The organism is Corynebacterium sp. HMSC27B11 (assembly GCF_001815985.1).
GTDB lineage: Bacteria > Actinomycetota > Actinomycetes > Mycobacteriales > Mycobacteriaceae > Corynebacterium.
The window spans coordinates 1-57,671 of sequence record NZ_KV823552.1 but is presented as its reverse complement, the minus strand read 5'-3'; the positions used below and the strand labels follow the sequence as shown (position 1 = coordinate 57,671).

At 62.4% G+C, this 57,671-nt stretch carries 43 protein-coding genes and 1 pseudogene (1 of these 44 running past the window's edge); 33 read left to right on the top strand and 11 right to left on the bottom strand.

The annotated features are described in order from the left end of the window. On the top strand, positions 1-541 hold the 3' portion of the coding sequence (rplA, locus tag HMPREF3097_RS03880) for a 50S ribosomal protein L1 (protein ID WP_070759795.1). The gene continues 176 nt to the left of window position 1, outside the view; only the last 541 of its 717 coding nucleotides appear in the window; the start codon falls outside the window, past its left edge; its stop codon occupies positions 539-541. A gap of 196 nt (positions 542-737) precedes the next feature. Then, positions 738-2,174 carry a hypothetical protein gene (locus tag HMPREF3097_RS03875; RefSeq protein ID WP_141759486.1) on the top strand — a complete coding sequence of 479 codons (1,437 nt, stop codon included), beginning with the start codon at positions 738-740 and terminating at the stop codon, positions 2,172-2,174. A gap of 105 nt (positions 2,175-2,279) precedes the next feature. Here HMPREF3097_RS03875 and HMPREF3097_RS03870 read toward each other — a convergent pair whose 3' ends face one another. After that, complete coding sequence (locus tag HMPREF3097_RS03870; protein WP_083317939.1) at positions 2,280-2,999, bottom strand: DedA family protein; 720 nt, start codon at positions 2,997-2,999, stop codon at positions 2,280-2,282. 162 nt (positions 3,000-3,161) lie between these two features. On the opposite strand from HMPREF3097_RS03870, the gene HMPREF3097_RS03865 reads away from it, so the two are divergent. The 6 genes from HMPREF3097_RS03865 to HMPREF3097_RS03840 all read left to right on the top strand — a co-directional run bounded on the left by HMPREF3097_RS03865 (position 3,162) and on the right by HMPREF3097_RS03840 (position 14,738). Continuing rightward, a complete protein-coding gene (locus HMPREF3097_RS03865; protein ID WP_070761060.1) occupies positions 3,162-4,316 on the top strand; it encodes a hypothetical protein in 1,155 nt (384 codons plus the stop codon). A gap of 361 nt (positions 4,317-4,677) precedes the next feature. Beyond that, on the top strand, positions 4,678-5,190 hold the full coding sequence (gene rplJ, locus HMPREF3097_RS03860) for a 50S ribosomal protein L10 (protein ID WP_070761058.1): 513 nt from the start codon (positions 4,678-4,680) through the stop codon (positions 5,188-5,190). 136 nt (positions 5,191-5,326) lie between these two features. After that, positions 5,327-5,713 carry a 50S ribosomal protein L7/L12 gene (rplL, locus tag HMPREF3097_RS03855; protein ID WP_070761056.1) on the top strand — a complete coding sequence of 129 codons (387 nt, stop codon included), beginning with the start codon at positions 5,327-5,329 and terminating at the stop codon, positions 5,711-5,713. Between the two features lie 136 nt (positions 5,714-5,849). Next, complete coding sequence (locus tag HMPREF3097_RS03850; protein ID WP_246821265.1) at positions 5,850-6,824, top strand: cell envelope lipid trafficking protein PgfA; 975 nt, start codon at positions 5,850-5,852, stop codon at positions 6,822-6,824. A gap of 343 nt (positions 6,825-7,167) precedes the next feature. Next, positions 7,168-10,680, top strand: a complete 3,513-nt coding sequence (locus HMPREF3097_RS03845; protein WP_070761052.1) for a DNA-directed RNA polymerase subunit beta — start codon at positions 7,168-7,170, stop codon at positions 10,678-10,680. 86 nt (positions 10,681-10,766) lie between these two features. Further along, the gene (locus tag HMPREF3097_RS03840) at positions 10,767-14,738 is read left to right on the top strand and encodes a DNA-directed RNA polymerase subunit beta' (protein WP_070761050.1); all 3,972 of its coding nucleotides are present in this window, start codon (positions 10,767-10,769) and stop codon (positions 14,736-14,738) included. Positions 14,739-14,908: 170 nt separating this feature from the next. Here the strand turns inward: HMPREF3097_RS03840 and HMPREF3097_RS03835 are convergent, their stop codons facing one another. Further along, entirely contained in the window at positions 14,909-15,646 is a 738-nt protein-coding gene (locus HMPREF3097_RS03835; protein ID WP_070758482.1) for a DUF1707 SHOCT-like domain-containing protein, read from the bottom strand. 947 nt (positions 15,647-16,593) lie between these two features. On the opposite strand from HMPREF3097_RS03835, the gene HMPREF3097_RS03825 reads away from it, so the two are divergent. The 6 genes from HMPREF3097_RS03825 to tuf all read left to right on the top strand — a co-directional run bounded on the left by HMPREF3097_RS03825 (position 16,594) and on the right by tuf (position 23,998). Then, complete coding sequence (locus tag HMPREF3097_RS03825) at positions 16,594-16,791, top strand: DUF4236 domain-containing protein (RefSeq protein ID WP_015381224.1); 198 nt, start codon at positions 16,594-16,596, stop codon at positions 16,789-16,791. Positions 16,792-16,941: 150 nt separating this feature from the next. Beyond that, a complete protein-coding gene (locus tag HMPREF3097_RS03820; RefSeq protein ID WP_246821264.1) occupies positions 16,942-18,807 on the top strand; it encodes an acyltransferase family protein in 1,866 nt (621 codons plus the stop codon). 417 nt (positions 18,808-19,224) lie between these two features. After that, positions 19,225-19,596 carry a 30S ribosomal protein S12 gene (gene rpsL / locus HMPREF3097_RS03815; protein ID WP_070758476.1) on the top strand — a complete coding sequence of 124 codons (372 nt, stop codon included), beginning with the start codon at positions 19,225-19,227 and terminating at the stop codon, positions 19,594-19,596. A 3-nt stretch (positions 19,597-19,599) separates the two neighbouring features. Further along, positions 19,600-20,070, top strand: coding sequence for a 30S ribosomal protein S7 (gene rpsG, locus HMPREF3097_RS03810; RefSeq protein ID WP_070758475.1), 471 nt, complete (start codon positions 19,600-19,602; stop codon positions 20,068-20,070). A gap of 198 nt (positions 20,071-20,268) precedes the next feature. Beyond that, a complete protein-coding gene (fusA, locus tag HMPREF3097_RS03805) occupies positions 20,269-22,377 on the top strand; it encodes an elongation factor G (protein WP_070761044.1) in 2,109 nt (702 codons plus the stop codon). Between the two features lie 430 nt (positions 22,378-22,807). After that, a complete protein-coding gene (gene tuf / locus HMPREF3097_RS03800; protein ID WP_015381230.1) occupies positions 22,808-23,998 on the top strand; it encodes an elongation factor Tu in 1,191 nt (396 codons plus the stop codon). Positions 23,999-24,120: 122 nt separating this feature from the next. On the opposite strand, the gene HMPREF3097_RS03795 is transcribed toward tuf, so the two are convergent. The 4 genes from HMPREF3097_RS03795 to HMPREF3097_RS09905 form a co-directional block, all read right to left on the bottom strand. Further along, entirely contained in the window at positions 24,121-24,576 is a 456-nt protein-coding gene (locus HMPREF3097_RS03795; RefSeq protein WP_070761042.1) for a hypothetical protein, read from the bottom strand. Positions 24,577-24,854: 278 nt separating this feature from the next. Continuing rightward, the gene (locus tag HMPREF3097_RS03790) at positions 24,855-25,670 is read right to left on the bottom strand and encodes a putative sodium/potassium/calcium exchanger (RefSeq protein ID WP_070761040.1); all 816 of its coding nucleotides are present in this window, start codon (positions 25,668-25,670) and stop codon (positions 24,855-24,857) included. Positions 25,671-25,824: 154 nt separating this feature from the next. Beyond that, positions 25,825-26,622: a hypothetical protein gene (locus HMPREF3097_RS09910; protein WP_246821262.1), complete on the bottom strand. Its 798-nt coding sequence runs from the start codon at positions 26,620-26,622 to the stop codon at positions 25,825-25,827. Between the two features lie 89 nt (positions 26,623-26,711). Next, a complete protein-coding gene (locus HMPREF3097_RS09905) occupies positions 26,712-27,029 on the bottom strand; it encodes a hypothetical protein (protein WP_246821260.1) in 318 nt (105 codons plus the stop codon). Between the two features lie 991 nt (positions 27,030-28,020). Between HMPREF3097_RS09905 and rpsJ the strand changes: the two genes are divergently transcribed. From rpsJ to HMPREF3097_RS03705, 16 genes and pseudogenes are all read left to right on the top strand, one after another. Next, positions 28,021-28,326 carry a 30S ribosomal protein S10 gene (rpsJ, locus tag HMPREF3097_RS03780; protein WP_010120790.1) on the top strand — a complete coding sequence of 102 codons (306 nt, stop codon included), beginning with the start codon at positions 28,021-28,023 and terminating at the stop codon, positions 28,324-28,326. Positions 28,327-28,377: 51 nt separating this feature from the next. Next, the gene (gene rplC / locus HMPREF3097_RS03775; RefSeq protein ID WP_012359575.1) at positions 28,378-29,034 is read left to right on the top strand and encodes a 50S ribosomal protein L3; all 657 of its coding nucleotides are present in this window, start codon (positions 28,378-28,380) and stop codon (positions 29,032-29,034) included. Continuing rightward, entirely contained in the window at positions 29,031-29,708 is a 678-nt protein-coding gene (gene rplD, locus HMPREF3097_RS03770; RefSeq protein WP_070758469.1) for a 50S ribosomal protein L4, read from the top strand. The genes rplC and rplD overlap by 4 nt, the downstream gene beginning before the upstream one ends. Next, entirely contained in the window at positions 29,705-30,013 is a 309-nt protein-coding gene (rplW, locus tag HMPREF3097_RS03765) for a 50S ribosomal protein L23 (RefSeq protein ID WP_070758468.1), read from the top strand. Before rplD ends, rplW begins: the two co-directional genes overlap by 4 nt. 37 nt (positions 30,014-30,050) lie before the next feature. Further along, positions 30,051-30,887: a 50S ribosomal protein L2 gene (rplB, locus tag HMPREF3097_RS03760; protein ID WP_012359578.1), complete on the top strand. Its 837-nt coding sequence runs from the start codon at positions 30,051-30,053 to the stop codon at positions 30,885-30,887. Positions 30,888-30,903: 16 nt separating this feature from the next. After that, on the top strand, positions 30,904-31,182 hold the full coding sequence (gene rpsS / locus HMPREF3097_RS03755; protein WP_012359579.1) for a 30S ribosomal protein S19: 279 nt from the start codon (positions 30,904-30,906) through the stop codon (positions 31,180-31,182). 2 nt (positions 31,183-31,184) lie between these two features. Continuing rightward, on the top strand, positions 31,185-31,547 hold the full coding sequence (gene rplV, locus HMPREF3097_RS03750) for a 50S ribosomal protein L22 (RefSeq protein WP_012359580.1): 363 nt from the start codon (positions 31,185-31,187) through the stop codon (positions 31,545-31,547). Next, positions 31,547-32,293, top strand: a complete 747-nt coding sequence (rpsC, locus tag HMPREF3097_RS03745) for a 30S ribosomal protein S3 (protein ID WP_012359581.1) — start codon at positions 31,547-31,549, stop codon at positions 32,291-32,293. The genes rplV and rpsC overlap by 1 nt, the downstream gene beginning before the upstream one ends. Positions 32,294-32,299: 6 nt before the next feature. Continuing rightward, the gene (gene rplP, locus HMPREF3097_RS03740) at positions 32,300-32,716 is read left to right on the top strand and encodes a 50S ribosomal protein L16 (RefSeq protein ID WP_070758467.1); all 417 of its coding nucleotides are present in this window, start codon (positions 32,300-32,302) and stop codon (positions 32,714-32,716) included. Continuing rightward, complete coding sequence (gene rpmC / locus HMPREF3097_RS03735; protein WP_012359583.1) at positions 32,716-32,949, top strand: 50S ribosomal protein L29; 234 nt, start codon at positions 32,716-32,718, stop codon at positions 32,947-32,949. Before rplP ends, rpmC begins: the two co-directional genes overlap by 1 nt. Then, the gene (rpsQ, locus tag HMPREF3097_RS03730; RefSeq protein WP_070758466.1) at positions 32,946-33,224 is read left to right on the top strand and encodes a 30S ribosomal protein S17; all 279 of its coding nucleotides are present in this window, start codon (positions 32,946-32,948) and stop codon (positions 33,222-33,224) included. Before rpmC ends, rpsQ begins: the two co-directional genes overlap by 4 nt. 248 nt (positions 33,225-33,472) lie before the next feature. Beyond that, positions 33,473-33,700: an MbtH family protein gene (locus HMPREF3097_RS03725; protein ID WP_011274127.1), complete on the top strand. Its 228-nt coding sequence runs from the start codon at positions 33,473-33,475 to the stop codon at positions 33,698-33,700. Positions 33,701-33,793: 93 nt separating this feature from the next. After that, positions 33,794-35,518, top strand: a complete 1,725-nt coding sequence (locus HMPREF3097_RS03720; protein WP_070758465.1) for an ABC transporter ATP-binding protein — start codon at positions 33,794-33,796, stop codon at positions 35,516-35,518. Further along, the gene (locus tag HMPREF3097_RS03715) at positions 35,511-37,238 is read left to right on the top strand and encodes an ABC transporter transmembrane domain-containing protein (protein ID WP_011274125.1); all 1,728 of its coding nucleotides are present in this window, start codon (positions 35,511-35,513) and stop codon (positions 37,236-37,238) included. Before HMPREF3097_RS03720 ends, HMPREF3097_RS03715 begins: the two co-directional genes overlap by 8 nt. A gap of 79 nt (positions 37,239-37,317) precedes the next feature. Next, on the top strand, positions 37,318-38,736 hold the full coding sequence (locus tag HMPREF3097_RS03710) for a lysine N(6)-hydroxylase/L-ornithine N(5)-oxygenase family protein (protein WP_070758464.1): 1,419 nt from the start codon (positions 37,318-37,320) through the stop codon (positions 38,734-38,736). Between the two features lie 100 nt (positions 38,737-38,836). Then, positions 38,837-49,691 (top strand): annotated as a pseudogene (locus tag HMPREF3097_RS03705) (amino acid adenylation domain-containing protein). Between the two features lie 2 nt (positions 49,692-49,693). Here HMPREF3097_RS03705 and HMPREF3097_RS03700 read toward each other — a convergent pair. Beyond that, on the bottom strand, positions 49,694-50,680 hold the full coding sequence (locus HMPREF3097_RS03700; RefSeq protein ID WP_224784305.1) for an alpha/beta hydrolase: 987 nt from the start codon (positions 50,678-50,680) through the stop codon (positions 49,694-49,696). Between the two features lie 77 nt (positions 50,681-50,757). On the opposite strand from HMPREF3097_RS03700, the gene HMPREF3097_RS03695 reads away from it, so the two are divergent. Next, positions 50,758-51,702: a methionyl-tRNA formyltransferase gene (locus HMPREF3097_RS03695; RefSeq protein WP_041628451.1), complete on the top strand. Its 945-nt coding sequence runs from the start codon at positions 50,758-50,760 to the stop codon at positions 51,700-51,702. Positions 51,703-51,767: 65 nt separating this feature from the next. Then, positions 51,768-52,784 carry an iron-siderophore ABC transporter substrate-binding protein gene (locus HMPREF3097_RS03690; RefSeq protein ID WP_005291893.1) on the top strand — a complete coding sequence of 339 codons (1,017 nt, stop codon included), beginning with the start codon at positions 51,768-51,770 and terminating at the stop codon, positions 52,782-52,784. A gap of 97 nt (positions 52,785-52,881) precedes the next feature. On the opposite strand, the gene HMPREF3097_RS03685 is transcribed toward HMPREF3097_RS03690, so the two are convergent. Continuing rightward, positions 52,882-53,418, bottom strand: coding sequence for a siderophore-interacting protein (locus HMPREF3097_RS03685; RefSeq protein WP_012359589.1), 537 nt, complete (start codon positions 53,416-53,418; stop codon positions 52,882-52,884). Between the two features lie 46 nt (positions 53,419-53,464). Between HMPREF3097_RS03685 and HMPREF3097_RS03680 the strand changes: the two genes are divergently transcribed. Next, on the top strand, positions 53,465-54,103 hold the full coding sequence (locus HMPREF3097_RS03680) for a DedA family protein (protein WP_005325329.1): 639 nt from the start codon (positions 53,465-53,467) through the stop codon (positions 54,101-54,103). Positions 54,104-54,113: 10 nt separating this feature from the next. Here HMPREF3097_RS03680 and HMPREF3097_RS03675 read toward each other — a convergent pair whose 3' ends face one another. From HMPREF3097_RS03675 to HMPREF3097_RS03665, 3 genes are read right to left on the bottom strand one after another with little or no spacing between them, the layout of a single operon-like run. After that, a complete protein-coding gene (locus HMPREF3097_RS03675; protein ID WP_019176090.1) occupies positions 54,114-54,896 on the bottom strand; it encodes an ABC transporter ATP-binding protein in 783 nt (260 codons plus the stop codon). Positions 54,897-54,946: 50 nt separating this feature from the next. Next, positions 54,947-56,041 carry a FecCD family ABC transporter permease gene (locus HMPREF3097_RS03670; protein WP_005325330.1) on the bottom strand — a complete coding sequence of 365 codons (1,095 nt, stop codon included), beginning with the start codon at positions 56,039-56,041 and terminating at the stop codon, positions 54,947-54,949. Then, positions 56,041-57,159 carry a FecCD family ABC transporter permease gene (locus HMPREF3097_RS03665; RefSeq protein ID WP_005325331.1) on the bottom strand — a complete coding sequence of 373 codons (1,119 nt, stop codon included), beginning with the start codon at positions 57,157-57,159 and terminating at the stop codon, positions 56,041-56,043. The genes HMPREF3097_RS03670 and HMPREF3097_RS03665 overlap by 1 nt, the downstream gene beginning before the upstream one ends. Positions 57,160-57,671: the final 512 nt, after the last annotated feature.

Here is a 57,671-nt window from a genome sequence, read left to right as displayed (position 1 = left end):
CCGCGGCACCGTCGCGCTGCCGAACGGCACCGGTAAGGACGTCCGCGTGGTCGTCTTCGCCGAGGGCCCGAACGCTACCGCTGCCGAGGAGGCAGGCGCAGACTTCGTTGGCTCCGCTGAGCTGATCGAGAAGATCCAGGGCGGCTGGACCGACTTCGACGCTGCGATCGCTACCCCGGACCAGATGGCTAAGGTCGGTCGCGTTGCTCGCGTGCTCGGCCCGCGTGGTCTGATGCCGAACCCGAAGACCGGCACCGTCACCACCGACGTTGCTAAGGCTGTCTCCGAGATCAAGGGCGGCAAGATCTCCTTCCGCGTGGACAAGGCGTCCAACCTGCACGCCCTGATCGGTAAGGCTTCCTTCGACGAGAAGAAGCTGGCCGAGAACTACGGTGCCCTGATCGACGAGCTGCTGCGCATCAAGCCGTCCTCTTCGAAGGGTAAGTACATCAAGAAGGTCACCCTGTCCTCCACCAATGGCCCGGGTGTCCCGGTCGACGAGACCATCCAGAAGAACTACGCAGACGAGGCTGAGGCTTAAGCCCTAGCGTCACTGACGTAGCTGCCCCGATCCCGTGAGGGTCGGGGCATCTTTGCGTTGTGGGGTTGGGATTTGCGAGCACGTGGGGGAGGGGACCCTGAGCGCTTGTTAAAATGCTCCTGATTAAAACTGGTTTCCACCGCATCGCTGGTCGAGGAAAGTTTTTAAGGAGCGAGCCATCACAACGAGAGAAGAAATGTCGCGCCGTTATGCCGACATGACGAGTGCGGTGAACCAGTCCACCGCGATGCAGCGCGAGATGGTTTCCCAGCAGCGCCTGGGCAACATGATTAACGCGACGGCCGCGATCGTCGCCCACGCGGATGCGAAGAAGACCCACGGCCTGCTCGGCAAGTCGCTGGCCAACCAGAGGGAATCCATCGCGCTGCAGCAGGAGGCCATTCGGCAGAGCGCTGCGCAGCACCGGGAAGTGGTGCAGGGCTTCTACCAGCTGGACCAGACGATCACCAGCATCGGGGACCAGCTGCACACTGACCTCGACGACATCAAGCACGGGACGTTCGCGAACTGGCGCGATGGCGTGGGGGCCGATTACTTCTACAAGTACCGCCCGCAGGCGGTGAAGCACCTGGACGATTACTCCAATATCAGCCGCATGTGGCTTCAGGTGCTGGCCGATCGTTTCGCGGGCATCATCGCGGACTACCCGCGGTGGAAGAAGTCGGATTGGGCGGACGATGCGTTGCGCACCGGGGTCTTCGTGGCTCCCCCTGTGGTGGAGCAGCCACCAGAGATCCAGGATCTGCCGCCGAAGCCGAAGACGCCCTTCGTGCCGCCGAGCTTCCTGGTGTGGATCCTCGCCGGGATCATGTTCTTCGTCGGCATCATCGGGGTCGGCGCGATCCTCCTCGGTGCGATGTCCTGGCGTGCGGAGTCCGAAGGCCAATCGCTGAAGCAGAACATGTTCGAGCAGATTGGCCCCGAGGCGATCGAGCAAGCAGAGGAAAAGGATTTCCGGTTCCTGGACGAAGAACTCGCCGCGTCGGGCGGTAAGAATTACTCCTGCAACCCTGGCGAACTGCGTGCACAGGCAGAGGGAGTGAACGTCGGGGACCTCGACTTCGATGGCTTCTGCCAGTCCCTGGAAAAGATCAACAAGACTATGAACACCGGCCCCAGAATCGTGATCGCCGGGAGCCTGCTCAGTGGTGTTCTCGGCGCAGGCGCGATCGTTTTCTGGGCCTACCGGCGGGAAGGCAAGGCCGAAGCCGTGGACGATGCGTACGTCGGGGCCGTTAATAAGCAGGTGGCGGAGAATCAGGCTCGCGTCGACGGCTGGAATCAGCATTTCGAAGCCCAGCTGTCTGACTACCAGCGGCGAAACAAGCAAGCCTTCAAGGCCGCGCGCTCGTATATCGAATCAGCGATGGGGATCTCCATGAACGGGGACCTGGGCGACCGCTGGGCATCCACCGCGGACCGCACGCGCAAGGAGCAGCTCACCTCGCTGATCGAAAACGAGGTGCGGCGCCCGCCGTCGCGCTTCGACTGGATCGAGTTGGAGCCCTTCGTCGCCAACCGGAGCCTGCCCGAAGACCTGAGGGCGATCGCGGTGCGTCTCATCGAGATCCAGACCGGTGGCAGCACCAATACCAGCAAGCTGGAGCAATAGCTTGAGGCCATGAGGAAGCCCGGACCCTGAATGGGTCCGGGCTTCCTTGCGTTGCGCAGGCGTGGCAGCGACTGGGGTATGGCACCCGCCGCAGAAGTGTTGGGCTTAGGCGGCCTTCTTGTTCTGTTTCGAGATGCTCCAGAACATGAACACCAGCAGCGCGATCGTGATCCACATGGCGTAGCGGTTGACCTGCTCCACGATGGAGATCACCTGTTCGCCGTAGGTTACGCCTAGGTAGGCGAAGAAGGCGTTGGTGACCAGCACGCCGAAGGCGTTGAGCCCAAGGACCGTCCAGAAACTCATGCGGCGGATGCCGGCCAGCAGGTTGGCGATGACGATGGTGGGCACGAAGGGGATATAGGAGAGCACGATCGCCGCGCCCAGCACGCCGGGGCGCGCGTTTTCTAGTCGCGCGGTCCAGCGCTGCAGCCTGGGGGAGTGGGCGACCGACATGCGCAGATACTCCAGACCCCACTTGTTGCCGACCAGCCACCACAGGGGGACGGTCTTCAGCGCGCCGACCAGGGTCATCAGCACGATGGCGACCGCCGAGATTCCGCCGGTGGTGGACTCTGCCCCGCCCACGATTGAGGAGGTATAGCCACCCACCATGAGCGCGTAGGGCACGGGGTTGTTGAGCAGCCACACGCGCAGCGGGATCATCGCGAAGCCGAAGATCGTCGCAGCTATCAGGTAGACCCAGATCCATTTGTCGAGCCGGTCGGGCTGGGAGATGAAGGCCGGGATCTGTTCTTCCTGGCTCCCGGACTGCTTTTCAGCGTCGCCCTCTGGGGACGTATCGGCGGTGTCGAATGGTGCCATGCTTTTCCTTCGTTGTTATCCCCGAGCGGCGACATTCTGGGTGAGTGCGGAGAGCAAGGTGATAGCCGCGACGCCAGGGGTTAAGGACTTGAGCGTATCAGCTGCCCCTGGCCGCGAGCTCCACATCGCTGGCGCGTCGATTCTGACCTAGCCTGGGGAGTAATGACTATGGAAGGCCACCAGATCTCAGAGTCCACCCCAAGCGATAAAACTTCCCAGCTTTCAGTGCGCATCGTCGCGGACCCTGGGCTGGTGTCTGCCCAAGTGTCGAAGGTTCTTGATAGCGCGGACTTGCCAGAGGATTGCAGCTTTAACCTCGACACCGAACTGCTGCTCATGGATCCCAACCGCTCCCTGATCGCGCCGGATGTTCCGAGCGGCAGGAGCCCCGCGGATTTGCAGCTGCTCGTCACCGAGCTGCCGCGCTTTAGTGGTGCCACCGTGTTGAGAAGTGAGCTTTATCCGAATCAGGATGTGGCGGTGATCAGCTACCCCACGCTCGGGATGCTCGGCGCCCGCGACGGACTGGCCCAGGAAATAGCGCGCGTGATTGGGGAATACCGCGACTACCTGGCGTCCTCCCAGGGCGAAAGGGAGCAGTCGACGAGGGAGGAAAAGAACAAGTTCAAGACGATGCTCGGCATGATCTCCACAAATCAGCCGCGCCACTCCCTCGGGGCGCTGTCCGGTGCGCTGGCTGCGGGCATCGGGGTCGGCGCCTTCGGCATCTTCTACAGCTCTATTTGGGAAATGGCGGACTACCTCACCATCACCCGCCTGGCCGTGGTCAATATCGTTGCGGTGCTAGCCATGATTCTGTGGCTACTGCTGGATAACAGCCTCTGGGATAAGCCCAGCGCAAAATCTTTCAAGCGGGTCATTGCGCTGTACAACGGTTCGACGCTTCTCACGCTCGCGTTCGCTGTTCTGGGGATGTATGCCATCCTTTTCCTCATCATTTTCGCCGGCGCCGGTGCGATAATTGCCCCAGACTTCATGACGAAGGTGCTGGGTGAGCCGGTCACCGTGGGCACTTATGCCAGGATTTCCTGGCTCGCTGCATCCATGGGCGTGACCGCCGGGGCCCTGGGTTCGAGTTTCAATTCGGACTCCGCGGTCCGGCGGTTGACCCACGGGGCGCGCGAACGGCAGCGGCTGTACTCGCGCAATGAGGATTACGACGAGAACGCCGATGGGACCGGGGAGCACGACTGGGATGGTGCGTGGAGCCAGCGGTCCCAGGAGGCAGCACGCCAGCATTGGCACCAGATGAAACGCCGTGGGGAAGAACCTGAGCAGTACCGCGATGCCGCCTAGGCCGATTTGGTCTTTCGGCTGCTGGGCGTTAAGCTGTCAGGCGAAGTTTTGATATGTTTCAAAGTTTCACCGAAGACCGTCGGTCACTTGGGAAAACGCTTTCCAGCCGTGCTGATCTGATCAGCAAGCTCGTGCGAGCGCTCCCGGGTTGAAGGATCATCGTCATGATGACGGCCCACGCAGGTAACACGAGACGTTTTGTATCGCGCCGCTAGGTTTACGCCAGCGAGCTGCGGTTCCAGAAGCGCCCCGTTGCCCCCTGCGGGTACGGGGCGCTTTGTCGTTGTGAAAGTGTTTCCTTCGTTTCGATCGCCGGTGCACGTACACACGTACACCAGAACATCAGGAAGGAGGCGAGAGTATGGCTAATCCAAAGAACACTGCAGCGCTGCAGGAGCTCAAGGCACGCTTCGAGGAAGCAGACGCCACCGTGCTGACCGAATACCGCGGTCTGTCCGTGGTTGAGACCACCGAGCTTCGTCGCGCGCTGGGTCAGGATGTCACCTACTCCGTCGCCAAGAACACCCTGCTCAAGCTGGCTGCTAAGGAAGCCGGCGTTGAGATTGACGAATCCCTGCTGACTGGTCCTACCGCTGTTGCTTTCATCAAGGGCGAGGCTGTTGACGCAGCTAAGGCCATGAAGGATTTCGGCAAGGATCACGATGCTTTCGTCGTCAAGGGCGGGAACATGGACGGCGCTGCGCTGTCCGCTGAGCAGGTCATGGCTATCGCCGACCTGGACAACCGCGAGACCACCCTGGCCAAGCTGGCCGGTGCTCTCCAGGGTTCCTTGGCAAAGGCTGCTGGACTGTTCAACGCTCCTGCGTCCCAGGTTGCACGCCTCGCGGCTGCCCTGCAGGAGAAGAAGGACTAGTTCCGCCACGCTGGGCGCGAGGGCACGGTGTGCCACCGCGCTGGACCACAAGCCGGTCCACCACAGTAAAAACTTTTAAAAACACTTCGCCGCAGGGTCGATTGCCCAGGCGGCACAACACGAAAGGATGCCTATTATGGCTAAGTTCACCAACGAAGAGCTGCTGGATGCCTTCAAGGAGATGACCCTGATCGAGCTCTCTGAGTTCGTCAAGCTGTTCGAGGAGACCTTCGACGTCACCGCTGCTGCTCCGGTTGCTGCTGTTGCAGCTGCTGGTGGCGCTGAGGGCGGCGCTGCTGCTGAGGAGAAGGACGAGTTCGACGTCGTCCTGGAGGACGCAGGCGCTAAGAAGATCGGCGTCATTAAGGTCGTCCGCGAGGTCGTCTCCGGCCTGGGTCTGAAGGAGGCTAAGGAGCTCGTTGAGGCTGCTCCGAAGGCTCTGCTCGAGGGCGCTTCCAAGGAGGACGCTGAGGCAGCTAAGACTAAGCTGGAAGAGGCCGGCGCAAAGGTCTCCCTCAAGTAATCCAGTTGCCGCGCACAGCGGCCGCGTGATTCACCGCCCCGCAAGGTTCGCCTTGCCGGGGCGGTTTTTGTTGCTGCGCAGAGCCACTTTTCAAAGAAAAAACAGCGTGTCTGCGGGCTGCTGTAGCATGTTCAGCATGAACTCGAAGTCCCGTATCGTTGCTGTGTTTGTGCTCGGCCTGGCCAGCGCCATGATCGTGGCGGGCGTGCTCCTGCCACGGCTCTTCCCCGAGGAGCGGCCGGTGCCGCTGGGGCTGCAGCACACCACTTTCACCTTGGAAGACAAGGATGCGACCGTGGGGCCGGGTTATCTGGGCGTGGGGGAGGATGAGCCCATCCAGGCTCCGGTGGCCCGCCAGTTCAACATGCAACTGGGCCAGCCGGCGACGGAGGAGGAGGCGACGGTGCGCGTCGGCGTCTCCAACGCTCGCACCAACGTGGACGATGATCTGGAGTCCCTGCTGGATGCGCAGGTTTATAGCTATCGGCTGAACCGGACGAACGGTGAGGCGGTGGGGGAGGCCAAGGTCGCAGATTCCCCGGCGACCCCGCCGAAGTCTGTGGAGCTGGAGGGGTCCTGGGCGAAGTTCCCCGTGGATACCCAGCAGCAGAGCTACGAGTACTTCGACTGGACCGCCCGTCATGCCTACCCGGCGGAGTTCCGGGGCACTGAGCGTCGGGAAACCTCTAGCGGTGAGGAGAAGGAGATCTACCTCTTCCGTCAGGAGATTCCGGCGGAAAAGGTCAGCTCCCACTACAGCGGCATCCGCAACGCCATCGTCAAGGACGGCGACCGTGCGGAGCTGTATCACGGTGGCTGGCGCGAGCTGGCGGTGGAGCCGGAGTCCGGCATGATCGTCGGCATCGAGGAGCACATCCAGGACGAATACCGCAACGCCGAAGGGAAGGCGGTGGAGCCCCTGCTGACCTTTGAAGGCCGCACGACCGAGGCCAATGAGCGCCAGATGTTGGACCAGGCAGACGAGCTCGGTGGCAAGCGTTCCACGGAGAAGTGGGGTCGTGGGGTGTTCTGGGCCGGCGTGATCCTGCTGCTCGCCGCACTGGTGGTGGCGCTGCGCCGTGAGCGCAAGCGCCGGGCTACAAGCGTGTAATTTTGCGCCCGCCGAAGCGGACAGATACTATCAGCCTGATCAGTATCCACGGGGGTGGACATTTGGGGGCTACTACTATATGGTAGTTCGTTGCGCTGGTTAAATTCTGAACCCTTGTGGGCAGGCGAGTTGAGAGATGATGATCTCACCAACAATCGGCCTTGGCAATGAGCTTCCCTCCAGCAGTTACAGACTGCGGGAAAGCGGATTTGACAAGGTCCTTTAGGCATTCCTGCTTATCCGGCGTTCAGAGTAACACCACCGATATAGACCACCACGAAAAATCGTACGCTCACGCAACCGTTTCCCAGCCTGGCTCCACCCAGGCAAGGAGAAACGCTTAGTGCTGGAAGGACCCATCTTGGCAGTCTCCCGCCAGACAAGTTCAGTGGCCGGAATCCCCGGAGCTTCGACTCGCTACTCTTTCGCGAAGATCGACGCACCGATCGAGGTTCCAGGCCTTCTTGACCTCCAACGAGAGTCCTTCGCCTGGCTCGTCGGCGCCCCGGAGTGGCGCGCCCGCAGGCAGGCCGAGGCTGGGGAGGGAGTCCGCGTCACGAGCGGACTGGAGGACATCCTCGAAGAGCTGTCCCCCATTGAGGATTATTCGGAAAACATGTCCCTCACGCTCTCGGAGCCACGCTTCGACGACGTGAAGACCTCCATCGACGAGGCCAAGGAAAAGGACATCAACTACGCGGCACCGCTGTACGTGACCGCGGAGTTCACCAACGCCCAGTCCGGCGAAATTAAGTCCCAGACCGTCTTCATCGGCGACTTCCCGATGATGACCGACAAGGGCACCTTCATCATCAACGGCACCGAGCGCGTCGTCGTCTCCCAGCTGGTCCGCTCCCCGGGCGTGTACTTCGACGAGTCGATCGACACCTCCACCGAGCGCCCGCTGCACGGCGTGAAGGTCATCCCGTCCCGCGGTGCATGGCTGGAGTTCGACGTCGACAAGCGCGACACCGTCGGCGTCCGCATCGACCGTAAGCGTCGCCAGCCGGTGACCGTCCTGCTGAAGGCCCTCGGCCTGACCACCCAGGAGATCACCGACCGCTTCGGCTTCTCCGAGATCATGATGTCCACCCTCGAGAAGGATGGCGTCGAGAACACGGACGAGGCACTGCTGGAGATCTACCGCAAGCAGCGTCCAGGCGAGTCCCCGACCCGCGACTCCGCGCAGGCCCTGCTGGAGAACTCCTTCTTCCGCCCGAAGCGCTACGACCTGGCGAAGGTCGGCCGCTACAAGGTCAACCGCAAGCTCGGCCTCGGTGGCGACACCGACGGCGCCATGACACTCACCGAGGAAGACATCCTCACCACGATCGAGTACCTCGTCCGCCTGCACGCTGGCGAGCGCACCATGACCTCCCCGGAGGGCGTGGAGATCCCGATCGAGGTCGACGACATCGACCACTTCGGTAACCGCCGCCTGCGTACGGTCGGCGAGCTGATCCAGAACCAGGTCCGGGTTGGGCTGTCCCGCATGGAGCGCGTCGTCCGCGAGCGCATGACCACGCAGGACGCCGAGTCCATCACCCCGACCTCCCTGATCAACGTGCGTCCGGTCTCGGCAGCGATCCGCGAGTTCTTCGGTACCTCGCAGCTGTCCCAGTTCATGGACCAGAACAACTCCCTGTCCGGCCTGACCCACAAGCGCCGTCTGTCCGCGCTGGGTCCGGGTGGTCTGTCCCGTGAGCGCGCTGGCCTCGAGGTTCGCGACGTTCACCCGTCTCACTACGGCCGCATGTGCCCGATTGAGACCCCAGAGGGCCCGAACATTGGTCTGATCGGTTCCCTGTCCTCCTACGCCCGCGTGAACCCGTTCGGCTTCATCGAGACGCCGTACCGCCGCGTCGTCGATGGTCAGATCACCGACGAGGTCGAGTACTTCACCGCGGATGAAGAGGACCGTCACGTCATCGCTCAGGCGAATACGCCGTTCGATGCGGACATGAAGTTCACTGAGGACCAGATTGAGGTCCGTCTGCGCGGCGGCGACGTGGAGGTCGTCCCGGCAAGCCAGGTGGATTACATGGACGTCTCCCCGCGCCAGATGGTCTCCGTCGCAACCGCGATGATTCCGTTCCTGGAGCACGACGACGCCAACCGTGCCCTCATGGGTGCGAACATGCAGCGTCAGGCTGTGCCACTGCTGCGCGCCGAGGCCCCGTACGTCGGTACCGGTATCGAGCAGCGCGCTGCGTACGACGCCGGTGACCTGATCATCGCCCCGAAGGCTGGTGTGGTGGAGTACGTCTCCGCTGACTACATCACCATCATGGACGATGAGGGCATCCGCGATACCTTCATGCTGCGCAAGTTCGAGCGCACCAACCAGGGCACCAGCTACAACCAGAAGCCGCTGGTCAATCAGGGCGACCGCGTCGAGGCCGGCCAGGTCATCGCCGACGGTCCGGGCACCGATAACGGTGAGATGGCGCTGGGTAAGAACCTGCTCGTCGCCTTCATGCCGTGGGAGGGCCACAACTACGAGGATGCGATCATCCTCTCCCAGCGCATGGTTGAGGAAGACGTGCTGACCTCGATCCACATCGAGGAGTACGAGATCGACGCCCGCGACACCAAGCTGGGCCCGGAGGAGATCACCCGCGACATCCCGAACGTCGGCGAGGACGTCCTTGCTGACCTGGATGAGCGCGGTATCGTCCGCATCGGTGCGGACGTCCGCGACGGTGACATCCTCGTCGGTAAGGTCACCCCGAAGGGTGAGACGGAGCTGACCCCGGAGGAGCGCCTGCTGCGCGCCATCTTCGGTGAGAAGGCCCGCGAGGTTCGCGATACCTCCATGAAGGTCCCGCACGGTGAGACCGGCAAGGTCATCGGCGTGCGCGTCTTCTCCCGTGAGGACGACGACGACCTCGCCGCTGGCGTCAACGAGATGGTTCGCGTCTACGTCGCCCAGAAGCGCAAGATCCAGGACGGCGATAAGCTCGCCGGCCGCCACGGCAACAAGGGTGTCGTCGGCAAGATCCTGCCGCAGGAGGACATGCCGTTCCTGCCGGACGGTACCCCGGTGGACATCATCCTGAACACCCACGGTGTGCCGCGTCGTATGAACATTGGTCAGGTCCTGGAGGTGCACCTGGGCTGGCTGGCGAAGGCCGGTTGGCAGGTCGACACCAACTCCGAGGACCCGAAGATCAAGGCCATGCTGGAGACGCTGCCGGAGGATCTCTACGACGTTCCGGCCGACTCCCTGACCTCCACCCCGGTGTTCGACGGTGCGTCCAACGCCGAGCTGTCCGGTCTGCTGCGCTCCTCGCGCCCGAACCGCGACGGTATCCGCCTGGTGGATGACTTCGGTAAGGCGCAGCTGATCGACGGCCGTACTGGTGAGCCATACGAGCACCCGATCTCCGTGGGCTACATGTACATGCTGAAGCTGCACCACCTGGTCGACGAGAAGATTCACGCCCGTTCCACCGGTCCTTACCCCATGATTACCCAGCAGCCGCTGGGTGGTAAGGCCCAGTTCGGTGGCCAGCGCTTCGGCGAGATGGAGGTGTGGGCAATGCAGGCATACGGTGCCGCCTACACCCTGCAGGAGCTTCTGACCATCAAGTCCGATGACGTGGTGGGCCGCGTGAAGGTCTACGAGGCGATCGTGAAGGGCGAGAACATCCCGGATCCGGGTATCCCAGAGTCCTTCAAGGTCCTCCTCAAGGAGCTGCAGTCCCTGTGCCTAAACGTTGAGGTTCTGGCTGCGGACGGCACCCCAATGGAGCTGTCCTCCGATGATGACGACGAGCTTGAGTCCGCAAACGCAGCGCTGGGTATTAACCTGCAGCGCGATGAGCGTCCAGACGCCGACATCGACGTCGGCTAACGCTCAAGGCTTCGCGCACTTTCAGATTCTGACCTAGGTTCACCCACAATGGCCCTCCACATTCTTGGAGGGGAAAGGAAGTCCACGTGCTGGACGTCAACTTCTTCGACGAACTACGCATTGGCCTGGCCACGGCCGATGACATCCGTCGCTGGTCGCGCGGCGAGGTAAAGAAGCCCGAGACGATCAACTACCGCACCCTCAAGCCAGAGAAGGACGGTCTGTTCTGCGAGCGCATTTTCGGGCCGACCCGCGACTGGGAGTGCTCCTGCGGTAAGTACAAGCGTGTCCGCTACAAGGGCATCATCTGTGAGCGCTGTGGCGTCGAGGTGACCAAGTCCAAGGTTCGCCGTGAGCGCATGGGCCACATCGAGCTGGCCGCTCCGGTGACCCACATTTGGTACTTCAAGGGCGTTCCGTCCCGCCTCGGCTACCTGCTGGATCTGGCCCCGAAGGATCTCGAGAAGATCATCTACTTCGCAGCCAACATCATCACCTCTGTCGATGAGGAGGCTCGTCACAGCGACCAGACGACCCTCGAGGCAGAGATGCTGCTCGAGAAGAAGGAGGTCGAGCAGGAGCGCGACGCTGACCTGGCCGACCGTGCCAAGACTCTCGAGGAGGACCTCGCGGAGCTCGAGGCTGCCGGCGCGAAGGCCGACGCCAAGAAGAAGGTGCAGAACGCCGCTGACCGCGAGATGCGCCACATCCGTGAGCGCGCTGAGCGCGAGGTGGAGCGCCTCGACGAGATCTGGAACACCTTCGTCAAGCTCGCCCCGAAGCAGATGATCGCGGACGAGACCCTCTACGAGGAGCTGCTCGACCGCTACGAGGATTACTTCACCGGCGGCATGGGCGCGGAGGCTATCCAGACCCTGATCCGCAACTTCGACCTCGAGGCCGAGGCCGAGTCCCTGCGTGAGGTCATCCGCGACGGCAAGGGCCAGCGCAAGCTGCGCGCCCTGAAGCGCCTGAAGGTTGTCGCTGCGTTCCTGCGCTCCGGCAACGACCCGGCCGGCATGGTCCTGGACTGCATCCCGGTTATCCCGCCGGAGCTGCGCCCGATGGTTCAGCTGGACGGTGGCCGCTTCGCGACCTCCGACCTGAACGACCTGTACCGTCGCGTCATCAACCGCAACAACCGCCTGAAGCGCATGCTGGATCTCGGCGCCCCTGAGATCATCGTGAACAACGAGAAGCGCATGCTGCAGGAGTCTGTGGACGCGCTGTTCGACAACGGCCGCCGCGGCCGTCCGGTCACCGGCCCGGGCAACCGTCCGCTGAAGTCCCTCTCCGACCTGCTGAAGGGTAAGCAGGGCCGCTTCCGCCAGAACCTGCTGGGTAAGCGCGTGGACTACTCCGGCCGTTCGGTGATTATCGTTGGTCCGCAGCTGAAGCTGCACCAGTGTGGTCTGCCGAAGCTGATGGCCCTGGAGCTGTTCAAGCCTTTCGTGATGAAGCGCCTGGTGGAGAAGTCCTACGCGCAGAACATCAAGTCCGCGAAGCGCATGGTTGAGCGCCAGCGCCCAGAGGTGTGGGATGTTCTGGAAGAGGCCATCGCCGAGCACCCGGTCATGCTGAACCGTGCACCAACGCTGCACCGCCTGGGTATCCAGGCCTTCGAGCCCGTGCTGATTGAGGGTAAGGCTATTCAGCTGCACCCGCTGGCCTGTGAGGCCTTCAACGCGGACTTCGATGGTGACCAGATGGCAGTCCACCTGCCGCTGTCCGACGAGGCACAGGCTGAGGCCCGCATCCTGATGCTGGCTTCCAACAACATCCTGTCCCCGGCCTCCGGTAAGCCGCTGGCTATGCCGCGTCTGGACATGGTCACCGGCCTGTACTACCTGACCCTGACCAAGGGCAAGGAGGAGTTCGGCGGCCAGGGTGCCTTCACCGAGGCCACCGACCAGGGCCCGGCAACCGGCGTGTACACCTCCCTGGCGGAGGCCATCATGGCCTACGACCGTGGTGTGCTTGGCCTGCAGGCACCGATCCACGTCCGCATCGACCACCTCCGCCCGCCGGCTGAGGTTGAGGCGGAGCAGTTCCCGGATGGTTGGCAGAAGGGCCAGACCTGGACCGCCGAGACCACCCTGGGGCGCGTGCAGTTCAACGAGCTGCTGCCGTGGAACTACCCGTACGTCGAAGGCGTGATGGACAAGAAGAACCAGGCCGTCGTCATTAACGACCTGGCAGCGAAGTACCCGATGATCACCGTCGCGCAGACGGTGGACAAGCTGAAGGACGCTGGCTTCTACTGGGCAACCCGCTCCGGTGTGACCATCACCATGCACGACGTGCTGGTTCTGCCGAATAAGCAGGAGATCCTCGACGAGTACGAGGCCAAGGCACAGCGCATCGAGAAGAAGCTGGCCCGAGGCAAGATCAACGAGTCCGAGCGCTACCAGTCCCTGGTTGACCTGTGGAAGGAAGCAACGGACTTCGTCGGTGAGTCGGTGGAGAAGCTCTACCCGGATGACAACCCGATCCCGATGATCGTGAAGTCCGGTGCTGCCGGTAACATGCGCCAGATCTGGACCCTGGCCGGCATGAAGGGCATGGTCACGAACTCCCGCGGTGACTACATCACCCGCCCGGTGAAGACCTCCTTCCGTGAGGGCCTGTCCGTGCTCGAGTACTTCAATAACTCCCACGGTTCCCGTAAGGGTCTGGCGGATACGGCACTGCGTACCGCTGACTCCGGTTACCTCACCCGTCGTCTGGTGGACGTCGCGCAGGACGTCATCGTCCGCGAGGACGACTGTGGCACCAAGCAGGGCGTTGTCCTGGACGTCTGCACCCCGGTGCTGGACGCCAACGGCGAGAAGACCGGCGAGTTCGCTCGCGCGGACTTCGTCGAGACCTCCGTGCTGGGCCGCTTCTTGGCTGCCGACGCCATCGGCGCGAACGGCGAGGTTGTGTGCGAGGCCGGTGCGATCATCGGCGAGCTGGAGCTGGCTGAGCTGGTCAAGGCTGGTGTGGAGACCGTCAAGGCTCGTTCTGTCATGACCTGTGGCACCGCCACCGGCGTGTGCTCCACCTGCTACGGCAAGTCCATGGCGACGGGTAAGAAGGTCGAGATCGGCGAGGCTGTCGGTATCGTGGCTGCCCAGTCCATTGGTGAGCCGGGTACCCAGCTGACGATGCGTACCTTCCACCTCGGTGGTGTTGGTGGCGATATTACGGGTGGTCTGCCGCGTGTTCAGGAGCTGTTCGAGGCTCGTGTTCCGAAGGCGAAGTCCCCGATCGCTTCCGTGGACGGCAAGATCAAGATCGAGGACGACGACGCGTTCTTCACCCTCACGATCATCCCGGACGATGGTTCCGAGGAGGTTGTGTACGAGAAGCTGTCGAAGCGTCAGGGTCTGGCAACGCTGGGCACCGGTGGCGTGGAGCGTCCGCTCCGCGACGGTGACCACGTGAAGATGGGCCAGCAGCTGCTGAAGGGCGCTGCGGATCCGCACGAGGTGCTTCGCGTGATGGGTCGCCGTGGCGTGCAGCAGCACCTGATCAACGAGGTGCAGAAGGTGTACCGCGATCAGGGTGTGGCTATTCACGACAAGCACATCGAGATCATCGTGCGCCAGATGCTGCGTCGCGTGACGGTCATCGACTCCGGTTCCACGGAGTACCTGCCGGGCTCCCTGGTGGATCACTCCGACGCGGTGGCCGCGTCGAAGGAGGCCGTGAAGACGGGTGGCCGCCCGGTCGAGGTTCGCGCCGAGATCATGGGTATCACCAAGGCTTCCCTGGCAACCGAGTCCTGGCTGTCCGCCGCTTCCTTCCAGGAGACCACTCGCGTGCTGACGGACGCTGCGATCAACAAGCGTTCCGATAAGCTCATCGGTCTCAAGGAGAACGTGATCATCGGTAAGCTGATCCCGGCTGGTACGGGTATCGCCCGCTACCGCAACATCCAGGTCCAGCCGACCGAGGAGGCTCGTGCCGCGGCGTTCACGCTGCCGTCCACCTTCGGTGACGGTTTCTACGGTGACGAGGGCTACGGTGAGTTCACCGGCGCGTCCGTCCCGCTGGATGACCTCGGCCTGCACTAAGGCTTAGGATCTCGGGCTTAGACCGAGAGCGTTAAGGCCCCAGGGTTTGAAAACCCTGGGGCCTTTTGCTGTGCGCGGGGAGGGGGGGACGGGGCTTCGGGGATGGGGGAGCGGGCGCAGCGGAAATGAGCGCCGATACGAGCGAAGGGGTGCGGCAGTGCCGGCCCCGCTTAGTCCAGGCGCAAGACGCGCACGGTGACGGAGCCGAGGTTGTGCGAGCCCGTGATGCGCAGCGTCGGCGCGTTCGCGGGGAGCTGCTCCGGTGGGACAGCGCCGCGGGCGACCTTGAAGGTCGTCTCCCCGAAGGAACCGTCGGTGTCGATGTGCACGCGGATGCCCTCTGGAACGAGGATCTTGACCTCCCCGAATGCGGCCCCCACGTCGATGGTGGTGTGGTGCGAGGCCAGGCGCGCGGCGAGAAGGTCGACAGTCACTGTTCCGGCGTGCGCTCGGATCTCCTGGTAGGCGGGCACGGTCCAGTGGTGGAGCCGGCGATCAGAGAATAGAGCCTGCACCCTGTTGTTGGGCAGGTTCTCGCCGGTGACCATCTGGTTGGCGAAGTAGGCGACCTCTTCCGGGGATCGCGTGGGTACCGCCGGGCGGTTGAAGTTGGTGAGCTTCTCCCAGAAGCTTTGCCCATTGTTCGTGGGTGCGGGCCGCTGCGTGGGCGTGCTCGGGCTCGGCGGGGCAGCGGGGGTTGTCGGGTGGCCGTAGAGTGCCGTGCGCGGGTCGAGGAAGAGATCGGTCAGCGGCACGAGCAGCTCGCCACGGGTCTGGGCGACGATGCACTGCTGCACCCGCTCGTCGAACTCCGCGATGCTGATCTGGCCTCGGCCAAGTGCGTCGTGGAGGAGAGCTTGGGCGCGGTTGCGGTCGTTGTCATCGCAACGGAGGGCGTCGTCGTTCATGGCTAAGAGGATAGTTGAGTCGCGCGCTTCGCGGATACCCATGGATCTTGCGCAGCGAGCTGTGGACTCCGTCTGCAATATTCGGCTTTAGCTGCAGAAAAGTGCCCTCTGTGGGGTACTGGGCGTGGCTGCAAGCCTTGTCCGATCCCTAACCGTGCTGTGGCACCTTCACCTCACCGAAGTCGCCCGCGCAGCTCATCGACGTATTAGTTTCTTGAGCTCTCGCAGCCGTCGGAGCTGAGCAATTGCCACCGGGAATCTTCACGATCTGGGCGTTGCCGTGGTTATAAGCATCATAAGGCATGCCGTTCGCGTACCCCTGCATTGCTTCCAACCCCGCAGCGCAATCCGTGCCGGCGGTGACTGCGTATACCTTCTGGTTCACCACCGGCTCGCTGGGCTGCGAGAAATCACGAGTTTTTACCTGCCCGCAATAATCCCCAGGCTGCGTATCCGCGGGTGCGGCGTTCGGGGTCGGCTTTCCTGCTACCGGGGACGCCTCACCCTCCGATTCTCCCGCGCTCTGAGGTCGTGCCGAAGCAGTGCTTCTGTCCTGAACGGGAGGTTTTTCGGCGTCGGACGGTTGTGGCTTCCTCGAGCTACTCGAGGTTTCGGGAGCGGTGTTTGCCGTGGTCGAGGATTCGGATGCAGTGGTGCTGGTCGGAGTCGAGGGCTGTGAGGCGTTGGGGGTGTCCTCGGAATTGCAGCCGGAGAGTAGGCCGGCTGCGAGCAACGGTGCGACGATCGCGACGGCACGCGGCGAACGGTGCAAAGTTGTGCGTCCTGAGGCTGGCTGGGCGTTTCCAATACGGGTTGTGGTCATCATGGGGGAGACTGTAGCGCGCAGTGCGGACACGGGTGCCGGTTTTCCCTCACAGGAAGGTGAGGGGGCCGTAGATTATTCACCGTTGAGTCGGACGAAGATGTAGCCGCTAGACTCTTGCCCCATGGGAATCTTTTTTCGTGAGTCCAAGAAGGTCGGCCGCAACGGCCGCGTCAACGTCTCCAGTGGCGGGGTGGGTGGCTCCTACAAGCTGGGCCCGGCCCGCATCACCCAGAAGGCCAATGGGCAGCAGATGATCCGCATCCAAACTGGCATCCCGGGCCTGAATTTCACCAAAACTTTCGGCAAGAAGCGCCGCTAAAAACCTGCTGCACGGTTCTCGCCTGCCTGCGACGGGAAGGTGAGCTGGGCGTTAACTGAACATGGCCATAAAGCCCTCTCTTTGGCTGCAAGATTGCCCGCCTGTGGTGCTAATCTCACTTGGTGGCAATTCGAGCCGGAGGGAGTAGAAGTGCACGTCCGAATTCGTCAGATCGCGGGTCTCGACGGGCTGCGAGGGGTCGCGGTGGCAGCCGTGGTGCTGTACCACTTCTTCGGCGACATCCTGCCCGGCGGGTTCATGGGCGTGGACGTCTTCTTCGTGCTCTCCGGCTTCCTCATCACGTCGATTCTGCTGCGCGAAGTTGCCCTCACCCAGGGCGTGAGCTTCCGGGTCTTCTGGAGGCGACGCCTGCGGCGCATCGCCCCGTTGGCCCTGTTCGTTCTCATCATGACGACGGCCGTGGTGGGGACGATCGGTGGCGATCTTGCGGTGAAGCTGCGCGCCCAGTTTTTAGGTACTGCGTTCTTCGTCAATAACTGGGTGCAGATCGCGAACTCTGAGTCCTATTTCGCGAAGTCGGATATCCAGGTCACTGCACACTATTGGTCGCTGGCGATTGAGGAGCAGTACTACCTGATCTGGCCGATTCTGGTCTGGTTGGTGCTGCTCGCCGTGCGGCGCAACGCGACTCGCTTCCGCCCGCGCATGGCGGTCCTGACGGCGGTGTTGGCCGTCGCCTCCATGGTCGCGATGGCGGTGATCTTCGATCCGCAGCAGGACCCGTCGCGGGTCTACTACGGCACGGATACTCACGCTTTTGGTCTGCTGCTCGGTTCGCTGGTCGCACTCCTGCTGACCTCCCCGGTGCGTTCCCGGGTCGCGGACTCGCATCCGCGCCGCCTCAACTGGTTCAAGCATCAGCTGCTCGCGGACTGGGTCCCCGCCCTGGCCTTCGTGGGGCTCGTGGCGATGATGATGACCGTGCACGCGGAAAGTGCGTTCACCTACCGTGGCGGGCTGGTCATCGCCAGCCTGTTGACCTCTGTGGTCGTGATGGGGCTGGCGCGCGGCGATAATGCCATCGACGAGTGGATGAATATCCGGGTGCTCCGCTGGCTGGGGCACCGGTCCTTCTCCATCTACCTGTGGCACTGGCCGATCGTGATGGTTCTGCCGGTGCTGGCCCCCAAGGCGCCCGACTGGCTCATCGGCATCGTGGCTGTAATCCTTACTGCTCTGATCTCCGAGTGGAGCTTTAATCACATCGAAACCCCGTTCCGGCGCCACGGTTACCGCAAGACGATCAAGGGCTGGTTTAGTGGTGGAGTGATGCGCAAACTGAGTGTCGGATTCGCCGTCGTCCTCGTGGGGGCGCTGACCGCCTGCGGGCTGGCCACCGCTCCTTCGGAGTCGAGCCTGGAAAAGGACCTGAAGGAAAAGTCCGAGCGCCTGCAGAAGGCCAACGAGGAAGCAGCGAAGACCACCCCGCCCGTCCCGAAGGATGGCAGCAAGATCCCGGTCGAGGATCGCAAGATGCCTTCCGGCAACAAGATCAGCATGGTCGGTGACTCCGTGATGCTGGCCTCCGTGGACGCGCTGCAGGAGAAGTTCCCTGGAACGACCGTGGACGCAGCACAGAGCAGGCACTACATCGCGGCACTGCCGATCCTGCAGCAGATGTCGGACGCCGGAACGCTGCGCGAGTTCGTGGTGCTCGGCCTGGGCACCAATGGCCCCTCCGACGGCGCGGGGGACCCGGAGATGCTGAAGAAGATCCGGGAGGCCGTGGGCAAGGATCGCGTCATTATCTACGTGATGCCCTACGGTGACCGTGACTGGATGGCGCACGCCAACGAGGAGCTCATCGCGGAGGCGAAGAAGACTCCGAACGTTTACCTCGCGAACTGGTGCGAGGCAGCGAAGGAGAACGACGACTTCGTCGACGGCATCCACCCAGGCGAAAAGGGCGCGAAGGTCTACGCCGGCGCGGTGAAGGATGCGCTCAAGCAGTGGAAGAGCGGCAAGAAGGATATTCCACAGAGCTGCAGCATGTAGCTCGCGGTGAGGGATAAGGCGACAGCGCGGCCGGGGGGGGATGTGAGGCTGGGCTGGGGCAGTTAGCGCCAGCCAGGGTCCCCCGCAGCCGCCTACCGGCACATGCGCCTGGAGTTGCGCCCGGAATCACTTCCGAGCGCATTTGGTTTCCAGCGTTCACTGCGGTATTCTGACCGGCGTAGATTGTATTGCTCCGATGGCGCGTACCGAATGGGAAACGGCAGAGGGTGCTTAATACAGGGATCTTCGTGCCGAGTGCGCGGAGTGATACAAAACGGTAGTGGCCCCGGAAAAGAGCCCCCATTTTTTGCTGTTCAAGGGTGTTTTCGCTCAGTTCGGCAAGTGGGTGCCCCGCCAGGGGGTTCACGACATACCGAGGCTTCTGCAAGTTTAAAACCCAAAGAAGAAAGTCTATCTATGCCAACTATTCAGCAGCTGATCCGCAAGGGTCGCCACGATAAGCCGGGCAAGGTTGCGACCGCCGGTCTGAAGGGCTCCCCGCAGCGTCGTGGCGTGTGCACCCGCGTGTACACCACCACCCCGAAGAAGCCGAACTCGGCTCTGCGTAAGGTCGCCCGTGTCCGCCTGACCTCCGGCATCGAGGTCTCCGCTTACATCCCAGGTGAGGGCCACAACCTCCAGGAGCACTCCATGGTGCTCGTCCGCGGTGGTCGTGTGAAGGACCTCCCGGGTGTTCGCTACAAGATCGTCCGTGGCGCTCTGGATACCCAGGGTGTCAAGGACCGTAAGCAGGCACGTTCCCGCTACGGCGTCAAGAAGGAGAAGTAAGCCATGCCACGTAAAGGTCCAGTAGCACAGCGCCCACTCGTCAAGGACCCGGTGTACGGCGACGTCCTCGTCTCCCAGCTGGTCAACAAGATCCTGATCGACGGCAAGAAGTCCACCGCTGAGCGCATCGTCTACGGTGCCCTCGAGCAGTGCCGCGAGAAGACCGGCACCGACCCGGTCCTGACCCTGAAGAAGGCACTCGACAACGTTAAGCCGGCCCTCGAGGTTCGTTCCCGCCGCGTCGGTGGCGCAACCTACCAGGTCCCGGTCGACGTCCGTCCGGGCCGTTCCACCACCCTGGCGCTGCGTTGGCTCGTCACCTTCAGCCGCCAGCGTCGCGAGAACTCCATGGTTGAGCGTCTCGCCAACGAGATCCTCGATGCCTCCAACGGCCTGGGCGCTTCCGTGAAGCGTCGCGAGGACATTCACAAGATGGCTGAGGCTAACCGCGCCTTCGCTCACTACCGCTGGTAGTCGCTTGACCGGCTGGCCGCGGTCGCTGCGGCCAGCCCAGGCGGGAGTAGTGGGGGAGGGAAAACTCCCCCTACTCCAGGCGGCCATAAAAATGGCAAAATAGAACCTGAACAGACCAATGCGGCTCGCTAGGCCTTATGCGACCAACAACCTTAAGGTCCGGGCCGCTCGACAACGATTGAGCGGAGTTTTTAACCAGTGGCACTCGAAGCACTGACCGACCTGAAGAAGGTCCGCAACATCGGCATCATGGCCCACATCGATGCCGGTAAGACCACCACCACCGAACGCATCCTCTTCTACACCGGTATCAACCGTAAGGTGGGCGAGACCCACGACGGTGCATCCACGATGGACTGGATGGACCAGGAGAAGGAGCGCGGCATCACGATTACGTCCGCCGCGACGACCTGCTTCTGGAACGACAACCAGATCAACCTGATCGATACCCCGGGTCACGTCGACTTCACCGTTGAGGTCGAGCGTTCCCTGCGTGTCCTGGACGGCGCTGTTGCTGTCTTCGACGCGAAGGAAGGCGTTGAGCCGCAGTCTGAGCAGGTCTGGCGCCAGGCTGATAAGTACGACGTCCCGCGCATCTGCTTCGTCAACAAGATGGACAAGCTGGGTGCGGACTTCTACCACACCGTGCAGACCATCATCGACCGCCTCGGCGCGAAGCCGCTGGTCATGGAGCTGCCGATCGGCGCTGAGGACAACTTCGAGGGTGTCGTCGACCTGCTGCAGATGAAGGCCCTGATGTGGCCAGGCGTCGTTGCTGCAGGCACCGAGCCGACCATCGAGGAGATCCCGGCCGACCTGCAGGAGAAGGCTGAGGAGTACCGCGAGAAGCTGATCGAGGCTGTCGCGGAGTCCGACGAAGAGCTCATGGAGCGCTACTTCGCCGGCGAGGAGATCACCGTCGACGAGATCAAGAAGCAGATCCGTCAGCTCACCATCAACGGCGAGGCATACCCGGTCTTCTGTGGTACCGCCTACAAGAACAAGGGCATCCAGCCGATCCTGGACGCCATCATCGACTACCTGCCGAACCCGATGGACGTCGGCTCGATCAAGGGCTTCGACCCGAAGGACCGCGAGGTTGAGCGCAACCGCAAGCCGTCCCGCGACGAGCCGTTCTCCGCGCTGGCGTTCAAGGTCGCTGTTCACCCGTTCTTCGGCAAGCTGACCTACGTCCGCGTCTACTCCGGCTCCGTGGAGACCGGCGACAAGATCGTCAACTCCACCAAGGAAAAGCCGGAGCGCGTCGGCAAGCTGTTCCAGATGCACTCCAACAAGGAGCAGCCGGTTGACCGCGCATCCGCTGGTCACATCTACGCCTTCATCGGCCTGAAGGACACTTCCACCGGTGACACCCTGTCCGACGCCGCTAACCCGGTCGTTCTCGAGGACATGGACTTCCCGGACCCGGTCATCGAGGTGGCTATCGAGCCGAAGACCAAGTCCGACCAGGAGAAGCTGGGTACCGCCATCCAGAAGCTGGCGGAAGAGGACCCGACCTTCACCGTGAAGCTGGACGAGGAGACCGGCCAGACCGTCATCGGCGGTATGGGCGAGCTGCACCTCGACGTGCTGGTGGACCGCATGAAGCGCGAGTTCAAGGTCGAGGCAAACGTTGGTGCTCCGCAGGTTGCTTACCGCGAGACCATCAAGAAGCCGGTCGAGAAGCTCGAGTACACGCACAAGAAGCAGACCGGTGGTTCCGGTCAGTTCGCTCGCGTCATCATCGCTCTGGAGCCGCTGGAGCCGGAGGAGGGCTCCGAGGAGACCTACGAGTTCATCGACGAGGTCACCGGTGGCCGTATTCCGAAGGAGTACATCCCGTCGGTCGACCAGGGTATCCAGGACGCCATGCAGTACGGCTACCTCGCTGGCTTCCCGCTGGTGAACATCAAGGCCACCCTGCTGGACGGTGCTTACCACGAGGTTGACTCCTCCGAGATGGCCTTCAAGCTGGCTGGTTCCATGGCTCTCAAGGAGGCCGTGGCGAAGGCTAAGCCGGTTCTGCTGGAGCCGATGATGGCCGTGGAGATCATCACCCCTGAGGAGTACATGGGTGAGGTCATCGGTGACGTCAACTCCCGCCGTGGCTCTGTGTCTTCCATGGAGGACCGCTCCGGCGCGAAGGTCGTTAAGGCCCGCGTCCCGCTGTCCCAGATGTTCGGCTACGTTGGCGACCTGCGTTCCAAGACCCAGGGCCGCGCCAACTACTCCATGATCTTCGACTCCTACGCTGAGGTTCCTCAGAACGTGGCTGAGGAGATCATCGCCGAGCGCACCGGCAAGTAGTTCCCGATGCGGGGTGGGCTAGCTGCTAGTGCTAGCTAGCCTCCCGACGTCGAGGTTCTACACCTTTAAGCCCGCCCGGGTGCGGTCCACGCGAGTGGAACCGCGCGAAACCTGGGCAAACACCGACCCCGCGCCTGCGGGGTGGGGTAGGGGCTTGCACGTCGCACCATCGAAGTTTTTAAAGTACTTCACATTTGAGTATGATGCGGTGTGCTGGCCGTTACCCACTTGGAGAGCCTTAAGAGTTCTTCAGGGTGGCTGAGATCAAGCGCCAGCGCGTCTGGTTGCTGATTTCAGGACAGTATGTAATCGGCATAATAAATTTCGGTTTGTCAGCTACCTGCCGTTAAGAGGTAAAATGGTGAACCGGAGAAGTAAATCAATGTGGCTGCGAGAGTCGTAGCCACCGAGAAGTCCAGGAGGACACTAAGTGGCGAAGGCAAAGTTCGAGCGCACAAAGCCGCACGTAAACATCGGTACCATCGGTCACGTTGACCACGGTAAGACCACCACGACTGCTGCGATCACCAAGGTTCTGCACGAGACCTACCCAGAGCAGAACAAGGCCTTCGCCTACGACGCCATCGACAAGGCGCCGGAGGAGAAGGAGCGCGGCATCACGATTAACATTTCTCACGTCGAGTACGAGACTGAGAAGCGTCACTACGCACACGTCGATGCCCCGGGTCACGCTGACTACATCAAGAACATGATCACCGGTGCTGCTCAGATGGACGGCGCCATCCTGGTTGTTGCTGCAACCGATGGCCCGATGCCGCAGACCCGTGAGCACGTCCTGCTGGCTCGCCAGGTTGGCGTTCCGTACATCCTCGTTGCACTGAACAAGTGCGACATGGTTGACGATGAGGAGCTCCTCGAGCTCGTCGAGATGGAGGTCCGCGAGCTTCTGGCTGAGCAGGACTACGACGAGGAGGCTCCGGTCGTCCCGATCTCCGCACTGGGCGCCCTGGAGGGCGAGCAGAAGTGGGTCGACTCCGTCCTCGAGCTGATGAAGGCTTGCGACGAGTCCATCCCGGACCCGGAGCGCGAGACCGACAAGCCGTTCCTGATGCCGGTTGAGGACATCTTCACCATTACCGGTCGCGGCACCGTCGTTACCGGCCGTGTTGAGCGTGGCGTCCTGAACCTGAACGACGAGGTCGAGATCCTGGGCATCCGCGAGAAGTCCACCAAGACCACCGTCACCTCCATCGAGATGTTCAACAAGCTGCTGGACACCGCAGAGGCTGGCGACAACGCTGCACTGCTGCTGCGTGGTCTGAAGCGTGAGGACGTCGAGCGCGGCCAGATCATCGCTAAGCCGGGCGCTTACACCCCGCACACCGAGTTCGAGGGCTCCGTCTACGTCCTGTCCAAGGACGAGGGTGGCCGTCACACCCCGTTCTTCGACAACTACCGTCCGCAGTTCTACTTCCGTACCACCGACGTCACCGGTGTCGTTACCCTGCCAGAGGGCACCGACATGGTCATGCCGGGCGACAACGTTGAGATGAGCGTCAAGCTGATCCAGCCGGTCGCAATGGACGAGGGCCTGCGCTTCGCTATCCGTGAGGGTGGCCGCACCGTTGGTGCTGGTCGTGTGACCAAGATCAACAAGTAATACTGCTTCTCTAAGCGGTTGGCTTGCCGCTAGCCCCTAAGGGGCCGGCGGGAAGCGTTAACCCCCGGAGCTTCGCTTCTCAGCGAGCTACCGGGGGTTCTTTGCGTCTATAGGGGGCGGGGCTACTTGCCGGTCTTGAAGCGCTTTGTGGCGCGGTTGAGGACGTCCTGGGCGGTCTTCTCGACCTTCTGCTTCACCTTGGGTGGGACCTTGGACTCGTAGAGCCCCTGGCTCTTCTCCTTGAGCCACTTGCCGCCCTTTTCTCCGCGCTCGACGAGGTAGTCCGCGGTGGAGACGACGGGGTCCGCGTAGCGCTCTGCGAACTGGATGGCCTGTTCTGCGGCCTTCGGGTCGATGAAGGAGGGGCGGTGCTCCTGGAGCTGTTCCCGCAGGGCTGCGCTGAACGCGGTTTTGCGCTCCCAGCGCTCGTCGAGCTTCTTGAGCTCCGCGATGAGGGCCTCGTTAGACCCGCCGTGGTCCGGGTGGTGTTCGCGGACGATGGCGCGGCGCGCCTTGACGTACTCCGGGTTCTTGCGGAAGCTCTGGTTGCCGCCGGTGTTGCGGGCCTGGTTGGCCATGGAAGCCTCTTCTCGATGGTTGTGTGCCCTTGTTGGGTGCTTTGGAGCCCTGGTGGCGTGCTGGCGCTGCCGGGCTCGCTCTGGCGCTGCCGTTCTATCTCGCCCGGTGTGCGCAATGCCTTTCAGGTTATCGCAGTTGTTGGCTCGCGTGGGCATAGAAAAGCCCACCCCCTCCGCCGGATGATCCGGGGGAGGGGGTGGGCCGGGGGGTTAACTGCCCGTTGTGCCTAGAGCGTTGTGCTCGGCGGGTGAGGGGCTGTTAAGCGTTGATTCCGCGATTAGGCGAACAGCTTGCGGGAAGCTGCGAATGCACCAGCTGCAACCATTGCGACGACTGCGAGTGCAGCCAGGCCGCGTGCGGCAGCGTTGGAGCCGGTCTCGGCTGCGATACCACGGTCGGTTGCTGCGGCGTCTGCGCCCTCAGCCAGCTGACCGCCCTGAGCGATGACCTCGTCCTTGTTCTCGGCCAGCATCTTGTCGGAAGCAGCCTTCTCCTCAGCGGTCGGGTCCTCGTTCTTGCGACCCTCGTCCGGGGTGTAGGTCTGGCCGTCCTTCATCAGGTGGTAAACGATGCCACCGATGATCAGGGCTGCCGGCAGAGCCAGCCAAGCCAGCTTCTTCTTGTCGAAGTCGGAGCTGCCCTGGTTGTCGCCAGGATTCTGATCTTCCGCGAGCTGCTTGTCGCGAATAGCCAGAGCCTCGTCACGGGTCAGCTCGGTGGTGTCTGCAGCGCCGTACGGATCGTTGGCACGGTAGACGATCTCGCCCTTGTCATTGGTGGTCTTAAAGTACTCAACACCATCAACGGTGACAGAAACCGGGTCTGGGATGCCCTGGTTCTCATCGCTAGCCGGATCCTCGTTCTCGTTCGGACCCTCCTCGGCTGGAGTCCCGGTGCCGTCACCTTCGGCTGGCTTCTCGTTGTCCTCTTGGGACTTGACATCTTCTGGATTTGCCGCGGCGCCTCGAGCAGGTGGAGTTGCCGCAGCGCCTGGAACAGGCTGGTTTTCCTGTGCCTGTGCGACGGTTGCGCCACCGACGGCCAGGGCGCCTGCCATGACGGCGGCGGTCAGAGTGCGTGGAAAACGCTTCATGATCTCTCCTTGAAAGAAATTGGTGTTGCGTAATGCCAAACATCGGGGGCGGCATCAACAGTGTCAACTATAAGCGCTTCCTTAACTCTCGCAACAAATTTTGCACACGCAATGAGAAAAACCCTCAAAAAGGGGTGGAATTCTCAGCTTGTCATTACTTCGCTTCTTGGGGTGCTTGCTCCTCCTCGCCCTTGTCCACCGTTGTGGAGGTGCCCTGGAACTGCCAGCCCACCACCGCATTGCGAACGGCCGGGGCGAGCAGGTTCGCCGGCTGAATGCAGCTGATCGTCAGCAGTCGGCCCGGCATGGGGCCCTCGCCCCAAATCTCGGGGCTTTGTGAGAGCCCCTCCTTCTCTGGGTCGTGGAGATCGGTGGCGGAGTACACGAGCCAGGTGTCGCCGGAGGCCTGGGTGCGCAGGTAGAGCTTGTCACCGATGCTGACCTTGTGCTTATCCTTCGCGCCGTCGTAGAGGTCGTTAAATACGGCTGGAACGCCCGCGCCCGTGTGGCCCGTAATGACCACGATGTCTTTGGCATTCGTGCCGGGTAGGGAGTAGGGCTTGTCCTCCGAGGTGTAGGTGCAGGCCTTATCCATCGTGTCAGGATTGATCGCACCGTCCTTCACGCGGCACGGCCCGTCCTCGAAGGTGGCGTGCATCTTTAGGGCGGGTACGTACATCTCGATCACAGGGGAGGGGTCGATGGGAGGCGACTGCTCTGCGACTACTTCGTTATTCTCCAAGTCCTCCGGAGGGGAGAACTTGCCCGAGGGCCAGAGCGCAAACACGAGCACCAGGGCCAATGCGGCGGCGCCGAGCTTGAACCACATCGGTTTCTTCTTGCCATCGCGCGAAGAGGTCTCCCGCCAGGTGGAGCCAAGCTGCGGTTCCGGGCGCCGGTGCTGCGCTGCCTCTGCGTCCCGGCGGGCGCGGCGCTGCTGAACAGCGGCCATCTCCGGGCCAAGTGCGCGGCCCTGCTTGGGGCGGGGGCGCCCATGGTCACGGCTACTGGACGTCGCGGTGCGCCGACGAGGAGCCGAGCCTACGGGCTGGTCGCCCCTGCGGTAACGAGGCTGCTCCCCGGCGGGGCGCGGGTGACGCGGGCGGCGAGTGCCCGGTTGCCCGTCAGCGGGAACTTGCGGCCGGCGGCGCTGGGGTTCGCCCTGCGGTCGGCGACGCGGGGGTTCGCCCTGCGGACGTGGACGGCGCTGGCTCGGCGGAGTGGGGCGGCCCCCTTCTGATGCCTGGGGGCGGGGACGGCGCTGCGGTTGGCCCTGGCGTGAACGAGGAGTGCCGACCTCTTCTTGGGAAAGCGGGCGGCGGCGCTGGGGCCTACCTTGCGAGCGGGGGCGTTGCTCACCTTCCGGAATGGGTCGACTGCCGCGTGGCTGCTGCGCACGAGGGCGGGGGCGCGGGTGGGAGCCTTGAGCGGCGCCGTGGTCTGCGTAACGAGGGCCGCGGGTTGACCGCTGCCCTGCCTCCCGCTCCGGCGCCGGTGTGTTCGCGCGCCGGTAAGTCGGCGGCTGCGGGCCGCCCTCATCGGACTGCGGGGAACGTGGAGCAGGCAGCGGGGATCTCCTAGGATCCGAGGGGCGCCGACGGGGATCCATAGAATCGCTCACTGTTTTGCCCTCCTTATATATAAGGTGTCAGCAACGATCACGCCTGAAACCTCTACGAGAAAACTATGTGGCGATTCTAATGCGTGTTGCACACGCTGTGTTAAAGCTCCCGTCGTGCGCTGCCCTCGGCCCGTGAGCGAGCCGCCGCGGGCTCAGAAAAATAAATTTGGCCTCACGCGTTCGATGTGGTTGAATACTTGACGTTGCTTTAACACGGCACATGAGGCCATGCGTGCTTGATTAAGCCTAACCGGAACTGATCAGGATAAAACGCCCAGCCAAGAAGGTGCTGATGGTGAAGCGAGCATGAACCAACACAGTGGGGGATAACTCTGCTGTGCGGTACTTCGCGCGGGAACGGCGACACGCCCGACCGCGGGTGCCGGAGTGGGACATGGTAAATGAACAGCGGCAGTAAGCATAAGGAAAGAACCTTTTGCCTCCTCTGCGTCCACAACTGCAGATAACCAGCAGTATTTAGGCGCATGAGCACTAGTCCCCACGCGGGGAGGGTCTCTTCCAACACACAGTGTGTGCTTTGTGAACAACGCAAACGCGATCGTTTACCACCCCAACCGGTGCAACGAAGTGAACAGAGAAGACACTGAGCAAACTGGCGTCTGGACCAGGCCCCACGGCCGGACAGCGTTAAGACAAGAAAAGAAGCGTGTTCGCTCACAAGCTCGACAGCAGGTCGAGAACGTGGGCACGCTGAGGAAGAGGACAAGCGTGGCGGGACAGAAGATCCGCATCAGGCTCAAGGCCTACGATCACGAGGCAATCGACGCTTCTGCCAAGAAGATTGTTGAGACGGTCACTCGTACCGGCGCCCGTGTAGTCGGCCCGGTGCCGTTGCCAACTGAAAAGAACGTTTACTGCGTCATCCGTTCGCCGCACAAGTACAAGGACTCGCGCGAGCACTTCGAGATGCGTACTCACAAGCGCCTGATCGACATTCTCGACCCAACCCCGAAGACCGTTGATGCCCTCATGCGCATCGACCTTCCGGCAAGCGTCGACGTCAACATTCAGTAAGCCTGAGTCGAGTCTGAATACAGCAGCTTAAAGGCAGCGGAGAACAAAACTATGAGTGATATTGAGATCAAGGGCATCCTGGGCAAGAAGCTCGGCATGACCCAGATCTTCGATGACGAGAACCGCGTCGTACCGGTCACCGTCGTCGAGGCTGGGCCTTGTGTCGTAACCCAGGTGCGCACCAAGGACATCGACGGCTACGAGGCCGTCCAGATCGCATTCGGTGAGATCGACCCACGTAAGGTCAACAAGCCTGAGTCTGGCCACTTCAAGAAGGCCGGCGTTACCCCTCGTCGCCACGTCGCCGAGATCCGCGTCGCGGATGCTTCCGGCTACGAGGTCGGCCAGGACGTAACCGTCGAGATCTTCAACGAGGTCGACTTCGTGGACGTCACCGGCACCTCCAAGGGTCACGGCTTCGCCGGTGGCATGAAGCGCCACGGCTTTGCTGGCCAGGGTGCAGCACACGGTAACCAGGCAGCGCACCGTCGCGTCGGTGGTATCGGCGGAGCCGCTACCCCGGGTCGCGTCTTCAAGGGCAAGCGCATGGCAGGTCGCATGGGCAACAACCGCGTGACCATGCAGAACCTGAAGGTTGCCAAGGTCGATACCGATTCCAACCTGCTGCTCATCAAGGGCGCAGTTCCGGGTATCAACGGCGGCATCGTCGTTGTCAAGACCGCAGTGAAGGGCGGTGCTAAAGCATGAGCAATCTGAAGCTTGATGTACATACCGCTGATGGTAAGACCAACGGCAGCGTAGAGCTCCCAGCATCCATCTTCGATGTTGAGGCGTCCGTCGCGCTGATGCACCAGGTCGTTACCGCTCAGCTCGCAGCGAAGCGCCAGGGCACGCACGCAACCAAGGGTCGCGGCGAGGTCCGTGGCGGTGGCCGCAAGCCATTCCGCCAGAAGGGCACCGGCCGCGCACGCCAGGGCTCCATCCGCGCACCACACTTCACCGGTGGTGGCACGGTCCACGGCCCGCAGCCGCGCGACTACTCCCAGCGCACCCCGAAGAAGATGAAGGCCGCCGCACTGCGCGGCGCCCTGTCTGACCGCGCACGCCACTCACGCATCCACGTGATCGAGGAGCTCGTGCCGGGCCAGATCCCATCCACCAAGTCTGCACGTTCCTTCCTGGAGCGTCTGACCGAGCGCAAGCAGATCCTGGTCGTCCTCACCCGTGAGGACCTGACCGCTCGCAAGTCCGTCGCCAACCTGCCGAACGTGCACGCACTGCCGGCAGACCAGCTGAACACCTACGACGTTCTGTACGCAGACGACGTCGTGTTCTCTGTCGAGGCACTGGACGCCTTCATCAAGGCCGCAAGCGGCGCCAACAAGGCCGAGGACCAGAACACGAAGGAGGAGGCTAAGTGAGCAACAAGGTTGTAGATCCTCGCGACGTCATCATCGCTCCGGTCGTGTCTGAAAAGTCTTACGCCCTGATGGAGCAGAACGTTTACACGTTCCTCGTCGCACCAACGTCCAACAAGACCCAGATCAAGATTGCCGTCGAGCAGATCTTCGGCGTGAAGGTCGCCAGCGTCAACACCGCAAACCGTGAGGGCAAGCTCAAGCGCACCCGCTACGGCTACGGTCGTCGCAAGGCCACCAAGCGCGCCATGGTGACCCTGGTCGCCGGCAGCGATCCGATCGACATCTTCGGTGGCACCGTCGCGTAAGCGTCGGCAAACCGACAGGTAAAGAGGAAGCAAAAGTATGGCTATTCGTAAGTACAAGCCGACTACGCCGGGTCGCCGCGCGAGCTCCGTCTCCGAGTTCAGCGAGATCACTCGCTCCACTCCAGAGAAGTCTCTGCTGCGCCCGCTGTCGAAGACCGGTGGCCGCAACGTTCACGGCCACATCACCACCCGTCACAAGGGTGGCGGCCACAAGCGTCGCTACCGCGTGATCGACTTCCGTCGTAACGACAAGGACGGCGTGGTCGCAAAGGTCGCTCACATCGAGTACGACCCGAACCGCACCGCAAACATCGCACTGCTGCACTACCGCGACGGCGAGAAGCGCTACATCATCGCCCCGCGCGGCCTGAAGCAGGGCGCACTGGTCGAGTCCGGCCCGAACGCAGACATCAAGGTTGGTAACAACCTGCCGCTGCGTAACATCCCGGCCGGTACCACCATCCACTGCGTCGAGCTGAAGCCAGGCGGCGGCGCCAAGATGGCCCGCTCCGCTGGTGCCTCGATCCAGCTGCTGGGTAAGGAAGGCAAGTACGCAGTCCTGCGTATGCCGTCCTCCGAGATCCGCCGCGTCGACATCCGTTGTCGTGCAACCGTCGGCGAGGTCGGTAACCAGGAGCAGATCAACATCCGCTGGGGCAAGGCCGGCCGTATGCGCTGGAAGGGCTGGCGCCCGACCGTCCGCGGTGCTGCTATGAACCCGGTCGACCACCCGCACGGTGGTGGTGAGGGCCGCACGTCCGGTGGCCGCCACCCAGTGTCCCCATGGGGTCAGCTGGAGGGCCGCACCCGCCGCCCGAACCGTCCGAGCGACAAGATGATTGTCCGCCGTCGCCGTCCCAACAAGAAGCGCTAAGAGGAGGTAGCAGAGAATGCCACGCAGCCTTAAGAAGGGCCCATTCGTTGACGAGCACCTCCTCAACAAGGTGGATGCTCAGAACGAGAAGGGTACCAAGCAGGTCATCAAGACCTGGTCCCGCCGCTCGACTATCTTGCCCGACTTCATCGGTCACACCTTCGCCGTCCACGACGGTCGCAAGCACGTGCCGGTGTTCATCGATGACTCGATGGTTGGTCACAAGCTGGGCGAGTTCGCACCGACGAAGACCTTTAAGGGTCACGTCAAGGACGACATGAAGGGTCGTCGATAATCATGACTGAAACTGTGAATTCCGCACGCGCCACCGCGCGTTTCGTGCGCGTCAGCCCGATGAAGGCACGCCGCGTGATCGACCTGGTCCGCGGTAAGTCCGTCGAGGACGCCCTGGCAATCCTGAAGTACGCCCCGCAGGCTGCTTCCGAGGACGTCGCCAAGGTTGTTGCCTCCGCAGCGGCTAACGCTGAGAACAACTTTGGTCTGGATCCGCGCACCCTGGTCATCTCCGAGGCATACGCCGACGAGGGCCCGACCATGCGTCGTTTCCGTCCGCGCGCTCAGGGTCGTGCTTTCCACATCCGTAAGCGCAGCAGCCACATCACCGTGGTAGTCGAGAGCCAGAAGGGAAGTGCTCAGTAGTGGGCCAGAAGATTCAACCCCACGGCCTCCGGCTGGGTATCACCTCCGATTGGCGGTCCCGCTGGTACGCCGACAAGCAGTACGCTGACTACCTTGCCGAAGACATCAAGATCCGCGAGTTCCTCTCCGAGGGCCTCGAGCGCGCCGGCATCGCGAACGTGGTCATCGAGCGCACGCACGACCGTGTGCGCGTCGACATCCACACCGCACGTCCGGGCATCGTGATCGGCCGTCGTGGCTCCGAGGCTGACCGCATCCGCGGCAAGCTCGAGAAGCTCACCGGCAAGCAGGTCCAGCTCAACATCCTCGAAGTCAAGAACGTTGATGCCAACGCTCAGCTGGTGGCTCAGTCCATCGCCGAGCAGCTGGTCAACCGTGTTGCATTCCGCCGCGCTATGCGCAAGGCAATCCAGGGTGCAATGCGTCAGCCACAGGTCAAGGGCATCAAGGTTGTCTGCTCCGGTCGCCTGGGCGGCGCGGAGATGGGTCGCACCGAGCGCTACCACGAGGGTCGCGTTCCGCTGCACACCCTCCGTGCCGAGATCGACTACGGCACCCACGAGGCCCACACCACCTTCGGCCGCATCGGCGTCAAGGTGTGGATCTACAAGGGTGACGTCGTCGGCGGTCGCCGCGAGTCCCTGATGAACGCTCGCGACGAGCGCCCGTCCCGCGGTGGTCGCCGTGAGCGCCCGCGCCGCGGTGGTGCACGCCGCCAGCGCGCCGAGAAGAAGCAGGAGGGCTAAGAACAAATGCTTATCCCCAAGCGCGTTAAGTTCCGCCGCCAGCACCGCCCGAACCGTAGCGGTATGTCCAAGGGCGGCAACCGTGTGACCTTCGGCGACTACGGCCTGCAGGCCCTGGAGCCGACCTACATCACGAACCGTCAGATCGAGGCTGCACGTATTGCCATCAACCGCCACATCAAGCGTGGTGGCAAGGTGTGGATCAACATCTTCCCGGACCGTCCGCTGACCCAGAAGCCGCTTGGCGTGCGTATGGGTTCCGGTAAGGGCCCGGTCGAGAAGTGGGTCGCCAACGTCAAGCCTGGCCGCATCCTGTTCGAGATGTCGTACCCAGATGAGCAGACCGCGTTGGAGGCTCTGCGCCGCGCCGGCGCGAAGCTGCCATGCAAGGTGCGCATCGTGAAGAAGGAGGATCAGTTCTAATGGCTACTGGTATCCCAGCCTCTGAGCTCCGCGAGCTCAGCAACGAGGAGCTGACCACCCGCCTGAAGGAGAGCAAGGAAGAGCTGTTCAACCTTCGCTTCCAGATGGCGACCGGCCAGCTGACCAACAACCGTCGTCTGAGCGTTGTCAAGAAGGACATCGCTCGCATCTACACGGTCCTGCGCGAGCGCGAGCTCGGGCTGTCGACCAACCCTGGTGGTGACGCAGCATGAGTGAGGCTAACGTGAACAAGAAGGAAAAGGGCCAGAAGAAGGTCCGCACCGGCTACGTGGTCTCCGACAAGATGGCTAAGACCATCGTCGTCGAGCTGGAGGACCGCAAGCAGCACGCCCTGTACGGCAAGATCATGCGCACCAACTCGCGCGTGAAGGCTCACGATGAGGAAGGCCTCGCCGGTGTCGGCGACCGCGTCCGCATCGAGGAGACCCGCCCGCTGTCCAAGGACAAGCACTTCCGTCTCCTGGACATCGTAGAGAAGGCTCGCTAGTTTTCTCTAAGACTTTCCGGTCTTTGCCGGTGTGCTGATGTAAGTCAGTCGTGGTAAGGTGGAAATTCGCACTATATACCCGCCGTAGGCAACCGCCTATGGCGGGTCTTTTGCTATCCACGCCCCTTCTCAAAAGCTGCATATTAGGTTATGCTAAGTTAATTCGCGCTTGCTGCACTTGTGCCACCACTTTGGCCAACGCAGCCCATAAACCCGTTATTTCCGCATCATGAGACAAGGGGCGCGTGTTGTCTAGCAACCCGTTTGATGACGAACAGGGCAGCTTCTTCGCCCTTATCAACGACGAGGGACAGTACTCGTTGTGGCCTACGTTCGCCGCCGTGCCAGACGGATGGACCGTGGCTCTGGGAGACCCTTCCCGTGGCGTAGACGGCGGGGTATCGCGGGACGAGGCGATGGAGTTCATCGACCGCGAGTGGACCACCTTGCAACCGGCAGGAAAGTCTCACGCTTAAGTGAGTGCCGTACTTCCCACTGCTTCGCCTGGTGAGTCCGCTGCGGAGATTGGCCGCCTGCTCCGTCGCACCGCAACTCCAGCAATTAGTGCGGTGCTGTTCACTTTCGCCGGTGCCTTGCTCTCTCTGGTGCCCATTTATCTGCTGGCCAGCGTCATCGATGCGGTAGCCGCCGGTGACGGCAAGTCTGGCGTGCTGAAGGTGATTGTGTGGGCTGCCGTGGCGTGTATTGGTACTGCCGTTGTCGCTGGCCTTGCGGAGGCGCTGACGGGTGTGACGATTGCCCAGGTAGTTGCGAAGTTGCGTGAGCGCGCCGTCGCCGCGGTGCTGAATCTGCCTTCCACCACGGTGGAGTCCCTGGGCCGGGGAGAGGTGCTGGGCCGAGTTGGTGCGGATGTCGCCGCGCTGGTGAGCAGTGCCCGCAAGTCGGTTCCATCGACCCTCAGCGCGCTGGTGATGGTCGTGGTGGCCAGCGCTGGAATAGCGGGGTTGGATTGGCGCCTCGCGTTGGCGGGGCTGTGCGGGATTCCGTTCTATGCGCTGGGGTTGCGATGGTATCTTCCTCGTTCTGCCCCTTTGTATCGACGCCAACGCGAATTAGAAGCCGGTGTCATCGGTTCCTTGCAAGGTTCTATGGAGGGCATTCGTTCGGTTCGTTCGCATCGGCTGGTGGATAGCCGCCAAGGTCTCACCAGGCGCTACGCGCAGGCTTCGCGGGACGAATCAATCGCTGCGTTTCGTGTGTTTTCCGGGCTGGTGGCGCGGGAGAACTTCGCGGAGTTCATGGGGTTGTCAGCCCTGTCTGTCGTAGGCTGGTTGCTCTTCCGCGAAGATGCGGTGACGGTGGGCGAGATCTCGGCAGCGTTGATTCTGTTCCACCGTCAGTTCGTGCCGATCGGCACGATTCTGTTCACCTTTGATGAACTGCAGCGCAGCGGGGCGGCCTTGGGGCGCATCGTGGGACTCATTCGCTCCGCGGGTGCGGATACGCCACAGCCGATTGATGACTACTCCTCGCATCGGCAGAGTCCAGCTGTAGAGGTCAAGGGCCTGAATTATCGGTACGAGGATGGCCCAGAGATCTTGCATGACTTGGCGTTCCACATCCCTGCGGGGTGCACGGTATGCGTGGTCGGCGGATCGGGAGCTGGCAAGTCCACGGTTGCGGAAATTGTCTCTGGAACCCTCGAGATGGCAGAGCCGGGTGTGATCACCGTTGGGGGGTGCGACGTGGTGGGAATGAGTGCGCAAGAAAGAAGCTCGATCTTTTGCGTTGCCTCCCAGGAAAACTACGTCTTCGCGATGAGTTTGCGCGATAATCTCCTGCTGGCAGCCGAAGGTGCCAGCGACGCAGAAATATGGGATGCGCTGCGCCGAACCGGTGCGGAAGATTGGTGCACATCCTTGTCCCATGGCGACAAGCAGGGCTTAGACACAATGCTGGGCGAAGGGGGCCTGCACGTAGATGCGGTGGCGGCACAGCGTCTGGCGCTGGCCAGGGTGGCATTGTCTCGGGCTGGCGTCGTCATTCTTGACGAATCAACGGCCGAAGATGACGGTGACCTCGAGGAAACACAGCAATCACACGAGGCCTTTTCGATGTCCTTGGAGGACGCTGCCCGCGCGGCGATCCGCGGACGGACGGCGATGGTGATTGCGCACCGGCTCAGCCAAGCAACCTCCGCCGATAGCGTGGTGGTGATGGAGCGCGGGCGCGTGGTGGAAACAGGTACGCACGAGGAGCTGGCAGCAAGAAACGGAACATATGCCGATATGTGGACCGCCTGGAATGAGCAGGGGAGGCAGGCGCGTGTCTGACAACAAGGTGGTGACGCTGCGCGGGCTGGTCAGAAAAAATTCTCGCGCGATGGCTCTGAGTGGCTTGTTGCTGAGCATCTACCACGTGGCAGAAGCCATGATTGCGGTGTTACTGGGATGGTTGGCGCACAGTCTTATCGCTAGCGAGAATGTGTGGCACCTGGTGGGTGGAATCGCAGCCTTAGGCGCTACGCTGGCGACGGTGTCTGTGAGCTGGCAGACAGGGTTCCGGATACTGCAGGCTACGTCGGCTCGGAACGTATGTGAATTGCGGGCAGGCATCACCTCGCAGGTGGTGAGCCATGGTGGGCATTCCGACGATGCGGACAGTCTGCCTCGCCAGGAATTGCCCACGGTGGTGGGTGAAGACGTGGTGCAGGCGGTAGACATCATCGAAGTGGTCCCGGTGGGGATCAGTGCGCTGGTGGGAGCCATTTTCTGCACGATTGTTCTGGCGCTGATTGATCTGCCACTGGGAGTGGTGGTGTTGGTGCTCAGCGCGGTGGTGTTGATAGTCCTGCACCGGCTGTCTCAGATCATTGAACGCCGCGCGGAGCGGCAACAAACTCTGCTCGCGCGAGTGACCGCGCGCATGACCGACATTCTGCAGGGGCTGCCGGTGATCTCGGGAGTGGCTGGCGCGCATCCGGCCTACCGTGGATATGCGCGTAAATCTGAAGAGGCGTGTGCGGATGCTCGGAAGCTCGCGTGGGTCAGCGGAGGTTATGAAGCCGTGGCGATGGGCAGCAATGTGCTGTTGCTGAGTGCGGTGGGCCTGTACGCGGGCTATCGAACCATTTCCGGCGATGTGACGTTGGGGGAGTTGGTCACCGTGGTGGCGCTGTCACAATTTATCGCGGAGCCGATGCGGCAGTGCAGCAGAATGCCGCGCTTCATTGGATTGGCGAGGGCTTCCGTTCGGAGGCTGCAGCGCGTGGCGGAAGCTCAGCGGCTGCGTGAGGGGCAGGGCGTGCCATCTGCTCAGATTGGCACGCCTGCCATTTCCATGCGCGGTGGAGACGGTGAGGCCGAAGGAGACGGCGAGGTCGAGGGATCAGAGCAGGCTTCCGTGGCGTTCGCAGAGGGGCGACTGACGGTGGTGCACTGTTCAGCCGCATGGGCAGATGCTCTGGTGGATGCGTTGGTCGCGGGGGAGTCGATGGAGCTTGGCTCCCTGACTAGGCCACAAACTCAACAACTGTGGATCCGGGGGCGCGATATTTGCGAGATCTCGGTAGACGATGTGCGTTCCGCTGTGCTTGCCGAGCCTCGGAAGCCGGCATTGTTTGGGGACACAGTGGGGCAGGCGGTGCTGCGGAGCTCTGGAGAGGGCAGGGCGGAGGATGCAGTAGACATTCTTAACGCCTTAGGGCTCGATGAACTGGCGCCGGGGGCGGCTCATTCAGCCGGGGTATTGGATCACGAGCTGACCGAAGGTGCGCGCAATCTTTCCGGTGGTCAGCGGCAGCGGCTGGGATTGGCACGAGCGCTACTGGCTGAGCCGGAGATGTTGGTGATGGTTGATCCGGTCTCGTCAGTGGATTCAATGACGGGCATGAAAGTGGCGCGTGCGGTGAGAGATATTCGCCGCGGGCGTACCACGGTGGTCCTGTGTGTGGGGAGGGCCTTCCAGTCGGTAGCCGAGGACGTAGTTGATGTGAAGCCTCTAGCTGGGAGTTTGCGGACGCGGGGTGAGCAATTCCCGCTAGGGGGTTGTTGAGCAATAGAAGATAGGTTGGCCTACCCTTTGCATTGCCTACCCTAAGAAGTTGGTTGGCGCATCCTACAGAGAGGCCATAGTGACCATCATCGATCGTCAAGCTCAGACATCCGCAGAGCGCAGTACCCACGAAAATTCCGTCCGCGACATCGTCGGGATCGGCATCGGCCCCGGAAACCTCGGGCTCGCGGTAGCTATCGAAGAGCAAGCTCCAGAACTCGATGCACTCTTTGTGGAAGCCCGCCCGGAATTCAACTGGCACCCAGGCATGCTCCTCGAAGGATCCAACATGCAGATCAGCTTCCTTAAAGACCTGGTTACGGTGCGCAATCCGCAGAGCCGCTTCAGCTTCATCAACTACTTGCATCACAGCGACCGCTTGATTGATTTCATTAACCGCCAAACCTTCACCCCGGAACGCGTGGAATTCGCCGATTACCTCCGATGGATCGCGGATCACATCACCGTGGACACGCAGTACAACACCACCGTGACGTCCATCGAGACGCTTCCGGAACCGGCCGCAGACGGAGCTCGTTTTGTGGTGCACGTCCGCAGGAAGTTAGGAAGCGGTGAGTCCGAAGGGCAGCGAGCTCAGCAGTCGGAGTCCATTCGCTGCCGCAACGTGGTGGTTGCCCGCGGTCTGGAAGCCAAGATGCCTGCGTGGGCAGAGGACAGCTCCTTGGACACCTCGCGCATCTTCCACAACATCGATTTGCTCCCGCGCACCAAGAAGCTGCTGAACAGTGGGTGGGATATCCGCCGAGCTTTGGTGATCGGCGCGGGCCAGTCCGCAGCCGAGGCCATCCGGTACTTCCACGATTGCCCGCATATCGATACCGTCACGGGCAGCTTGAACAGCTACGGCTTCATCCCCGCCGATGACAGCCCCTTCGCCAATCGGGTGTTCGACCCGGAGGCCGTTGATGACTTCTTCCATGCGCCCGATGCGATCCGCAACGAGCTGTTGATCCGCCACCGGTACACCAATTACGCCTGCGTGGAATCTGAGCTCCTCGATGAGCTCCACGATCGTCAGTATCGGGAAAGCGTCACCGGGCGTCAGCGGCTCGATATTCGCCGGACCACGGAGGTGCTCGGTGCGCGTAATTGTTCCGACGGCAGCGTCGACGTGGACATTCGCCACCGAGTAACCGGAGACGTGGTGACAGAAAACTTTGACGTGGTGGTGTGCGCCACGGGCCTCCGATCTCGCGGTCTTGCGGGGATTCACGCTGATAGTCACGGCAGTGAAGAATTCACCGTCACTAGGGATTACGGCGCCGTGCTCAATGGCGAGCGCGTGCCAGGACTCTTCGTGCAGGGAGCAACTGAGGCCACGCATGGACTCGGTTCCACGTTGCTCTCCAACATCGCGACCCGCTCCGGGGAACTAGTGGAGGCCATCACGGGACAGCAACGCACGCATCGTGCGCCGGCGGATGAAGATCTCCGCTCCGAGCAACATCGGGATTCTTCGCACCTGATCGCAGGCTGATTTTCCCGAGCCGTGCTCCGCGCGAGGTTGGCTGACACCTAGCCCGACGTCCGCCATCCGCGTCTGATTCCCTGTTTCCCCATCAACCGAAAGGCTCTTTGTGCCCACCCGATCGTCTGCTCACACTCCGTTTTCCTCTGGCGATACGCTTGCTTCTCGAGATGGCGGCGCCGTCATCGGTCATGGCCGCAGTGAACAGGATCGGATCGCCCAGCAGCGCATATGGAATGACACGGATCAGGATCGCGATCGCCCGGACCTGATTAGCCTGCTCCTGCAGCATGCGCAGGAGACCCCGGATGCGCTCGCAGTGGTGGATGACCGGCACAGACTGACCTATGCGCAGCTCGTCGCCCATGCAACTGCTGTAGCGCGAAATTTGCGGGAACACGGTATTGACGCTGGTCAGAGTGTGGGAATCTCCCTGCCGCGCAGCGCGGAGATGGTGGTGGGTATCGTCGCCACGTTGCTCGCCGGTGGCAGTTTTGTCCCGCTAGACCCCTCGTGGCCGCAGGCGCGCCGGGAATCCGTCACCCACGATGCCAGCCTGAGCTTCGTACTCACGCCGGACAACTGCGCGCTCACCGAAGACGCGCTATTCGACCTCGATGCCACCCGCGAGCTGTTCACCCCGCCGTCCACGGACAGCGTTGCGTACGTCATCTTTACCTCTGGCAGCACCGGCCGCCCAAAGGGCGCAATGATCCGCCACGGTGCGATCGTGGAGCGCTTGCTCTGGCAGCGCGATCAGATCCTGTTCTTCGGCCGCGATGATGCCTCCCTGTTCAAGGCACCGCTGGCCTTTGATATCTCCATCAATGAGATCTTCCTGCCGCTGGTTTGCGGGGGCCGCGTGGTGGTGGCCGCGCCGGGCGTGGAGCAAGACCCCCAACGCTTGGCCCGCCTCATCCATCGCGAGGGCGTGACGTTTGCGTATCTGGTTTCGAGTGTTCTCGACGTCATGCTCAAACAGGCCGAAGGCACGAATCTATTAGACAGCTTGCGGCATGTCTGGTGTGGCGGAGAGATGCTCACCCAGGCGCTGTTCCGTCGCTTTCGCCAGCAGCTGGCCATCCCGCTGTACCACGGGTACGGGCCAGCGGAAGCTACCATCGGTGTCTCCCACGTCATCTACCGTGACGACGAGGATCGCCTCAACACGAGCATCGGTGTGGCCAATCCCAACTGTCGGCTCTATGTGCTCGATGAGCACCTGCGGGTGGTTCCAGACCAAGAAATTGGTGAACTCTATGTGGCCGGATTCCTGCTGGCCAAGGGGTATATCAATGCCCCAGGACTCACGGCCAGCCGCTTTGTTGCGGATGTGTTTGCGTCGGACGGAAACCGGATGTACCACACGGGAGACCTGGTGCGCCGGCACAACGACGGCTCGCTGGAATTCGTGGGGCGGGCCGATAATCAGGTGAAAATCCGTGGCATGCGTCTGGAGTTAGAGGACGTGGAATCTGCGCTGGTGGGACACCCAGATGTGGAGGCGGCGAGCGTGATTGCTCGGGAGGGGCGACTGCTGGGCTACGTGACGGTGACTGCGGGCCTCGTGGGTGCTGCGATCCGTAGTTGGTGTGCCGAGGTACTGCCCGAATACATGGTGCCCGCGATTATCACCGTCATGGATGAGTTGCCGCGGACGGCCAACGGAAAAGTGGATCGGAAGGCACTGCCGGAACCTGATTGGAGCTCGCTCACTGATGCCCCGGCCGATGCTGAACGTGACGGGGAAACCGTTGCTCTGCTCGCGGAGGCAATGGCTGAAGCATTGGGGGTTAGCGCGGTGGGTGCGGAGACGGACTTCTTCGATATCGGTGGCGATAGCCTGCGGGCCATCACCCTGGTCTCGGCTCTGGGACGGCGCGGGGTGGAGGTGAGTGTGGGAGATATTTTCTCTGCGCGCACTCCACAGCAACTGGCTCGGTGCGCCGAAGAGCGCGGAACCTTCGTGCAGGATCCAGACGATGAACCAACCGGTGAGGTGCAGTCGCTGCCGATTCTGCGCTGGTTCGATTCCATTACTGATCACGTGGACGGCTTCATTCAGTCCGTGGAGTTTTCAGTTCCAGAAGATGTGGATGCGCAGCTGGCCGGGCGAATGGTGGCTGACGTGCTGCAGGCGCACCCTGCACTGCGGGCCCGTGTGCAGCGGAATCCCTTGCGGCTGGAACTCCCGGAGGGTCCTGGCGAAGAAGCGGTGGCGATCCACCCCACCACGGACATCGCTGCGCTTTCTGAACTGCTGGATCCGGCAGTCGGAGTGGTGGTAGCGGCTGGGCTGGTGCCCGGAAGATTGCGCCTGGTGGTGCATCACCTGGTGGTCGATGGCGTGTCATGGAACATTATCGGCGAGGACCTCGCCGCGGCGTATCGCGGGGAACAGCTCGCGCCGGAGCGGACGTCCCTGCGCCGATGGACGCAGCTGCTGCAACAGGCCGTTGATACTGGCGAATTCGCGGAGGATGCCAATAGTTCCCTGCCCCCATTGCCGAGTGCGGATGAACCTCTGCGGGACCCGCAGGTGCCAGCGCTTGCTGATAGTCCCGAGAAAGCGCCCACAGTCCGTGAGGAGCGCAGCGTGGTACATGAGGCATCAGTGCAGATCACGGACGAATTACTGGGTGCGGTGCCCCACGCTTTCCGCACGGGGGCGAATTCCGTATTGCTTACGGCATTGAGCGTGGCGTTGGCGCGTTGGCGTCGAAACAAACATGGACCCTGGTGGAGATGGAGGGGCACGGCCGCGAAACCCGATTCGTACCCGGGCCACAGGGCAGGGAAGCGGACCTCTCACGCACCGTGGGCTGGTTCACCTGCCTATATCCCATGCTGATCGACCCCACCCGGGCGGCAGTGCAGGAGGCTTCCGCGGCGACCGAGGGCCACATCGCGCCGCTAGCGCTGGCACTCAATGCAGTGAAAGACCAGCTCGCGGCCATCCCCGGCAACGGCGTTCCTTACCAGGCCCACACCTGGTTGCATCAGTCCGCGAAGACCCCTCCGCAGGCACAGGTGCTGTTCAACTACTTGGGGCGCGTATCCGCAGGAGCACAAGATTTCGCTCCCGCGGGTTCCACCGGCCAACTCGGCGAGCAACGCGACCCGGACCAGCCGTTGGTCCGCGAGCTGGAGTTCAACGCGATCGCCGAAGACACCGGCGAGGGATACGTCCTGCGCACCACGATCTCCTGGGCGCGCGGCAGGATCTCCCCCGAACGGATCGACGAATTGGTCGCGCACTGGGATGTGGCATTGCGCGAGGTGGCAGCGCTTGCCGATCACGGCGTGTTGTCCGTGGGCGACGTTGCCCCCCGCAACCGTGAACTCTGCGGACCTGGCACGAATCACTGCACAGAGCTCCGCGGAGCTGCAGGACGTGCTGCCGCTGACCCCGCTGCAGCACGGCATGTACTTCCACTCGCTATTCGAGGAATCGGCCAGTTCGTATGTGGAGCAACAGGTCTTGCGGGTGGAATGCAGCGAACCGTTTGACCGGGAGCGATTCGCTCGCGCTGCGCGTAATTTGATCCGACGCCACCCCGCACTGAGCACCCGCCCTTGGGAAACTGACGGTGGCGATGTGGTTGCCGTGATTGATCCGGGGGATTGCCGAGCATCTGCGGGTGGACTTTCGGGAGGTGACGGTGCCTGCTGAGTTGGCTGAGGCTGGATTGGAGGGTTGGCTCGCGCAGCGTGCGGAGGAGATTGCCGCTGACGACATCTCGCGGGGAATCTCCTTGCAGCCGCCCGGTGATGCCGCGCCCGAGCCGCTCATGCGATGGACCGTTGTGCTCCCGACCAGTGTCGATGGTGCGGTGTGTGGCCAGGACATCGCCGTGATCCAGACGGTGCATCACCTGATCGCCGACGGATGGTCCGTGCCCATCATGCTGGGGGATCTCCTGGAGATCTACCGGGATGACGATGCCCGGATCCCGCGCTACGACCCGGACGCCGGAATGGCCGGCAGCGTGCGATGGGTGGCGCGCAGAGACGCGGAAGCCGATATGTCCGTCTGGCGCGAGGAAATGCGCGAGGTGCGCCCCACGGTGCTGTGCCCTAATCCTTCGAGTTCGCTCGAGCGCCGGGAGTTGCTGGTAGACGATCCGCGGACTGTTGGCTTGTCTGAGCGTGCTCGGGCAGCGGGTGTGGGCCTGCCGGATGTGGTGCACGCGGCGTGGGGGCTGGTCCTTCGCACCTTGGTGGGCTGCGAACCTGGGGCTGACGTGGTGTTTGCCACTTCCGTTTCCGGCCGCGACATTCCCGTTCCTGGCGTGGCCGATGCCGTGGGCATGCAGCTCAACACCATCCCGGTGGTCGCGCCGGGGCAATCTGATCCCACCCTGCCGGTGACCAGCATGCTGCACGCCATGGTCCATCACAACAATCAGGTCCGCGATGTGCAGCACGTCAGCCTGGCTGATATTGCCCGAGACCTGGGAACCAACGCCAGCGAACTGCTGGATACGTTGATGGTGGTGGAGGTGCTGCTATCTCCACAGGACGTGGGCTGCCCCGGCTCGCCACTACAGGTTGCTGACGTGCGCAACAATGGCGCGCCGCACTTTCCCCTGTCCGTCGTGGTCAACCCTTCCGCTGAGCACCCACTGCGCCTGATCTACGATCCGCAGCGAATCACCGAGGTACGTGCCGAAAGGATCGCGCAGATGCTCGCGGTGAGTGTGGATTCTTTGCTGTCTGAATCCGGTGCGGTGGCGACCGTGGGTGAGGTTGCAGAGGCGTTGGGTGCGGTATCTGGTGTGGACACGCTTCCTTCTTTGTGGCGACGCAGCTTCGAACATTTCCGCGACCGGCCCGCCCTGACCAGCATCGGAGAAGACGGTGCTGCGGAGCATTGGACCTACGAAGAACTAGACGACGCCGCTCAGCGTATACGCGCTGTGCTGGACCGGAAGGTTGCCATCCACACCCCGAGAGTAGCCCTGCTCATGGAGCGCGATGCGTGGCAGGTTGCGGCCATTCTGGCGACCACGATGTCCGCCGGCACCTACGTTCCCGTGGATCCGTTGTCCCCGCAAGCGCGGGTGGAATTGATCCTGGAGGATTGCCAGCCCGATGCCGTGCTGGTGTCTCCCAGCGCGGAAAAAATGGTCTCTGAGCTGGTAGATTGTCCCGTCCTCGTGGTCAGTGAACAGACGATGAGCGGGGAAGCGAAGCCGCCTGCGGGCCGGTCGGCAAGCGTGGCCCGTGCCAATGACATCGCCTACGTGATCTACACCTCCGGCTCCACAGGGCGGCCGAAGGGCGTGGCCGTCACACACGCCAACGTGACCGCGATGCTGGGCAATGCTCGCAGCCACGTGGAGTTTTCGCAGGAGGACGTGTGGTCGATCAGCCACAGCTTCGCCTTTGACTTTTCGGTGTGGGAGATGTGGGCAGCGCTGAGCTCCGGCGGGCGTGCCGTGGTGATGCCGTATGCGCTGATGCGCTCGCCCGAGGATGCCGCAGAGGTGTTGCGTGCCGAAGCCATCACGGTGCTGAGCCAGACCCCAACCGCCTTTGCCGCGTTGGAGCCGCACCTCGGGCAGGACTCTGCGGTGCGCACGGTGATCTTCGGCGGCGAGGCCTTGGAGGCCCGCGCAGAGGCTGCCTACTGCAGTGCTCATCCGAATGTTCGGTTTATCAACATGTATGGCATCACGGAGACGACAGTGCACGTCACAGCACACGAATGCTCCGAGAATGCAGGGGAGGCCCGCAGCCCGATCGGCCGCCCGATGGACGGGTTGCGTACCTATGTTCTGGACGCGCAATTACAGCCGGTGCAGCCTGGAGAGACCGGCATGATGTACGTTGCCGGGCCGCAGGTCACCGCGGGTTATTGGGGGCTTGCTTCTACCACGGCCTCCCGCTTCGTGGCCGATCCTTTCGTTGGCGGCGGCGCGCGGATGTACTGCAGCAAAGACATGGCAAAGGTGCTGAACAACGGTCATCTGGATTACGTGGGCCGCGCCGATAGGCAGGTGCAGCTGCGCGGTTATCGCGTGGAGCTGGGGGAGATCGAGAGCGCGCTGGAGAAGGTCAGCGGTGTGCGGGAGGCCACCGTGGTGGTCGTCGATCTGCCCGAAGGCCAGGTGCCGGGTGCGTTGTTGATTACGGATTCTCGTGCCGACGCAAAGGCGATCACCTCCCGAGCTGCCGCAGCGGCCCGAGACGCGCTCCCTGCCTACATGGTTCCGCAGCTATTCGCGGTGAGTACGCAGGTGCCGCAGACCATCAATGGCAAGCGGGATGAGCGCGCGATCCTGGACCTTCTGGGTGAGATTCCTGCTGCTCAGGAGGCTTCGGGCACCTCGGATCTGGTGGAGGCGATCTCGCAGGCAATTGCTGATGCACTTCGCTTGGACCGCGCCGAGGTGGAGCCGGACTCGGACTTCTTCCGCTTAGGTGGAGACAGTATTCTTGCCATCCGCGTTACTCACGCGCTGGCGCGCGCTGATCTCAACGTGACTCCGCGGGACTTCTTCTTGGGCCGCACGCCACGCAAGATTGCCGAGCGGGTCACGCCGCAGGCCACCCAGCAGAAAATCCAGGAAACAAGGCAGAGCCAGGAAGAAGCCCTGCCCAAGGACGGGCACCAGGAGATCTCGGGGGCTTTCCCCATCCCGGCGATGCTGCGCAGGCAGATGGAAAGAGGCATGAGCGACCGCTTTGTGCAGGCGCGCCGCTTGGATCTGGGGCCAGTCGCTGTGGAGGACTTGGAACAGGCCCTGCAGCAGGTAGCGCAGGCACATCCGATGCTTCGTACGCGCGTGGACACCAGTTCTGCGTTCGCGCACTTTGTTGGTGCCGAGGGAGACGGCCCTATGGTTGTGCGGGCTTTGGACGTGGATGCATTGATCGATCACATCGATATTGCTGCTGGTCGTAGCGTGGTGCTCGGGTGTGTGGATGGGTACGTCAAGGCCGTTGCTCATCACGCGGTGATCGATAGCGCCAGTTGGATGATTCTGGAAGACGATCTGCGCGATGCGCTCGCAGGGCGCAGGATTCTCTCCGGGCAGGCGAGCTACAAGGATCTTTGCCTGCAAGAACTGCACGATGCTCACACCGCAGCAGCTCAGGATGCCCTGCACTGGAGTGAACTGGCTACGCTGCCACGGCCCGTCGAGGACTCGAACCAGTGGAGTACGGATCATGTGAGCACGCTCGAAGTGAACATTGACGGACAGACCGCGCAGGTCCTGCAGAGCGTTGCACCCGACGTGATGGGTGTGGACGTTCAGGACCTCGTGGCAGGACTGGTGACCGTCGCGGTGGCTCGAACAATGGGCACGGACGCGCGGAGCTGGGCCGTGGACGTAGAAGGCCACGGACGTCCGGCTGATCATTCCTATGGTCGAACCCTCGGATGGTTTACCACCATCGCGCCGGTGGAAATCCCGTTGGCTGATCCAGCGGATGCAGCACGTGCCGCAGCGGAAATGCGCGCGCTCCACGAGGACGGCACAGCCCCGGACCGCCGCACTTATCAGGCACTGCGATACACACACCCGCAAGGGCAGCGAACCCTGGCCCATGGGGCACAGATCCTGGTCAACTACCTCGGACGGGGAGAGACTGGCGCTGTCCTCCACGCGCCGGGCGATGCCGCCTGCCAGTGGACGGATTACCTGGTGGAGGCCGATGTGTGGTCTAGCGAGCGGGCCGTAAGCATGGAGCTGTCCGTGGTGAATGCGGTGATTTCCGCCGAGCGTTTGCGCAGCGCCATCGGCGAGGTTGCTCGCGAGTTGCAGGAGCACGTCAGCCGCGAGCAATCCTCAGGACGCCGCGCTCCGCTGAGCGTGCTGCAGCGCGGAATCTGGTTCCAGTCACAGGTGGCAGCACCGGGTGCCTACGTTGCACAGACTGCGTTGACGTTTGACCGGAGACTGGATGCCGAGGCCGTGGTGGAAGCCTTCCGGGACACAGTGACCGTGCATCCAGCCATGGGCGCGGAGTTCCACACCGATGCTTCCGGCCAACCCGTGCAGAACTTGCCGTGGAGTGGACAGGGCATTGACCTCCCCGTCGAGACCACCGAAGGGGATCTCGAGGCGATCATGCACGCTGATCGCAGCGCGGGCATCGATCTCGCATCCGTGCCGCTGGTGAAGGCAACCATCGTCACCGGCCGAAGTGACGGACAGCCTGGCGACACGCTGCTTCTTACCTACCACCTGGTTCTGGTCGATGGTTGGTCGCGTGCAGTGATGCTGCAAACCTTCCTCGAGAGGCTGACGTTGAGGTCCGGCCAGGCCCGCACGCAGGGTGCGGGAGAGTTGGTTCCTCGCGGTTGTTCTATTGCTGACGCCCTGCTCGAGTCCGTTGACACTCGCAAAGAGCAGGCAGATAGCGACTATTGGGTACATCGCCTAGAGACGTTGTCTCAGTCCACGCTCGTTGCCCCGCAGGCCGCGGATATCTCTTCAGAGCACGCTGGTAGCGAGTTGCCTCGCCAGGTGTTTGCCGAGGTCAGCGAGCAGCTGACCGGCGCACTGCAGGAAAAGATCCGGGCGCAGGCCGTGACGTTGACCTCCGTGGTCAACGCAGCCGTGGCCGTGGCCTTGGGTGCTGTCACAGGGGATTCGGATGTGGTGTTTGGTCAGTCTGTCAGTGGCCGCGATGCCTTGAGCGCCCCCGCCATGTCTGATGTGGTGGGAGTGCTGCTCAACACAGTGCCAGTGCGAGTGACAGCTCGGCCCGGCCAGAGCATAGAAGAACTGGTCCAGGATGTTTATCGCCAGCGCATCGAGGATATGGACCACGATTCCGCGGACCTCGGCGCCATCCAGCGGCAGCTGGGGGTAGGCACGCTGTTCGATTCCATGGTGGTGGTGCAGAACTTCCTCGATCCGCAGGCAGCAGCGGAACTTCGGGAACGCCACGGGGTTGTGGAGGAGCGCGCGGAAGATTCCACGCACTTCCCTCTGACCTGGGTATTCACTCCGGGGCCGAAGCTGGGCATCAAGCTGGAATTCCGCCACGACGTGGTGGACGAGTCCCTCGCACATTCCGTGCTCAAGGCCGCGACCGAAGTCCTGACCGCGTTTGTGGACACACCAGAGGTCCCGCTCGCTCAGCTGGCCCAGTTGGCGCCAGCCCGAGCGGAGGATTCTTCCCCGCAAAGCACGACGGAGCAGATGGCTTCCTGGCAGAAGGCCGAAGGCATTGACCGCACCATTGCGGATGAGCTCAAGGACACCGCCCAGCGCTTCCCAGATCGCATCGCGCTAGCGGATGACGCACAGCAGTGGACGTTCGGTGAGCTGATTGCTCGCTGTTCCGACATTGCGGAAAAGATCAAGAATTGCGGCGTGACCAGCGGCGATACTGTCGCCATTGCGGTGGAGCGCTCCGCGCATTCGGTGGTGGCTCTGCTGGGAGCCCTGTGGGCAGGGGTGCGCTACGCGCCGCTTGATCTGACGCACCCCGATGGGCGGCTCCGGGTCCTCGTGGAGGACAGCCAGCCCGCAGCCGCGCTGGTGGACTCGAGTTCTCGGGAGCGCATGGAGCGGATCGGTGCGCTTCCTTGCGTCGACGTCACCACTGCCGATTCCCACGCCACCACCCACACGCCTGCGGCGGTGCCCGGGGACGATGCCTACCTGATGTACACCTCCGGATCGACCGGCAAGCCCAAGGGCGTGGTGATCAAGCATCGCGGGCTGCACAACATGCTGGACAATCACCGGCGCAAGATCTTCGCCCCAGCTGCTGCCGATGGGCGGACGTTGCGGATCGCGCATGCCATCAGCTTCGCCTTCGATATGTCGTGGGAAGAGCTGTTTTGGCTGGTGGAAGGCCACGAGGTGCGGATCTTCTCCGAGGATTTGCGACGCGATGCTGCGGCCATGGTTGAGGCCATTCGCGCGCATCAGGTGGATGTCATCAACGTCACCCCGACCGTTGCCGAGCAGCTGCTCGCGGAGGGGATGCTGGAATCCGGCGCGCATCGCCCGCGGCTGGTGCTCTTGGGCGGCGAGGCTGTCTCGCACGGCGTGTGGGAGACCTTGCGAAAGGCCGATGACGTGCGCGGATACAACCTCTATGGACCCACCGAGTACACCATCAACGCCCTGGGTGCTGGCACGGATGAGAGCGCCACGCCCGTGATCGGAATGCCGGTGGATCGCACGGCGGCGTTCGTTTTGGACCCGTGGTTGCGCCCCGTTCCTACAGGAGCGCCGGGTGAGCTCTACCTCGCGGGCAGCGGCTTAGCGCAGGAGTATCATGGGCTCGCGGCGCGCACCGCCAGCTCCATGGTCGCCTGCCCGTGGGGCGCCCCGGGTGAGCGGATGTATCGCACGGGAGACATCGTCCGCGTGCGTGCGGATGGCATGTTCGAGTACCTCGGACGCAGCGACGATCAGGTGAAAATTCGTGGTCACCGCGTGGATCCCGGCGACGTCTCGGCCGCCGTGTCCCGCGGCGTTGATCCCCGCATCCTCCACTGCGTGACCGTTCCTGTTCGTATATCCGACGCCACACTCCTGGCCTGTCACCTCGTGGCCCCACAACTGCGCGATGCGGACCAGGGGGAGCGGCAGAGTTTCCTGACTGGCGTGCGTAATGCATTGCGCGAGGAACTGCCCAGCTACATGATCCCGGATCGATGGTCGATCGTGGATGAGTTGCCGGTGACGTCGAATGGAAAGACCGACCTTGCTGCACTGGGTGAGGGAGAAAGGATCACGGAGAAGGGCCGCGAACCGGCGAACGAAACCGAGGAGATCACGGCGGAGCTGTTTGCCGAATCGCTAGATATTGAGCCCGAGGACGTGCCGGTGGATGCTGATTACTTTGACATGGGTGGGCACTCCATGGCGGTCATCAAGCTCTGCGCACTGCTGCGTGGAGAGCTGGGAGTGGAGGTTGGCGTGCGCGAATTCTACGGTCTGCGGACAGTCGAGCGCGTGGCGGAGTTTGTGGAGGCGCGCTCGTAGATTCAGCCCAGCAATTCGGCGAGTGCCGGGATGATCCCGTGGCGCCACATCGCAGGGTCGTGGCCACCGGGCGTGCGGTGATTGGTGGTGGGAAAGCCGCGGCGTGTCAGGGCATCGGCCACTGCATCCACGTGTCGTTGCATGGGCGGCTCTTCTGCACCGCACGTCAGTACGATGCGTGCCAGACCGGAGCCACTGTGAGCCGCAGGATTTTCGAGTGAGGGGCCAGTGAGCTGTGCGGCAATGTCGCCTCCTGCGGGCCCGTCCGAGAGCGTGTCCGCGAGCTCTGCAGAACGGTCAGCGGACCACCAGACGGCAGGGGACTGGGCGATGGCTCCTTTGATTGCAGGCGTGGTTTCGGTGGAAGCCGTAAGAGCTGCGCGCAGGGCGGAGAGACCGCCGAAGCTTTGCCCCACCAGGACTATGTGGCTGCTGTTGATGATCGGCGGAAGCTCGGTGGCCAGTGCGCTGGCGAATGTTTGGGAGGTGTACTCCTCGCTGCGGTCTTTGGCTGCCGGCAGGAAGACGCGGTTGATCTGGGGGATAAGCCCTGCCGTGACTGCCCGGTCCAGTGCGCCCGTGAGGTCATGCAGATGGATCCAGTCATCGCCATCCAAAAACACCACGGTGGTATCCGCACCGCGGTCATCGAGGCGCGCGGTGCAGCGCCTGCCGAATACCTTCCGGTCGATGGACAGGCGTGCGCCGGGCAAGTCCGCGATGACTTCTGGGGAGCGAGGCGGCCAGAGTGTCTGGTCCACAGAATCGCCGCTCAATAGGCTCGCCTGTGGGCCTGCGCCGTGTGCGTTATGTGGATCGGGATATTTCAGCTCGCCGGATTGAAAGCTATAGGTCACTGCTGAGTGCGCCGGGATGCGCACATCGACGGTGGACATCGATTCGGTGAGCTCGACGTTCGAGCGGTAGGGGTCCGGGAAAACGAGGGCTTCCGCATCCGCGGGCACCGAGATTCGGTGAAGGGTGGTCACGTCCGGGGAGTCTGGCATGAAAATTGCGCCACTTTCATCATTGACTACATAGGTAAACCTAAGCTAACATCCCCTGCATGCGAGTTGCTGTTTTCGGCTATCAGTCGTGGGGACACCGGACGTTGTCTGCGGTCATCAATGCTGGTCATGAAGTAGTTTTGGTAGTTACGCACCCTGCCAGCGATCACCCTTATGAGCAAATGTGGGCAGACTCCGTTGAGGAGCTCGCCAGCGAACATGAGCTCCAGGTGTGTGTCACTGAGCGCGTGGGTCAAGACGTCATTGAGGCGTTGCGCGATGCTGCACCAGACATCATCGTGGCCAACAATTGGCGAACCTGGCTTCCTCCCGAGGTTTTCAGCCTGGCCAAGCACGGCGCATTGAATGTCCACGATGGTCTCCTGCCCGAGTACGCCGGATTTTCGCCCATCCTGTGGGCGCTGTTGAACCGGGAAACTCACGTGGGCGTCACTGTGCACGAGATGGATGAAGTGCTGGACGGCGGACCCATCGTTGCCCAGCGCGCGATCCCCGTGGGTCCGCAGGACACCACCACGGATCTCGTGGCCAAGACCATCGACCTCATCGAGCCCCTCGTGGAACGCGCATTGAGTGACGTCGCCCAAGGCACCGCCACTGCGCAACCTCAAGATCCCACCCGCGCTACGTACTTCCACAAGCGCGGCGAGCAGGAATCTCGCATAGATTTCACCCAACCTGCGGAAGATATCGCCTTGCTGGTCAGGGCGCAGTCCGACCCGTACCCCAATGCTTACTTTGAATTCCGAGGCCAGCGAGTCCGCGTGCTTTCCGCGCACGTCTCGCTGGGCCGCTTCGGCGGAACCCCCGGCCGAGTCACCATCCCTCACGAGGGAGGAATCGCGGTGGTCTGTGGATCGCCCCGTGCCAACGTGCCGGCGCCGGCGATTGTTCTGGATCGTGTTCGTCTCGACGACAACTCGGAACTGACCGCCACCGAATTCTTTGGACATAGGGCTGGATATATCCAACCAAAGGTTTGACCTTTCCCTTTTGTGTACGGGCCACACCTCGCGCGGAAATCCGTCACCAGTAACAACGGAGAAAAATGACACTCAAGAAGATTCTCGTTAGCACCGCTGCTGTGCTGACCTTGGGCGCGGCACTGACCGCTTGCTCGACTGATGACCAGTCCGGAAATTCCGGGGACTCCCAGGCAGTCAACGCCGAGCAGGGCGCATTCCCCACCACCATCGAGCACCGCTACGGCTCCACCGAAATCAAGGAAGCCCCGCAGCGCGTGGTCTCCTTGGGCTACACGGATCAGGACGCACTGCTGGCGCTGGGAGTTACTCCTGTCTCCGTGAAGTACTGGGACGGAATGACCCCGGATGGTCAGGCTGCGGGCAACTGGTCCAATGACAAGATCGAGGGCGACACTCCTCGGATCGACAAGGACACAGAAGTCAACGCGGAAGCCATCGCCAAGGACAATCCAGACCTCATCGTGGCCGTGTACTCGGACATCGATGAAGACACGTACAAGAAGCTGTCTGAGATCGCCCCTGTCGTCGTACAAAAGGGCGAATACGAAGAACTACAGCAACCATGGGACGTGACCACGGAAGAGATCGGGCAGGCCGTGGGCAAGCCTGAAGAGGCAAAGCGCCAGGTGGAGCAGGTCAAGGAGAAGTTCGCAGAGCTCAAGGGCCGCCACCCAGAATGGGCCGAAAAGGAACTCGGCGTGGCCACTGTCTCCGACGAGAGCCTGGCTGTCTTTGCCGAGGGCGATCCGCGTAGCCGCTTCTTCACCGAGCTGGGATTCAAGATCAACCCGGCCTACGCGGGCATCACCAAGGACAAGTTCTACGGTGAGGTCTCCAAGGAAAACGCAGACCAGATCAACTCTGACGTGCTGGTGTGGGATCAACTGTCTTACTCTCCGAAGCAGAGCAAGGCTTCTGTGACCGAGGATCCGATCGTGGGCAAGCTGCCCGCCGTGAAGGACGGACACAGTGTCTACCTGGAAGGCGACCTGGAAAAGGCCTTCGGATGGCAGACCGTGCTGAGCCTGAACTACCTGCTGGACAAGATCGAGCAGCCGTTGGCAGACGCCACGAAGTAGTCTGAATCAACCGCCGAACCGCCCCGCATGAACGTGCTGGGGCGGTTTTGCTGTTGCTGGCTAGGGGACGGGCACTCACGGGGATAACGGATGCACGCTAGGGGCGAGCCTTGCCGACGAACCAATAAGGGCACCACAGGATGTTGTCCTTGTTGAGCTGCCAAGTCTTGATGGCGTGGGAGCGCACCACCTTGCAGAAATCCCCCTCCCCGGCGACCCACACATAGTCCACGTCTGGGTGGGGCTTGTGCTGTCGATTGCGCGAGGACTCAACGTCAATGTTGGCGAGATGCTCGGCGATGGCCTGCGCATAACCGTCAGAAGGTGCGGAGATCCGGGTGAGGCTGCTTAGACGGTTGCGCCAATCTTCCAGGTGGGGCTCTGAATCGGAATCGGTACTGGTGACCGCGATGACGTGCGTGGAAGCGAGCTGTTCGGGATAGAGCGTGGCGAGGTACTCTAGGATCGCGCGCATGGAAGGCAGGGAGGTGGGATCTGCCACCAGTAGTTGTGTGCGGTGCTCGCGATGCCACAGGCCTTGGCAAGTCCACAAGCCAGCAGGGTCGCCCGGCTGTGCGGACAAACACCACGAGAGCCCTGGGCCGGAGGTGGAGTGGACATCTTCCGCAGACACCCCGTGCGGTAAGAATAGACCAGTTGTTTTCTATAAGGGATTCCCTGTGCACTTAAGCGACCTCATGGACGCCACCACCCTGCTCCAGAACTTTGGCGGCTGGGCGCTCGGCGGCATTGCGCTGATTATCTTTATTGAATCCGGCGTGCTCTTCCCGTTCCTCCCCGGCGATTCCATGCTGGTCACCGCGGCAATCTTGCGCGATCAGCTGGGCTTGAACGTTCCGATTCTGGTGGGCGTGGCCATCGTCGCGGCGTTCTTGGGCGACCAGGTAGGTTTCTGGCTCGGCCACCGCTTTGGCCGCAAGTTGTTTAAGCCCGACGCCAAGATCCTCATAACCGAGCACCTCGAACAAGCCGAGGCTTTCTTCCTGAAGTACGGGCCGTTGGCTCTGGTACTGGGGCGCTTCATCCCGATCGTGCGTACCTACATTCCCGTGGCCGCTGGTACCGCGGAGATGCCGTACAAGAAGTTCGTGGGATGGAACGTCACGGGTGCAGTGCTGTGGATTGTCAGCATGGTCGGCATTGGCGTGCTGCTGGGGGATATCCCGGGCATTGCGGATCGCATCGACATGATCGCCATCGTCATCGTGCTGGTGTCTGTGACTCCGGTGGTGATTTCCGCGATGATCAACTGGCGGAAGTCCAAGAAGACTCCCGCCCAGGAGCTGATGGAGGACTAAGCCCTGATCGTCACTTGGGGACGATCAGCGGACCGCCGGTGACAGGATCCTCGATGACTAGCGCGTTGAGGGCAAACGCCTCGAGCAGTAGCTCTGGGGTAATGACCTCGCTGGGACGCCCGGTGGCGAGGACCTGTCCATCCTTCATCACCACGAGATTATCGCTGTAGCGTACAGCCAAGTTGAGATCGTGCAGCACCATCACCACAGTCCGATCCAACTCTCGGCGTAGACGCTGCACCAGCTCCAAAATCTCTACCGACGTGGCCAGATCCAGGTAGGTGGTGGGCTCGTCCAGGAACAGGATGTCCGTGTTCTGCGCAAGAACCATGGAGATCCACACACGCTGCCGCTGCCCTCCGGACAGAGAATCCAGGGTGCGCTCCGCCAGCCCCATCGAGCCAGTCATTTCCAGCGCCTTGTGCACCTCGGCTTCGTCCGTGGACGACCACTGACGGATCCACGATTGGTGTGGGTGCCGACCGCGCGAGACGAGATCAGCCACGTTGAGTCCCTCCGGGGCGGTAGGGGTTTGTGGCAGCACGCTGATGGTCCGTGCGAGGTCCTTGCGCCTGATGGATGAGATATCGGCGCCGTCTAACAGCACTTCGCCCTCATTCGCCGGAAGGAGACGAGACATGGCTCGCAACAACGTGGATTTGCCGCAGCCATTGGGGCCGATGATTGTGGTGATCTGCCCGCGAGGAAAGTCCACGTCCAAGCCTTCGATGACCGTCCGGTCGCCGTAGCCCACGGCGAGGCCGCGTGCGCTCATGCTGTGCTTCTGAGTCATGTGTCCTTCTTTGTTCGCGGCACTGCTAACTTCCAGGGTGGGATCTTTTCTCATGCCGTGGTTGACCTATTCCGTTGGACCAGCAAATAAATAAGGAACGCACCGCCGATTGCCGAGGTGAGAATGCCCACCGGCAGCTCTACGGGCAGAAGAGTTTGGGTGCTGATATCTGCCAGCAGGAGTAGCGCAGCGCCGGTCAGCGCAGAGGCCAGAAGCGGTGGTGCAGAGCAGTTGCACAAGCGCAGCGCCACCTGTGGGGCCACGAAGGCGACGAACCCGATGGGGCCAGCGGCCGAGACCGCCACTGCTGCCAAAGCCACGGCAGCGGCGAGCAGAAGCACCTGCACACCCTGGACGTTTTGTCCCAAAGCCCGTGCAGTATCCGAGCCCAGCAAGGTGGCTAAAAGTTGGTGACCAATCCAGGCCAGCAGCGGTGTAAACACCAACACAACAATGGCGATGGGCCACATCTTGGACCAGTCCGCAGTGCTCAGGGAGCCAGTAAGCCAGAACTGCGCGGCCGCGGCATCGCGCAACTCCGTGCGGATCATCAGGAAGTTGATATACGAGGTCAACAGAGCAGAGATGATGATGCCGAACAGCACTAGCCGGAAGGAATCAGTCGATCTCCTCCACGCCAGAGCCCACATCACCGTTGCGGTGACAGCCGCACCAAGCACCGCGGCCAAGGGAATGCCGATGCTGCTGAGCCAGCCGAGGAAACCACCAGCGCCACCACCCAGAGTGATGACGGTGACCGCGGCCGCGGACGCGCCCGTAGTGAAGCCCAAGATATCCGGGCTGGCCAGCGCATTGCGAGTCACGGACTGAGTGAGGGCTCCGGATAATCCCAGCGCACAGCCCACCAGAATGGCCGTCAGCGCACGAGGCATGCGCCAATCCAAAACCACCAGACGCTCAATGCGGGTGCCCTGGCCGGTGAACAGCACCTCCAGCACACGAGCCGGGGACACAGGATAGTCACCCAGGCCGATGGAGACCGCCGCTAGCAAGACGATCGCCACGAGCAGCAATAGAGACACCGTCAACGCGCGAGGGCGCCAGACCACAGAAAATGAGCCCACGCGGAATGGCGGGCGCCCAGGGATAGTGGAAGAGGTAGGGCGGGCAAGGAGGGAACTCATTAAATGGCCACCACCCGGCGTCGATAAATAAGGGCGATGAAGAACGGCGCGCCCACGAACGCGAGGATGATGCCTACTTGCAACTCGCCCGGACGAGCGATCAGACGGCCCACCACGTCTGCGAACAGCATCATCACCGCACCCGTCAGGGCAGAGTAAGGGAGGATCCAGCGGTAATCAGGGCCCGTGATGGCGCGCACGAGGTGCGGGACCACCAGGCCGATGAAGGTGATGGGGCCGGCGGCAGCTGTCGCGGCACCGGCCAGCAGTGCGATCAGAGCCATGCCAATCAGGCGGGCGCGCTGGGTGTTGATGCCCAGTCCGGAGGCGATGTCATCGCCCAGATTCAGGAGGTTTAGCTGCGGTGCCGTGATGAACGCCAGCAGGAGGCCCACCAGGATAAACGGCAGCACGCCGTAGAACACGGTGAGATCCCGGCCCGCGATGGAGCCGACGGTCCAGAAGCGCATGCGATCCAGATTGGCATCGTCAGTGAGGATAAAACCGCTGATGATGGCGCTGAGGACCGCGGACAAAGCCGCGCCGCCGAGGACCAGCGTCATTGGATTGGCCTGTCCTCCTCCTATGGACGCCAAACTAAACACCAACGCAGTAGCAGCGATGGCCCCACCGAACGCCCACATGCTGGTAGCCCACACGGACGTCACACCCAGCAAGGAGAAGCTGGCAACCACGGCCAGGGACGCACCGTAGTTGATGCCGAGAATGCCCGTGTCCGCGAGAGGGTTGCGCGTGTGCCCTTGGATCAATGCACCGGAGGCGCCAAGGGCAGCACCGGCGACTAGGCCCAACAGGGTGCGGGGAATGCGGAGCTCGACGATCACGCGCTGATCCACATTCAGCCCCTCCGCGTGGCCGAACGCCGTGCCGAGATCGCGGAACACGGCGGACACTTCTCCAAAAGGGATCTGCCGTGATCCAAACACGATGCTGGCAACGATGCTGGCGAGCAATAGGAGGAAAAGGACGCCGAGGCCGACGAGGCGACGCGGGATTTTACCTGATGGAGCGCTGGCAGAAGCGTCCGCAGTAGCGTCCGCGCGAGACCCCAGGTGTGATTGAGAAGGGGATTGCGCATGCGGGGTAGAGATAGCCATGCATCCCTCCTTGACGCGTGAAAGTACATGATCTTAACGGGAGCAAGCTTATGTGAACAAGGTAAGCCTAATCAAAGTACTACAAGGAGGGATTGTGGAGCTGTGCAGGTGAGTGTGTGAGCCAGCAGGTGCGGCTAGTGAGGTCGGTCGGCCCTGAATGGCGCCGACCCTACACCTCAGCTCTATGCTTCTGAGCAGGGATTTGGACATGTTTTAGCTGGTTGCTAGGCTAGTCAGGTCTTGCCGTAGGTAGGTACCCCCATGTTCTTTTTTTTCGACGCTAACGCGTCAAAATCCCGGGAATGCCACATGACCTGCGGAAAGAGTCTCCCGCTACAAGGGAGAAAAACTGTACATCCACTTTGTTACAGGCCCCTCGCCCGAAGCGGCCGCACGGATAAAGGCAGCGAGCACCCCTAACTACTGAGTTAGGCGGAGCGTGAGTAGCCAGCGATCGTGCGGTACACGCGATTCATCAAGGGTGAGAGTGTCCGATTGTTTGTGTGCGGGGG

Excerpts from the sequence above, each read along its gene's own strand:
- HMPREF3097_RS03665 (WP_005325331.1), bottom strand. The coding sequence starts at position 57,159 with ATGGCTATCTCTACCCCGCATGCGCAATCCCCTTCTCAATCACACCTG.
- HMPREF3097_RS03835 (WP_070758482.1), bottom strand. The coding sequence starts at position 15,646 with ATGAACGACGACGCCCTCCGTTGCGATGACAACGACCGCAACCGCGCC.
- rpsG (WP_070758475.1), top strand. The coding sequence starts at position 19,600 with ATGCCACGTAAAGGTCCAGTAGCACAGCGCCCACTCGTCAAGGACCCG.
- rplB (WP_012359578.1), top strand. The coding sequence starts at position 30,051 with ATGGCTATTCGTAAGTACAAGCCGACTACGCCGGGTCGCCGCGCGAGC.
- HMPREF3097_RS03795 (WP_070761042.1), bottom strand. The coding sequence starts at position 24,576 with ATGGCCAACCAGGCCCGCAACACCGGCGGCAACCAGAGCTTCCGCAAG.
- HMPREF3097_RS09910 (WP_246821262.1), bottom strand. The coding sequence starts at position 26,622 with ATGGCCGCTGTTCAGCAGCGCCGCGCCCGCCGGGACGCAGAGGCAGCG.
- rpsS (WP_012359579.1), top strand. The coding sequence starts at position 30,904 with ATGCCACGCAGCCTTAAGAAGGGCCCATTCGTTGACGAGCACCTCCTC.
- HMPREF3097_RS03865 (WP_070761060.1), top strand. The coding sequence starts at position 3,162 with ATGACTATGGAAGGCCACCAGATCTCAGAGTCCACCCCAAGCGATAAA.
- HMPREF3097_RS03690 (WP_005291893.1), top strand. The coding sequence starts at position 51,768 with ATGACACTCAAGAAGATTCTCGTTAGCACCGCTGCTGTGCTGACCTTG.
- rpmC (WP_012359583.1), top strand. The coding sequence starts at position 32,716 with ATGGCTACTGGTATCCCAGCCTCTGAGCTCCGCGAGCTCAGCAACGAG.
- rplD (WP_070758469.1), top strand. The coding sequence starts at position 29,031 with ATGAGCAATCTGAAGCTTGATGTACATACCGCTGATGGTAAGACCAAC.
- HMPREF3097_RS03870 (WP_083317939.1), bottom strand. The coding sequence starts at position 2,999 with ATGGCACCATTCGACACCGCCGATACGTCCCCAGAGGGCGACGCTGAA.
- rpsQ (WP_070758466.1), top strand. The coding sequence starts at position 32,946 with ATGAGTGAGGCTAACGTGAACAAGAAGGAAAAGGGCCAGAAGAAGGTC.
- rplP (WP_070758467.1), top strand. The coding sequence starts at position 32,300 with ATGCTTATCCCCAAGCGCGTTAAGTTCCGCCGCCAGCACCGCCCGAAC.
- HMPREF3097_RS03850 (WP_246821265.1), top strand. The coding sequence starts at position 5,850 with ATGAACTCGAAGTCCCGTATCGTTGCTGTGTTTGTGCTCGGCCTGGCC.
- HMPREF3097_RS03675 (WP_019176090.1), bottom strand. The coding sequence starts at position 54,896 with ATGACTCAGAAGCACAGCATGAGCGCACGCGGCCTCGCCGTGGGCTAC.
- HMPREF3097_RS03695 (WP_041628451.1), top strand. The coding sequence starts at position 50,758 with ATGCGAGTTGCTGTTTTCGGCTATCAGTCGTGGGGACACCGGACGTTG.
- HMPREF3097_RS03790 (WP_070761040.1), bottom strand. The coding sequence starts at position 25,670 with ATGAAGCGTTTTCCACGCACTCTGACCGCCGCCGTCATGGCAGGCGCC.
- HMPREF3097_RS03670 (WP_005325330.1), bottom strand. The coding sequence starts at position 56,041 with ATGAGTTCCCTCCTTGCCCGCCCTACCTCTTCCACTATCCCTGGGCGC.
- rplJ (WP_070761058.1), top strand. The coding sequence starts at position 4,678 with ATGGCTAATCCAAAGAACACTGCAGCGCTGCAGGAGCTCAAGGCACGC.
- rpsL (WP_070758476.1), top strand. The coding sequence starts at position 19,225 with ATGCCAACTATTCAGCAGCTGATCCGCAAGGGTCGCCACGATAAGCCG.
- rplC (WP_012359575.1), top strand. The coding sequence starts at position 28,378 with ATGAGTGATATTGAGATCAAGGGCATCCTGGGCAAGAAGCTCGGCATG.
- HMPREF3097_RS03825 (WP_015381224.1), top strand. The coding sequence starts at position 16,594 with ATGGGAATCTTTTTTCGTGAGTCCAAGAAGGTCGGCCGCAACGGCCGC.
- HMPREF3097_RS03875 (WP_141759486.1), top strand. The coding sequence starts at position 738 with ATGTCGCGCCGTTATGCCGACATGACGAGTGCGGTGAACCAGTCCACC.
- rplV (WP_012359580.1), top strand. The coding sequence starts at position 31,185 with ATGACTGAAACTGTGAATTCCGCACGCGCCACCGCGCGTTTCGTGCGC.
- rplL (WP_070761056.1), top strand. The coding sequence starts at position 5,327 with ATGGCTAAGTTCACCAACGAAGAGCTGCTGGATGCCTTCAAGGAGATG.